This is a genomic window from Streptomyces sp. NPDC058678 (genome assembly GCF_042714835.1).
Classification (GTDB): domain Bacteria; phylum Actinomycetota; class Actinomycetes; order Streptomycetales; family Streptomycetaceae; genus Streptomyces.
Window position 1 is genome coordinate 1 of record NZ_JBHXSG010000011.1, and the last position, 57671, is coordinate 57671.

The window sequence follows — 57671 nt, forward strand, 5'->3', positions numbered from 1 at the left end:
GGCTGGAATCAGCCCCTCCGGCGTTTGAGGAGCGGGGTCTGGGGCGGAGCCCCAGAAGGACGGGAACGGGAAGGGGCGGCGGGGGCGAGGAAAGTCACCGCGGCCAGGCGTCGCCCCAGTCCGTGTCGCGGGCCGCCTTGTACAGGTCGCCGTGGCGTTTGGTGATCGTGCGGCGGGTCAGCCGCTCCTCGGGCTCGCACAGGTCGAGGAGCACCTGGCCCTTGCGGATCTGCGGGCGCCGCACGACGCGGGAGGGCGCCGGAGCGGTGGGGAACCGAGCAGCCGCGACGTAGGCGAACTTCTCGTCCTCGTAGGGCAGGGAGCCGCCCTTGACCTGACGGTGGAGGGAGGAACGGCTGACCCGGGCCGAGAAGTGGCACCAGTCCTCACCCGGGACGATCGGGCAGGCGGCACTGTGCGGGCAGGGCGCCGCCACCCGGAAGCCGGCCGCGATCAGCCGGTCGCGGGCCTCGATGACGCGGGCGTAGCCGTCGGGGGTGCCGGGTTCGACGATGACGACGGCCTGGGCGGCGTTCGCGGCGGCGTCCACGAGGGCGACGCGGTCGGGGGCGGTGAGCTCGTTCAGGACGTACGACACGGTGACCAGGTCGGTGCTGTCGAGGGTGAGCGCCGAGCCGATGCGGGCACGCTGCCAGTCCGCGTTGCGCAGCGTGGGGTTGGCGGCGGCGACCTCACGGCCGAGGGCGAGCGCGGGTTCGGCCCAGTCCAGGACGGTGACGGGGCGCTCGCCGGGCCAGGTCGCGCTGACGGCCCAGGTCGCGGCGCCGGTGCCGCCGCCGACGTCGACGTGGCTGCCGGGTGCCCAGTCGGGGGCGGCCTGTGTGAACGCCTCCAGCGCGGAGTGCACGGCCTCGAAGGTGGCGGGCATCCGGTAGGCGGCGTAGGCGGCCACGTCGGCGCGGTCCCGGAGGATGGGGGCGTTGGTGGGGGTGGCGCCCCGGTAGTTGCTGATCAGCCGGTCGACCGCCTGTGCTGCCTGCCGGGGCGGGAGGCCGTCGAGGAGGTCGGCGAGGGCGGTGCGCAGGGTTTCGGCGGCCGGAGGTGCGGGGGCGTTCACCCGACGATTCTATGGGCGCCGCGTGTTGGTGCGGGCCCTGCTGGGGGGCTCCGCCGAAGTGGCCCTGTCACGTCTCCCGCACCGCCCGCGCCACCCACGTCGCCGCCCTCGCCCGCGGTCTGCTGTCCGGCGGCCGTCTTCGGGGATGGACCGTGTTCGCCAGCAGCACCAGGAACGTGTCCGTCGCCTGGTCCATCACCACCGAGGTTCCCGTGAAGCCCGTGTGGCCCGCGGCTCCCTTCCCCGCCAGTTCCCCCATGAACCAGGGCTGGTCGAGGGCGAAGCCCAGGCCGGGCGGGGTCAGCATCAGTTCCACGAACTCCGGGCCGAGGATGCGGGCGGGGCCGTACGCGCCGCCCGCCAGTAACGCGCGGCAGAAGACGGCGAGGTCCCGGCCGGTCGAGAACAGGCCCGCGTGGCCGGCCACGCCGCCCAGTGCCCAGGCGTTCTCGTCGTGGACCACGCCCCGCAGCATGCCCCGGTCCGCCTTCGCCCACGGCCGGCGCTGGTCCTCAGTGGCGGCCGCGCCGGGGCTCGGGCCGAAGGAGGTGGACGTCATGCCGAGTGGGCGGGTGATGCCGTCGTGGACGAGGACGTCGAGGGTGCGGCCGGTGATGCGTTCCAGGACGTGCTGGAGCAGGAGCAGGTTCAGGTCGGAGTAGGTGTAGGTGCCGGGCACGCCCATCGGGGGCTCCGCCCGCAGCGTCGCCAGGCGATCCGCGTCGTCGGCACGCTCGTACAGGGGGAGGTCGGGTCGCAGGCCGGAGGTGTGGGTGAGCAGTTCTCGTACGGTGATGCCGTGCTCGGCGGCCGCCCGGAAGTCCGGGAGGTAGGCGCCGACCCGTGCGTCGATGCCGAGGGTGCCCCGCTCGATCTGCTGCACGGCCGCGACCGACGTGAACAGCTTGGTGAGGGAGGCCAGGTCGAAGGGGGTGTCGACGGTCATCGGGACGCGCGCCTCGGGCGGCAGTTCCACGCCCTGGTCCGTCGCGGGGTCGTAGGAGGCGTACCGGACGGCCCAGCCCGCCGCCTCCTCCACGGCGATGACCGGGCCGCGTCCGGCGACCACGACGGCACCCGCCGCCCAGGGGCGCTCGCCGGCGGTGAGCTCGTGGACCTGCTGGACGAGGTGTCCGAGTTCCCCGGGGTCGAGTCCGGCCCGTTCCGGGGTGTCGCTGCGCAGTTTCGGCGCGCTCAGCTCTCCGCTCCCTCCGCGCTCGCACGTCTGTTCCAAGGACGGCACATAACCACGAAGCAGGCGCCCGCCACCAGTACGGCACCCAGTTGGACGAGCGCCATCGGTACGGCGGTGTCCTCTCCGGCGATCCCGACCAGCGGTGCCGCGACCGCGCCGACGAGGAAGGAGGAGGTGCCGAGCAGCGCGGAGGCGGCTCCGGCCGAGTGCTCGACGCGCATGAGGGCGAGCGCCTGGGCGTTGGGCATGGTCAGGGCGATCGCGGACATCACCAGGAACAGCCCGGCGGCGATCGGCGCGAGCCCCACCTCGCCGAAGACACCCGTCGACATCAGCAGCAGCGCGGTCGCCGCGACCCCGAGCAGGACGAGGCCGACGGCGAGCACCTTGTCGAGGCTGACCCGGCCGACCAGCAGCTTTCCGTTGATCTGGCCAGTGATCACCAGGCCCACGGAGTTGACGCCGAACAGCAGGCTGAAGGTCTGCGGGGAGGCGCCGTAGATCTCCTGGATGACGAACGGCGACGCCGAGATGTAGGCGAAGACGACGACGAAGGCGAAGCTGCCGGTGAGGACGTATCCCGAGAAGACACGGTCGGCGAGCAGGGCGCGCATGGAGCGCACGGCCTCGCCGAAGCCGCCGCCGTGCCGGTCGGCCGGTGCCAGGGTCTCGGGCAGCCGCAGCCACACCAGGACGGTCAGCGCGGCCCCGATGACCGTCAGCACCACGAACACGCCCCGCCAGTCCGTCACCCGCAGGATCTGCCCGCCGACGAGCGGCGCCACGATCGGGGCGACCCCGGAGATCAGCATGAGGTTGGAGAAGAAGCGGGCCATGGCCACGCCGTCGTACATGTCCCGTACCACGGCCCGCGCGATCACTATCCCGGCCGCGCCCGCGAGGCCCTGGGCCAGCCGGAAGGCGACCAGGAGCTCGACGGTGGGCGCGAAGGCGCACACGGCGGTGGCGGCGACGTAGATGACGAGTCCGACGAGCAGGGGTCGTCTGCGCCCCCACTTGTCGCTCATCGGGCCGACCACTATCTGTCCGAGCGCCATGCCGACCAGGCAGGCCGTGAGGGTGAGCTGGACGGTGGCGGCGGGCGCGCGCAGGGAGTCGGTGACCTCCGGGAGCGCGGGGAGGTACATGTCCATCGCCAGCGGGGGTGTGGCGGTGAGGCCGCCGAGGACGAAGGTGACGAGCATGCCGGTGCGGCGCACCGCTCGGACCGGGGTGTCCGTGCCGGGTGCGGCTGCCTGTGACGTGTCCGGTGTCGACGCCCCGTGCTCGGGCATGTGCCCCTCCCTCTCCGAGTGATCCGCCGCCTATGCTCTCAGCTCGTACAGAGTGCCGAGGTGTGGTGGAGCGAGGGTGGGGCCGGGATGACGACGGAGCAGAGGGTGCGCTGGGGGATCCTGGCGACGGGCGGGATCGCGGCGGCGTTCACCGCCGACCTGGTGGATCTGCCGGACGCGGAGGTCGTGGCGGTGGCCTCCCGGACCGAGGAGTCGGCGAAGGCGTTCGCGGAGCGGTTCGGGATCCCCCGCGCGTACGGCGGCTGGGACGCGCTCGCCCAGGACGAGGACATCGACGTCGTGTACGTCGCCACCCCGCACTCGGCACACCGCGCGGCCGCGGGCCTGTGTCTGGAGGCCGGGCGGAACGTGCTGTGCGAGAAGGCGTTCACGCTCAACGCGCGCGAGGCCGAGGAACTGGTCGCGCTGGCGAGGAAACGCGGCAGCTTCCTGATGGAGGCCATGTGGATGTACTGCAACCCGCTGATCCGGCGCCTCGCCGACCTGGTGCGGGACGGCGCGATCGGCGAAGTACGCAATGTGCAGGCCGACTTCGGGCTTGCCGGCCCCTTCCCACCCACCCACCGGCTGCGTGACCCGCAGCAGGGCGGCGGCGCACTGCTCGACCTGGGCGTCTACCCGGTGTCCTTCGCCCACCTGCTGCTGGGCGAGCCGTCGGACATCGCGGCGCGCGCCACGCTGTCCGACGAGGGCGTCGACCTGCAGACGAGCGCGCTGCTCTCCTGGGACGGCGGCGCGCTCGCCTCGGTGCACTGTTCCGTCATCGGCGGTACGGCCACCACCGCGTCCGTCACGGGTTCGCTGGGCCGCATCGACATCCCGTACGGCTTCTTCCACACCGACCGTTTCGTGCTGCACCGCGACGGCCGCGACCCGGAGGAGTTCGCCGCCGACCCGGCGGACGGTCCCCGGGGCAGCCTCCGGCACGAGGCCCTGGAGGTCATGCGCGCCCTGCGGGCCGGCGAGACCGAGTCCCCGCTCGTCCCGCTGGACGGCACCCTTGCCGTGATGCGGACGCTCGACGCCATACGGGAGCGCGTCGGCGTCCGCTATCCCGGGGAGGACCCGGTGGACCCGGTGGCCGAGCTCACGCCGGCGTGAGCCCCTGCTCCCCCACCTGGGTCACGAAGGACGCGGCTGTCGCGATCGGCGCCCCGGGCCTGGTCACGTACGGCACGCTCCTGAAGTCGGCCCGGGCCCGCTCGCGGCCCAGCTCGACGGTCACGTAGCCGCGCAGCCCGTTGTAGAACCTCATGTGCGGGTTGGCCCGGGTGTACGTGTCCCAGGTGGAGGGCTTGTCGGCGCCGTCCCGGCCGCTGGAGATCGACGATCCGACGATCTCCGTGCCGAGGGTGCGGGAGGCGGGGTCGTCGAAGTCGTCCTTGATGTCGTAGGCGTACGCGACGTGCACGTCACCGGTGAGGACCATCAGGTTGTCGATGCCGGCCGCCTTGGCCCCGTCGAGGATCCGGCGGCGGGAGGCCCGGTAGCCGTCCCAGGCGTCCATCGACAGCCGTGCCGGGTCCGTGAGATCGAGCTTGCGCTGCGAGAAGTTCACCTGTTGCGGTACGACGTTCCACAGGGCTCGTGAGTCGCGCCAGCCGTCGAGCAGCCACCGCTCCTGGGTCTCGCCGGTCATCGTGCGCGCCGGGTCGTCGATCTCGGGGCCGGGCAGGTCGAGGCCGTCGCCGTAGGCCTGGTCGGAGCGGTACTGGCGGGTGTCGAGGACGTCGAACTGGGCGAGCCGGCCCCAGTGCAGACGCCGGTAGAGCCGCATGTCCGGTCCCGCGGGCTGCTGCGGGCGGCGCAGCGGCTGGTTCTCCCAGTAGGCGCGGTAGGCGGCGGCGCGGCGCAGCAGGAACTCCTCCGGCGGAACGCCGTTCTCGGGGATCTCGTCCGCGTAGTTGTTCTCGGTCTCGTGGTCGTCCCAGGTGACGACGAAGGGGTGCGCGGCGTGCGCGGCCATCAGGTCGGGGTCGGACTTGTAGAGGGCGTAGCGCAGGCGGTAGTCCTCCAGGGTGACCGTCTCGCGGTTGAACACCGCGGGGAGGGTGCGGTCGGTGTAGTTGCGGTATCCGCCCACCGAGTTGACCGCGTACTCGTACAGGTAGTCCCCGAGGTGGAAGACCACGTCGACGTCCTCGGCGGCGAGATGCCCGTACGGGGTGAAGTAGCCGTCGGTGTACGCCTGGCAGGACACGGCGGCGAAGGTGAGCGACGAGGTGCGGCTGCCGGTCGCCGGTGCGGTGCGGGTGCGGCCGACCGGGCTGATCCAGCCGCCCACGCGGAAGCGGTAGTGGAAGACCCGGTCGGAGCCGAGGTGGGCGACCTCGGCGTGGACGGTGTGGTGGAACTCGGGGTGTGCCACGGCCGTTCCGCGTCTGACGATCCGGCGGAACCTCTCGTCGTGGGCCACCTCCCAGTGGACCAGGACGCGTTCGGCCGGGAGGCCGCCGTCGGGCTGGTACGGGGCGGGGGCCAGCCGGGTCCACAGGAGCACGGAGTCGGGCAGCGGGTCGCCCGATCCGACGCCGAGGGTGAAGGGGTTCTCGGTGATCTTCGCGGCGTCGAGTTCGGCGGCGCTCGCCGCGCCGGCGGCGGGCAGGTTCACGGAGAACGCGAGCGCGGCGGCGGCGCCGGTGACGGTCAGGAAGCGGCGGCGGTTCAAGTGGCGGGCGACGGCGCGAAGTTCGGGGGCGTGCTGTGACGGGCGGGTGTCGAGTGTCATCCGGTCCTCCCCTGACTGATGAGTGCAGGAGCAATTGGAGTGGCCGGGGACGACGTCCGGTTGGCACGTACACAACACTCAGATGGCGGACGGATGAGTTCCGTACAGCGGGCACCCTCCGACCCCTCCCGTACGCTGCGGGCCCATGAATGCCATGCGAACTGCGAAGGAATCGAGGATCGCGGTGGTGACCGGCGCCGGCTCCGGCATCGGACGCGCGGTCGCCGTGGAGCTGCTGCGCGCGGGCTGGTCGGTGGCGCTGGCGGGCCGGCGACCGGAGACGCTGGAGGAGACGGCGGCACTGGCGCCCGACGGCACCGAGGGCGCCGAGGCCGCTTCGATCGCCGTACGCACCGACGTGTCACGGCCGGACGACGTGGCCGCCCTGTTCGCCGCCACCGTGGACCACTTCGGGCGCGTCGACCTGCTGTTCAACAACGCGGGGACCTTCGGGCCGGGCGGGGTGCCCGTCGAGGAACTGCCGTACGACGCCTGGCGGCACGTGGTGGACACCAACCTCAACGGCGCGTTCCTGTGCGCTCAAGCCGCGTACCGGCAGATGAAGGAGCAGGACCCGCGGGGCGGTCGGATCATCAACAACGGCTCCATCTCCGCGCACACGCCCCGGCCGCACTCCGTCGCCTACACCGCGACCAAGCACGCGCTGACCGGGCTGACCAAGGCGCTGTCCCTCGACGGGCGGCCGTACGGCATCGCGGTCGGGCAGATCGACATCGGCAACGCGGCGACCGACATGACCGAGCGGATGCGCAGCGGCGCCCTCCAGGCCAACGGGGAGATGGCGCCCGAGCCGGTGATGGACGTCGCCGATGTCGCGCGGACCGTGCGGCACATGGCGGAGCTGCCTCTGGAGGCGAACGTGCAGTTCGCGACGGTACTGGCCACGACGATGCCGTACGTGGGACGCGGCTGAGCACAACTTGCACAACCGGAACCCAATCCTCCGCACCATTAGAGCCGGTCGGGGCCTTATGCTCTTCATCTCCTCCATAAGAGCTTCACACTTGGAGGACCCGGCTTCCGCCAACCGCACCCGAGGGGGGTGGCGGCAGCCGTTCCCCGCATCGGATGGGGGTGGATCTCGCGGGGGGCTGCGGGGTACGCACCGGTGCGGGGACGGCTGCCGCTCAGATCAAACTCTGTGGCGTTTCTTATGCCGTACACATCCCGCACCCAGGGCGACTCAAAGGTTCGCGCCTAGCTTGTGGCAGCGCCCACAGCGGGCGCCAAGAACCTTCGAGGAACGGGATGTTTGGCATCTATCTCAAGCGAGAGCTGAGCCGGCGCAAGAAGGCGGCCCTGGTCATCGCGATGGGTCTGGCGCTCGGGATCGCGCTGGTCATCACCGTCAACTCGGTGTCGGCCGGCATGCAACAGGCGCAGGACAAGGTCCTGAAGTCGCTCTACGGTCTCGGCACCGACATGACGGTCACCAAGGCCCGCACGGCGCCCACCGGCAACAGTTCGGGCAGACCGAGCTTCGAGTTCGACGCGAAGGCGGAGGGGGACGAGGAGCAGAGTTCCGACCGGGTGATGACACAGGGGGGTCAGGCCCTGAAGTCCTCGCTCGTCGAGAAGGTCGCCGCGCAGAAGGGCGTGGCGAGCGCGGTCGGCGCACTCACCCTGAACGTGACGAAGGTCGACGGCTCCTTCACTCAGGGCCAGGCGCAGAACCAGGAGCAGGGACAGACCCAGGGCGGCCCCGGCGGCGGCACCTCCGGCAGCACCGCCCAGCCGCAGGTGCAGGGCGGCGGCGCCTCCTTCGACGTGAACTCCTACTCGGTCGCCGGCGTCGACGTCGCCGACCAGACGCTCGGTCCGCTGGCCGGCTCGCAGATCACCTCGGGCAGGACGTTCACGACCGCGCAGAGCGACGCGAAGGTCGCGGTGCTCAGCAAGTCGTACGCCAAGGAGAACGAGTACAAGGTCGGCTCGACCTTCAAGATCTCCGGCGCCAAGTACACGGTCATCGGCATCGCGACGCCCGACAGCAGCGAGTCAAGCACCGACGTCTACCTGCCGCTGAAGCAGGCGCAGACGCTGGCCGACGCCAAGGACCAGGTCACCACGATCTACGTCAAGGCGACCGACTCGAAGCAGATCCAGACCGTCAAGTCGACGATCCAGAAGAACATCTCCGGTACGACCGTGACGACCTCCGCCGACCTCGCGGACACCGTCTCCGGCTCCCTGTCCACCGCCTCGAACCTGGCGACCAGCGTCGGCAAGTGGCTGTCGGTCGCCGTGCTCGTCGCCGCCTTCCTGGTGGCCGCGCTGCTGACCTCCTCGGCCGTGTCCCGGCGGGTGCGTGAGTTCGGCACGCTGAAGGCGCTGGGCTGGCCGAGCCGCCGGGTCACCCGGCAGGTCGTCGGCGAGTCCGTCGTGAACGGCCTGATCGGCGGCGCCCTCGGTATCGCCCTCGGCCTGGCGGCCGCGTACACGGTCACCGCGATCAGCCCGAAACTGACCGCGCAGCTCGGCTCCACCGGCGGCGGTGGCGGCGCGGGCGGCGGCCCCGGCGGCGGTGGCCCGGGCGGGCAGCAGGCGACCCGGAACACCATGGAGATCGCCCTGTCCGCCCCCGTCTCGCTGACCACCATCGCCCTCGCGGTGGGCCTCGCGGTGGCCGGCGGTCTGATCGCCGGCGCGATGGGCGGCTGGCGCGCCTCCCGGATGCGGCCGGCCGACGCCCTGCGCAGCGTCTCCTAGCACCCCCACTCATCTCACGGAGCACCCATGTACAGACTCACCGGAGTCACCAAGCGCTATACGCGCGGCAAGGAGACGGTGGAGGCGCTGCGAGGCGTCGACCTCACCATCGAGGACGGCGACCAGCTCGTCATCCAGGGCCCCACCGGCGGCGGCAAGTCGACGCTGTTGCAGATGATCGGCGGCCTCGACCGCCCGACCGAGGGCAGCGTCGAGTTCGACGGCGTCGACCTGGCCTCCATCAGCGAGGCCAGACTGACCCGGCTGCGCGCCGAGAAGATCGGCATCATCTTCCAGGCGTTCAACCTGATCCCGACGCTCACCGCGCAGGAGAACGTCGAGACCGCCCTCGTCCCGCTCGGCGTGAAGCCCGCCGAGCGGCGCGAGCGGGCGGCGGAGGCGCTCGGGTCGGTCGGCCTCGGCGAGCGCCTCGGCCACGTCCCGACCGAGTTGTCCGGCGGCCAGCAGCAGCGCGTCGCCATCGCCCGCGCGCTGGTCAAGCAGCCGAAGGTGCTCCTCGCCGACGAGCCCACCGGCAACCTCGACGAGGGCACCCGCGACGACATCATGGCCCTGCTCGAAGGGCTGTGGCGCGAGCACGGGCTGACCTTCGTCCTGGTCACCCACGACTCGTCGATCGCCCGCCGCGCCCCGCGCGTCGCCACCATCAAGGCCGGCCACATCAGCCTGACCGAACAGACCGTGCGCCTCTGATTCCCCTGATCCCCCAGATGCCCCCGGAGGGGCCGCTCACCGCCCGAGGATGTGGTCGACCTCGGCCATCTGCTCCGCGGTGAGCGGCCCCTTCTCGATCGCGCCCGCGTTCTGCTCGGCCTGGGCGACCGAACGGAAGCCGGGAATCGGGACCGTGCGCGGGCTGCGCGCCCACAGCCAGGCGAGGGCGCCCTGGGCGGGCGTACGTCCTGCGCTGGTGAGGACGTCCTTCAGCGCGTCGACGCGGGCGACCCAGTCGGCAGCGGCACCGGAGCCCTCCTCGAACCCCTGCAACCACTCCGGCGGCCGGCTCCGGATGTCCCCGGCCTCCAGGGCCCCATGCCGCTTCCCGGTCAGCAACCCCATGGCGAGGGGACTGCGGTTGATGCTCGCAAGGTCCGACTCCTCGCACAGCGCCAGCATTTCGGGGGCGTCCTGCAGCACGTTGATGGCGTGCTGTACGGCCGCACAGTGCTCCCCCTCGGCGAACACGGCGGCGCGGGCCGGGTCGTCGGTGCTCCAGGCGTACGCCCGGATCAGCCCCTCCCGCACGAACTCCTCGCAGAGGTCGCGCAGTTCGGCGGCACGCTCCGGGTCGGCGTCCGACAGGTGCAACTGGTAGAGGTCGATGTGGTCGGTGCCCAGGCGGGTGAGGGATGCCGTCAGGGCGCGGCGGGCGTAGGCCGGGGTGTCGTCGCCGCCTGTGAGCGTGCGGGTGGCCTCGTCGAAGACGTTGCCCCACTTGGTGGCGAGGACCACGTCGTCCCGGCGCTTGCCGAGCGCCCGGCCCAGGACGCGTTCGCTGTGCCCGGCGCCGTAGGTGTCCGCGGTGTCGAAGAAGGTGACGCCCAGATCGAGGGCGCGCCGGACCGCCCGTACGGACTCCTCGTCGTCGACCTTGCCCCAGCCGAGGGGCTGCCCGTCGGCGTCCTGCCATTCTCCGCCGATCGCCCAGCAGCCGAAGCCGAGGGCGCTGACCTCTATGCCGGTGCGGCCCAGTGTCCGTGTGGTGTCCATGTCGGAGAACGCTAGGAGTTGGAGTGCACTCCAGGGCAAGGGGTTTCTGCGGATTGTTCGGGCTGGGGGCTGTGCGGATGTGCGGGCTGCCGTACGAGGTTTCAGGCCTGGCCGGTCTCGAAGCGGGAGATCCTGCCGTCGTCCTCGACCGTGAAGCTCCACCGGGTGCGCATCTCGCCCCAGGTGTCGTTGCTGTAGCGGGCGAGGAGGGCGCGGCCGCCCTGGGACTCGTTGTCGACCTCCATGTGGCCGTGGGAGGTGAAGATCTCCCGGTCGACCCACTCGTCGAGGTCGCGGTCGGACCCGTCGTCCGCCATGGTCGCGCCGGGGGCGAGGAGTTGCAGGAAGCCCTCGCGGTCATGGGCGTTGACGGCGGTGACGAAGGCGCGGACGGCCGGGTCGCTCAGCTTGGCTGTCTGAATCGTCATGGCAGTCAGAGTCACATCACCGTCGGGGACGCGCCACCCGAACGGCGCGGTGGGCGGGGCCGGTGGGTGTGAGGGGTGCGACGGTGGAAACGCGTGGGGTGTCCCTGCCCCTTCTGTCTGTTCCAGGAGTCATCGTGAGCTGTTACGACCGACGTGATCTGGGCCTGCTGCTGCTCCGGCTGGGCGCCGGCGGAGTGCTGGCCGCGCACGGCACGCAGAAGCTGTTCGGGTGGTTCGGCGGACACGGGCTGGAGGGCACCGGTCAGTTCTTCGAGTCCGTCGGGTACGCGCCCGGCAAGCCGAGCGCCGCGGCGGCCGGGCTGGCCGAGGCCGGCGGCGGCACCCTGCTGGCGCTGGGCCTGGCGACCCCGGCGGCCGGTGCGGCGGCGGCCGGGGCGATGGCGGGCGCGGCCGCGGTGCACACCCCGAACGGCTTCTTCAACCAGAGCGGCGGCTACGAGTACGCGGCGTCCCTGGGCCTGACCGCGGCCGGTCTCGCCGTCACCGGCCCCGGCCGGCTCTCCCTGGACCACTCGCTGCGCCACGCGGTCAACCGCGGCTGGATGGTCCCGACGGCGTTCGCGGCGACCGGGCTGGTGACGGCACTGGTCGTGGGCGCACGGAACCGGCGGCTGCGGAAGGCGGAGGAGGGCGAGCAGCAGGCGCTGTTCGAGGAGACGTTCGACGAGTAGGCATGGTGTCCGGCGGGGAGGGGGCGTGACAGGCTGCCGGTATGACCGATCAGGCCACCTCCCTCGAGACGACTGCCGAAGCGGCTGCCGACACCGCTGTCGACACGTCCGACGAAATCGCTGTCGCCACGGCTGCCGACACGTCCGACGCCACGACTGCCGACACGGCTGCCGAGGCCACCGCGGACCTGTGGGGCTCCATCGACACGCTGTGGGCCTGGCTGGACGCGAACCGCCCGATCGACGGCGACCAGGCCCTGCTGCTGCGCATGCTGAAGCTGTCCGAGGAGGTCGGCGAGGTCGCCCAGGCGGTCATCGGGGCGACCGGCCAGAACCCGCGCAAGGGCGTCACCCACACCTGGGAGGACGTCCAGGGCGAACTGTGCGACGTCGTGATCACGGCCCTGGTGGCCCTGCGCACGCTCACCCCGGACACCCGCGAGGTCTTCGCCCGGCACCTGGCCCGGGTGACGGAACGCTCCCTGGGGACGCCTCGGGCGTCCTAGGGGAGCCTCCCCTGGTCGGGGTCGACGAGGACGTCCTCCGTACCGCCCTCCGCGCGCCAGCGGGCGAGCAGTTCGTGGAAGACGACCGGCCCGTCACCGAACTGTTCGCTGCGCTGCCGCGGGCGCCCCTCGTTGTTGTAGTAGCCCGGGGTGCACTCGGCATGGAACCGGTACTGGTCGGGTGCCTTCTCGCGGATCGTCGCCACCCAGGCCTCCTCGGCCTCGGCGCTGGGCTCGACGTACCGCGCCCCGCGCCTGCGCGCCTCGGCGACGACCGCGCCGATGTGGGTGGCCTGTTCGTCGAGGACGTGGACGAAGTTGACGGCGGCGGCGTTCTGCAGCGACCCGAGCTGGAAGAGGTTCGGGAAGCCGTGGGTGCAGAACCCGTGGAGGGTGCGCGGGCCGCCCTCCTTCCACCGGTCCAGCAGGGCGACACCGCCGCGCCCGTACGCCGGCAGCTGCCCGGACACGAGCCCCGACACACCGACCGCGAAACCGGTGGCGAAGATGACGCAGTCGACCTCGTACTCCACTCCGCCGACGACGACAGAGGTCTCGGTGATCCGCTCCACGCCGTGGGTGTCGGCCGTGTCGACGAGGGTGACGTTGGGCCGGTTGAAGGTCTGGAGGTAGTGGTCGCTGAACGTGGGCCGCTTGCACATGTAGCGGTACCAGGGCTTGAGCTTCTCGGCGGTCTCCGGGTCCTCGACGGTCGACTCCACCCGCGCCCTGATCTCGTTCATCTTCTGGAAGTCGGCGATCTCGTACGCCCGTTCGCGCTCCTCGGCCGGGATGTGCGCGTAGGCGTTGGTCGGGATCAGCTTCTCCTGCAGCCACGCACTGCTGGTCCAGCCGTCGTTCACCAGGTCCTCCTCGCCGCGCACGCCGGTGACGACCTTGAGGAAGTTGTCCCTGCGATGCCGGTGCCAGCCGGGCCGCAGCGACCGGGCCCATTCCGGATCGGTAGGACGGTTTCCGCGTACGTCGACGGAGGAGGGCGTGCGCTGGAACACGTACAGGTGCCGGGCGTCGGCACCGAGGTGCGGCACCACCTGGATTCCGGTGGCACCGGTACCGATGAGGGCGACCCGCTTGTCGGCGAGCCCGGTCAGACCGCCGTTCGCGTCGCCGCCGGTGTAGGCGTAGTCCCAGCGGCTGGTGTGGAACGTATGCCCCTTGAACGTCTCGATCCCGGGGATGCCGGGCAGCTTGGCCTGGCTGAGGGTGCCGCTGGAGACCACGACGTACCGCGCCCGGATCCGGTCCCCACGGTCGGTGCCGACGATCCACTCCCCCTCCCCCTTCTCCCCTTCCTCCCCTTCCTTCCAACGCAGTTCGGTGGCCTGCGTCTGGAAGCAGGCGTCGTCGTAGAGACGGAAGTGCCGCGCGATGGCACGGGCGTGCTGCCGGATCTCCTCCCCCGGCGCGTACCGCCATCGGGGGACGTAACCGATCTCCTCCAGCAACGGCAGATAGACGTACGACTCGATGTCGCAGTGGATGCCGGGGTACCGGTTCCAGTACCAGGTGCCGCCGAAGTCCCCGCCCTTCTCGATCACCCGGACCGACTCGACCCCGGCCTGCCGCAGCCGAGCCCCGGCGAGCAACCCACCGAACCCACCACCGACGACCACCGCCTCGACCCGGTCGTGCAGCGGCTCCCGAGTGAACTCGCGGTCGGCGTGCGGGTCTTCGTCGTACGAGCCGAACTCGCCGCTGGTCGTGCGGTACTGGGCACGGCCGTCGGGGCGGATGCGGCGGTCGCGTTCGGTGCGGTATCTGGCGCGGAGGGCTTCGGGGTCGAAGTCGAGGTGGGGTGAGGCGGGGGTGTGGGGGGTCCGCGGCGTCTGCGGCTGCTGCGGCTGCTGCGGCTGCTGCGGCTGCTGCGGCATGTAGGGGGTGGTCATGTCTCTCCTCGGTCGAGGGCCGGGACAGGGGCGGCTGAAAGTCAGTCAAGCGGACCGGGCTGACGAACCCCTGACAGCTTCCGGCCAATCGAGCGGTGGGCCGTACCGAGGCGGGCCTCGGTCGAGCAAGTGCTCGAATTCATGCAGTGAGGCCGCAGCCCATGGACGGCACGGCGATGCTCACGGCCCACACGCCAGGCCGTTGTCAGTGGCCCGCGCTAGTCTGCGTTCGTCCGACAGTTCCGCCCATTTCGATCATTTCGATCATTTGAGGAGGTATTCATGGCCTCACGCCTCAACCCGTATCTCAGCTTCGACGGCGACGCCCGGCAGGCGATGGAGTTCTACGAGGAGGTCTTCGGCGGCACCCTCAAGCTCAACACCTTCGGAGAGTTCGGCCAGCCGGACATCCCGGAGGCGGACAAGATCATGCACGCCATGCTGGAGACCCCGAGCGGCTTCACCCTGATGGGCGCCGACACCCCACCCGGCATGGAGCACACGCCGGGCACCGCCTTCTCGGTGAGCCTCAGCGGCGACGACGAAGACGAACTGCGCGGCTACTGGGAGAAGCTGTCGGCCGGCGGTTCCGTCTCCGTACCGCTGGACAAGCAGATGTGGGGCGACGTGTTCGGCATGTGCACGGACCGCTTCGGCATCCCGTGGATGGTCAACATCGTCCAGCCCCAGGCCTGACCGAACACACCCGGTCGACCCCGCCCGGCTGAATCCTCGGGTCCCGCCGACTGGACAGTCGGCGGGGCCTGAATCCTCGGGCCGAGGCGACGTTGCTCGCGGAGTCCGGCGCGATGACGACCGGGCAGCCAAGTCCGAGCTGTCACCGGCCACCCGGACGGACCGGACTGGCAAGTACCCGCCGTTCCGCTCCACTTGGGGGACGCCGGCCGACCGGCCCGACACCGGCTGATGTCACATGTGATTGCTGTTGCGATCTCGTTAACTGGAACCCTTGACGCTGAACGCGCTTACGCGTTGGCTTTCACCACCTGGTCACCAGGCTGCTCTCTAGCCCCGGAAGGCACCTGCAGTGAACGCTTCACCCAAACTCCGCTCCGCCGCACGTCGATTTCCCCTCGTCGTGGCCGTTTCCACATCGACCCTGATGCTCGCCGCATGCGGCGCCATCGAGGGCATAGCCGGGAGCAGCAGCTCCGTGAGCCCCAAGAAGGGCGACGACATCACGGTGGGTCTGCTCCTGCCCGACAAGGACACGAGACGCTTCGAGAAGTTCGACTACCCCCTCATCAAGGAAAAGGTCGCCTCCCTCACCAACAACAAGGGCACGGTCCGCTACGCCAACGCCGGCGCGAGCGCGGCCAAGCAGAGCCAGCAGTTCCAGCAGATGATCGACGCCAAGGTGGACGTGATCCTGGTGGACGCGGTCGACGCCAAGGCCATCTCGTCCGACGTCCAGAAGGCCAAGGACGCGGACATCCCCGTCATCGCCTACGACCGGCTCGCCCAGGGGCCCATCGACGCGTACGTCTCGCACGACAACGAGCTCGTCGGCCAGGTACAGGGCCGCGCCATCGTCGGGGCACTCGGCGACAAGTCCAAGACCAGCAAGATCGTCATGATGAACGGCTCGCTCGCCGACCCGAACACGGCCCTCTTCAAGGAGGGAGCGCTCAGCGAGCTGGACGGCAACGTCATCATCGCCAAGAAGTACGACACCAAGGAGTGGCTGCCGTCGGTCGCCAAGGCGAACATGGCGAAGGCGATCCAGGCCATCGGGCTCGACAACATAGCCGCCGTCTACTCGGCGAACGACGGGATGGCGGGCGCCGTCATCGACGCACTGAAGGAAGCGGGAGCGAGCAAGATCCCGCCGGTGACCGGCCAGGACGCGGATCTGGCAGCACTGCAGCGGATCGTCTCCGGCGAGCAGTACATGACCGTCTACAAGCCGTTCCTCCTGGAGGCGGACAACGCCGCGGAGCTGGCCGTGGCCAAGGTCCAGGGCCGCTCACTCGAGTTCGACGCGCTGACCCCCGACTCCGTCAACAGCCCGACGGAGAAGGACATCCGGTCCAACCTGGTGCAGGTGGTCGCCGTCACGAAGGAGAACATCGAGGAGACGGTGATCCGGGACGGCGTCTACACCGTCAAGGACATCTGCACGTCGCAGTACGCGGCGGACTGTGCGGAGATCGGGCTGAAGTAGCGAGAAGCCGTACGCGACCGACCAAGGCACTCCGCCGAGGCCCGGCACGGGCGACCTCCTCGAGCGGGCCGGCCAGCCCGCCGTCAGACTCCCAGCTTCTCAAGGAGCCGGAAGAACAGCTCCTCCGCGAAGTCGGCTTCCTCCACGGCGAAGACCTCGAGGAGACCGGCCGGGTCGGGAGTGAGACCCGCCTCTCTCGCCCAGGCGGCCGCGGCACGCGCGGCCGCCTCCGGGAACGGGAACTCGGCGTCGAAGTCCTCCTCGTCGTCCTCGCAGTAGGCCTCGGCGGCCGCGCGCACCAGGCAGGCTCGCCAGTAGCCGCCGCCGGCCGAGTGGCCCTCGACGAAGACCGTGTCGCTGTCCAGGACAAACCCGACCAGGGCGGGTGCTCCCGTCTCCTCAGCCAGGTCGGCGAGCAGCGGCGGGCCGTCGTCGGCGAGTTCAGGGCCCGGGTAGCGGCCGATCTGCCAGCCGCCGGGGCGGTGCTCGTGTTCGTCGATGCCGTCGTGCCGCTCGACGACCGCCTGAAGGCCGTCGAGCGGGATCTCACTGCGGCACACGACGAAGGAGCCCCAGAAGCCCACGCCTCAGCCCTCCTGCGTCGTGCGCCGGGCGAGCCGCTCACGGGCCCAAACGACGAAGGGCGCGAAGACCCCCTCGGCCTCGGCCTTGTCGACCAGGGCGGTCACGTCCGCGACCGGGTCGTCGTCGATGCGCAGGAAGATCTCGGTCATGGGCCAACCCCGCAGGCGCAACAGTTCGCCGTTCGGGTTGACCCGGGTCTCGTCCAGCAGCGTCCGGCGGTCGAGGAGACGCACCATGTACGGAATCGACTCCTCCGTGAGGACACGGGCCAGCTCCCGTCCGCACAGGTCGCGCGTGTCGGGTTCCGTGAAGGCCCATCGATTCCGGAAGTACCCCTCCTCGTCGGGCTGGTGGGCGACCTCGACCGGGGGCACCACCGGGCAAGTGGCGAGAGCACCGCTCGAGTCGGGTGTGGCCGGCTCGGCGTACTGCCGGTAGGCGAACTCCCAATGGGGCAGCGGAACCATCCAGAAGCTCACCGCGAAGACGAACTTGTCCGGGTCCACCGCGTCCGCGTCGATCTCCACGATGACGTGATCGCCGTGGGGCGCGGCAAGCCGGAAGGTCCTCCCTTTCTTGGTGAAGCCGGCCGCCTTCATGACCGGCGTCACGTGCTGCTTGATGAGGGTGTCCAGGGGGTTCATGCTCCGCCGCTCGCCTTTGCTGATCACGCCGCCAGTGTGTAGAGGCTAGCGGCGACGCCCGCGCTCACCGATGCCGCAGCTCCGCGACCGCATCGGCCGTGTACCCGTTCGCCGCAGGAGCGGTTCTCCAGGCGAGGACGTACTCCGCCCAGACAGTCTTGCCCGGACCGTCGGAGCGCGGATGCCAGTCCCAGCGCGCGGCGAGGCGCGATACCAGGAGCAGCCCGCGGCCCGCCCCTTCGCCACTAGCGATATCGGCGGCAGCGGAACGCCGAGGAATGCGATCGGCGCGAGTGTCGGAGACCTCGACGCGGACTGTGCGGCCGTCGGCCGACGCGTGCACGCAGAGGTGGAAGTCGCGACCGGGAACGTGGCCGTGCCGCACGGCGTTCGCGGTCAACTCGGCCACGATCAGCACGATCTCGTCGTGGTATGCGGCGTCGTACGGGATGCCCCACGCGTCCAGGCGTACGGCCGTCAGGCGGCGGGCGAGTCGGGCACCGCGGGGTGTGGAGGTGAAACGCATCTCGAAGGCTCGGTCGCCGCGCGCTTCGCAAGCAGAGATCAAGTGCGGAGTGTGAGCGGTGAGTTGAGCGGGGGCGGCGGGGCTGTCGGGCTTGGTCGTCATGCCGATAACGGTCCCGTTGGTGGCGTAGCGTGACCAGTAGTGACGCACCGACGCTGACCGGCTGTACGCGCGGCGTCGGTACGAGTACGAGGCGCGCGGCGTTACGGCGTTCCCTGCGGGGGCGTTGGGCCGGGGAGGCGGTGGTCGATGACGGATGTTACGGCGAGTACGGCGGCTGGGGCCGATGTGGTAGCGGGCAGCGGCGACGAGGCGGTTGTGAGCCTTGGGGACGGTTGGGAGAGCGAAGACGGGGGCGGGCAACGGCCGGAAGGCGACGCGGGGCGGGGCGTCGTCACGGCGTTCGGGCAGACCATGAAGACGCTGCGGGTGCGGGAGGGCATGGAGCGGGAGGAGTTCGGGAGGCAGCTCGGTTATTCGGCGTCCACGATCGCGTCGTTCGAGCAGGGGCGGAGGATCCCGTCGCCTCGGACGATCGAGCGGGCGGATGAGGTGCTGAGGGCGAGTGGATTGCTGTGCCTGTGGAAGGAGCAGGTGGAGCGGGCGCAGTACCCGGTGTTCTTTCAGGGGATGGCGGCCTTGGAGAAGGAGGCCGTTGAGCTTCTCTCGTTCGACACTCTCGTGGTCAAGGGCCTGCTCCAGACCGAGGAGTACATGAGAGCACTGCTCGGCATGAGGCGTCCGGTGCTGGACCAGGAAACCATCGAGCAGCGGGTGGCTGCGAGGCTGGCCCGCCAGGACATCTTCGACAGGTGGCCGGCGCCGCTGCTGAGCTTCGTGATGGACGAGTCGGTATTGCGGCGCCCGTACGGCGGAAAGGACGTGCTGCGAGGCCAGTTGGAGCATCTTCTGCTGATCGGCCAGAAACGGAATGTGGAGATCCAGGTCATGCCTCTTACCTGCGAGGAGAGCGCGGGCGTGGACGGGCCGTTCACTGTCGTCGCGCGTAAGGACGGCAAGAAGTTCGTGTACGCCGAAGCCCAGGGAACCAGCACCCTTCAGACCGACCCGGAACAGACGACTCTGGCCGCCGCCCGCTATGGGATCATCCGATCACAGGCTCTCACTCCGCGAGAGTCACTGGAGCTCATCGAAGGGTTGCTGGGATCGCTATGAACAACGCTGAGTCCTCGACCGTCGTATCCGGCCTCGCCTGGTTCAAGAGCAGCTACAGCGGAGCCGAGGGCGGCGATTGTGTAGAGGTCGCGGCTGCTACGGCAGGTGTTCACGTCCGGGACTCCAAGGCCGCCGCCGGGCCCGTCGTCACGGTGTCGCGCGAAGCATGGGAGGGGTTCCTCGGGCCGGCCTCGTCGAGACAGGACATCTGACTCTCGTACGATCGCGAGAGCCGCGGGTTCCTGTTCGCCAAGGCGGTCAAGGGCACCGGCCTCCCGCCGCGCGCGACGGCTGGACACTGCACCGGATCCGCCACGGCACCCTGACCCACGACGCGGAGGGTACCTCCACGCGACCCTGCCCGCCGACGAATGCGCTGTTGTTGATCAACATGCGTCGCGGCACGGGCGAGCCAGGTCTCGACCGCGGGCACGAGGTGCTGAACGTCCCGTTCTGAGAGCAACAGCCGGGCGTCGGCGAGACGCAGACGCGCGAGCAGGTCGGCCGCCGGTCCGTCGGGCACCGAAGCGGGTTTCGGGTGCAGCACGCCTCGTACGTACGGAAGCCGGCCGCGAGTCAGGCCGCGAGCCCTCCGCCAGACCCTTAACAGCCACCGGCCCCGGAGCGGGACGAGGTTCGGCCTCATCCCCGGCGGCAGAGGACAGGACAGGAGCGGCAACCTCCAACCCACTGCCCCGCGCAGAGGCTCGTACGACCACCCGGATGATCGAGAAAGAACGTACGCGTGGCGATACGACCACCCCCAACGCCCCCGCAGGCGGCCCGGGTTGTGCGCGACTGGCCAAGACGGTGTGTGAACCAGCCCCCACGCGGAGCGGCGAGGTTCCGGTACGCACCCCTCCAGTGGCATGATCGATTGGCTGTTCGAGGTGACGGACTTGGAGGGGGAACAGGTTGTCTTTCGAAGAGGAGTGGGCCCAGTTGAAGGCCGACGCCCTGGCGCGTCAGCAGACCGGCATGCAGATCGATCAGCTGCCGGCAGACAGCGGCGGCGGGGCCGTCGCCCCGGCTACCGGCTCCCTGGTCGCCAAGGCCGAGTCGATCAATGGCAACGCGAATCTACTGATCGAGATCGCGGGCTTTCTCCATGAGGGTCGGCCCGATGCCGAACTGACCACCATGGCCCGCGAACCCCGGGCGCCCGCGGACGTGGCCAAGCAGGTGGCGCGGTTCGCGGGATTCGCCGGTGACCAGTACCTGGACGTGGTCGCCCTGTTCGCGGCGCTGTCCACTCGCCTCAGGACGACCGGCAGCGACTTCGTGAAGATCGACGACGACACGGCCCGAGGCTTCCTGGACAACGTCCTGGAGTACGGCCAGTACGTCGCCCCGGAGGCGCGATGAGCAGCGGCATCAGTCACCGCAAGGACGTCGAGTTCCTGGAGGACTGCAACCCGCCCCTCATCGAACGGAACGCGGACGAGTTCAAGCGCCTGCACGACATGCTCGTGGCGGTCGACCCTTCCGCCGAGCGGGCCGAGAAGCACACGCAGTGGAAGAGCGAGGGCAGTCAGCACTACGAAGCCCGGCTCGCCGAGGGGCGCAAGCTGATGGCGGAGCTCGCGGAAGGCTACGACAAGGCCGCCGGCGCTCTGCGCAGCTACGCGTTCGCGCTGGAGGTCGCCAAGGCCCACTACTCCAACGGCAAGGCGAACGAGCAGACCCTCGCGGAACTGATCCACACCAAGGGCACGGCGATCACCCGTGAGGCGCAGGAGGCGGAGCCGATGCGCCAGTGGGAGGACATGCGGGACACCACAGGTGTCATGGACTTCTTCGCCGAGCTGACCATGGATGTCGACGACATCCGCGACGACGCGAACCGGCTGCACGACGCCGCCGGTGGGGACTTCCACCTGGCGAAGATCACGGAGCACGAGGCGCGGGAGATCTGCGTGCACGAGCTCAAGCAGGCCTATGACCTGCTGCCGGACTTCCGAATGGGTTTCATCCAACGTGTCGACGTCGTCTCGGCGATCGCGGAGTTGCGGCGAGAAGCGGCCGAGGCGAGCGCGAACCCGCTGACGCGGCTGCCCGGCAGCGGCCCCAAGCAGGACTACTACCCCATCGCCGGCGACGACATCGTCTCTCCGACCCTGCGGGACATCCGCCTCCAGGTCGCCAACCTCCCCGGCGCGCAAGACAATTACTGGAATCCACCGTCCACCGCACAGGACCGGGCCGACTGGATAGCGGCGAACAAGGAGATCATCAAGGCCGCGGCACGGAATTCGGGGCTGCCGCCGGACATGGTCGCCGGGATCGCGTGGCAGGAGATCGGCGGACAGCCCGGCATCCTGGACGACATGACCGACACCATCCGCGAACAGGCGGACTCTCCCTTGAGCCCGATCGCTCCTGAGAGCCTGCCGTGGCGACTCGGCGGTGACCCGGACAACACGTCCATGGGCCCCATCGCCATACAGGTGCGACGTGGCGCCGAGGTTCTCGGTTACGACCCCGAGCACCTCACCGACCAGCAGCGCGGCATAGTGGAAACAGCCCTGCAGGACCCCGCGCAGAACATGTTCATCGCCTCGGAGTACCTGGCCCAGCTCAAGGCGGAGAGTGAGTTCGCCGATGTGCCGGCCGAGGAGATGACACCGGCCCAATACCAGGAACTCGCCGCGCGTTACAACGGCGGGCCGTACTGGGAGACCGACGACGCCCAGGCCTACGGGCGTGGGTTTGCGAACGACCTGGACGAGGCAAGGAACGCACTGCGCTGATGACCAGCTCTTCCCACGTGGACGACGACCGCGGCTGCCTCCGTGTGGTCCTCGCCGTACCCCTCACCCTGCTCACCCTCATCGCCGCGTACTTCTGCTGGACGGCACTGACCATCACGCCGTCCGGCACCTGGGACGACGACGCGTACGCCGGAATCGTTCTGTCGTGCGTCGTCACCATCGCAGCAGCCGGGGCTGCGGCGGCGCTGTGGCTGGTGCCTTCGGTGCGGAGGGCCATGCCGTGGTGGTGGATATTTCCAGCTCTGCTGTTGGGCGCCGTTGCAGCAGCGCGATGGGCCGTGGGCGGTTAGGCCCACCGCCACCGTCGCGTGACGCATCCGCCCGTGCCTGGCGATCACGGCATCCCGGAACCGACGCCGGCAGCGGGACGAAGCGCAGGAGAGGGCGCGGGCCGACAGGTTCACCGCCCGAAGACCACGACGCGTCCGACCCGGGACTTTTCAGGCACTTTCAGCTCTGTCCGAACGACTTCCGAGGAACTTTTCGCCGCCTGACACGGCAAGCCCCCGAAAGACCAGAAGGAGCCTCCGCCCAGATCAGAGGCCCTTTCCAAGGCAAAGCCGCACCGATGCCGACATCCTGCCGGCCGGGACCATCGGTATGGGCAAGTCCGCCCTGGCCAAGTCCCTCGCCGTGCGCGCCGTGGCCTTCAGATACCGAAAGACGGTGTGGCGCGCCCATCCGGCGCGCCACACCCACAGCTCCGCGAAACCCCACAAACGAGGAGGCAAAAGAGATCATTCGGTGCTCCGCGTCCGGGGCCTACACCCCGACTCCTGGGGAACCTCAGTCCCAGCAACCGGTCTTCGCCCCGTCCGTCTCGGAGCCGACCTCGATGTGGAATCCGGAGCCCGAGTCGAACTCCGGCCCTGCGTCGTAGTCGTACTCGATCTTCAGTTGGCGGGCGGTCGTGAACTGCACGGTCAACATCAGAGCGTCGCCTTCCCCGCCCTTGGTGAAGCACAGTCCGGCTTCCGTGTCGGCGACGTCCGGGTCCACGGGGTCGGACTGCAGATGCCAGCCACCCGCCTTGGCGGTGGTGCGGTAGAAGTCGACGACCTCCTGCCGGGAGCCGGGGAAGGCGTAGGTGCGCTCTGCGGACAACCAGGCGTCACCGCTGTCGTCGATGCATTCCGCGTCCACCGAGGTGAAGTCCTTCGGGACGGTCGCGCCGGGAGGGACGGAGGTCAATATGGGCTGCGCACTCAGTTCCTTCACCCGTGCTTTGGTCCCCTCGCAGGTGTTGAACGGGGACAGAGAGGAGCAACCGGTCAGGCCGACGGTCATGAGGGCGGTGGCCAGCAGCAGTGAGGTGGGCAGTGCGGTCGAGCGGGCTGGGCGCATCGGCGAACGCAGCGGCATATGGGTCTCCCGGAGGGGCGTGGGTGCAGGCTCGACGGGCTGGTGCGGTGGTGGGGCAGCCGGTCCGGATGGATGTCGAGACGAGCTCGGTCCGGTCGGTGATGGGACGTCTGAGGTGGTGCTTGGGTGCCGGAGCACGCTCCCGAAGGGGCCTGCTCCGGCACCCGTTGGTCAGGTCAGCGGGTCAGGGAACGCAAGGGTCGCATGACCGCTGTGGGATCACCTCGCCAGGTATCCCCGGTTGTAGAGCCAGTTCCCGACGGTGTACAGGTACTGCAACAGGCGGCCGTGGCTGTTGTAGTAGACCATCTGCCTGCGGTTCCAACTGCTGCCGACGAAGGCGCGTGCCTGCCGGTTGTTGTACTGGTCCTTGCGGGAGTCGCGGCTGTGGTCGCCGTACTCGTGGGCGTCGCCGAGCCGCTTGGCGGCAGCCGCGCCGAAGAAGAAGGTCAGCGCTGCCTGCCAGATGAAGTGACGGACGGCGTTGTTGCGTGACTTGCTGGTGCCGATGTTCCACAGCAGGATTCCCGACAGGTACGACGCGAAGACGCATCCGCTGTATCCCAGGCTCCAACATGCCCTGGCCTCTACACGCTTCTTCTTCGCTGAGCGACCGTCCAGGTCGAACTGGTTGACCGGGTCAGCATTGGCGTAGTCGTACGCATTGGCGCTGCCACCCTGGACGGGGTCGGCGGACAGAAAACGGCCGGTGGCCGGGTCGTACAGGCGGGCGCCCATGAGCGACAGCCTGGTGACGGTCTCCGACGAACGCTGGTGCGCGCCGAGCCAGTTGTACCGGGTGGTCTGCTGGCCGGCCCGGGCGTTGCCGAACTCGTCGGCGTCCAGGACCGTCGGGGCGACCGCCGTGTCGGCCGGCAGTTGCAGGGCGACGTCACCGTGCAGGTTGGCCAATTGGAGGACCGTACTGCCGGTCTTGGTGGTGGTTGCCGCCAGCTTGCCGTTCGGGCCGAGTACGTTGCGGGTCACCGCGCCGCTGCTCGTGTTCTCCACGATCCAGCGGGGGCTGTCCCCGTCGGAGTCGTAGTGGTTGAGCCGGGATCCGGTCTGGGTCCAGGTGCCGGAGCTGTTGGACTCCGTGGTCCAGGACCGGAAGCGCAGGGCGGAGTCCAGTGTCCACGTCTGCCGCTCGGTGCCCGCCGTCTGCTGCCGCACCAGGTCGTTGACGTGGTACGCCAGCGTGGTGCCCGGCTTGGCGGTGGTGCGGCCGAACGCGTCGTAGACGTACCCGGTGCCGATCTGCCGGTCACCGGTGTCGTAGGTGTACGACGTGGTGGTGGCGCCGGAGGTGGTGCAGTCGGCGTTCACCGCCGCGGTGGCCGTGGCCAGCGTCTTGCGGTTGGAGTTCTTGTCGAAGGTGTAGGCGCGGGTGGTGCAGATCGCGTCGGTGGCGGTGTCCTGCACCTGGGTCAGTCGGCCGGCCTTGTCGTAGGTGTACGCCTGGGAGGCGGTTACACCCGGGGTTCCGGCGTGGGTGGCCTGTTGGCCGTGCACCGTCTCGGTGATGCTGTCGGCGATCACCACGGAGTTGTCGCTGACGCGGGTGACCGTGCGGCTCGTGGTCGTGCCCGCGGGGTCGACGGTGTCCTTCGTGGTGTAGCCGCCGGGCAGCCCCTGGGTGACAAGTTCTCCGTCCTCGTCGTACCGGGCGGTGAACGTGCCGGCCACGGAGTCCGTCACCGAGGTGAGCAGACCGCGCGGGTCGATGGCGGTGTCGTAGGTGTAGGTGGTGGTCGACGGCACGTTGTCGGTGACGGTCGTCGGCCGGTCGAGCGCGTCGTACCTGGTGGTGGTGGTGCCCCCGTCCGCGTCGGTGTACGTCATCTGACGGCCGAGCTGGTCGTAGCTCTTGGTGATGGTGCCGCCGGTCGGCGAGGTGTGACTGACCGGGAGGCCGGTGGCGTCGTCGAAGGCCGTGGTGCCCGAGGGCACGGCTGTGCCGACTCCTCCGGAGGTGCTCAGGGTAGTTGCCCGACCGGCCGGGTCGTAGCCCGTCGTGGTGGTGCGGGTGACCCCGTTGGCGGTCTCAATGATCTTGGAGGCCTGGCCGAACAGCCCGTACTCAAGGACCTTCGTCGGTAGCTGCGCCGGGTTGGATCCGCCGCCGGTGACGTCTGCGGCCGGGGCGATGCGGCAGACCTGGTCCGCCCACTCCGGCTTGGCACCACAGGTGCCGGTGCCGTCCGCGGTGTAGTAGGTCGTGATCGTCGTACCGGCGTCGGAACCGGATGACGCGGGCTGCGACTTTCTGTTCACCCGGCCCTGGGCGTCGTATCCGGTAGTGGTGGTGATTGCCAGACCGCCCGGGTCGACGGTGGTGACCGTCGGCTGGCCCTTGACCCAGTCGTAGGCGGTCGCGGTGACCCGCGGGTCCGCCGTCAGCGTGGGCCAGGAACGCGGCTGCGCGCCCACCGTGACCTTGGTGACCTGGTCACGGACGACGGCGGTGCCGTCGCTGGGACGCCCCGAGTCGAACTCCTGGACCGTGTGGGCACGTGCCATCAGCTGGGTGCCGGCGGCCGCCAGCGTGGTGGAGCCGCTGGTCAGATTCGCCGACAGGGTGACACGGCGCAGCGGCCCGTAGGTGTCGGTCTCCCGGACACCGTCCGCGTCGTACACCGATGCCGAGGACAGGAGCTGGGCACGCTCGGCGGACGCCAGGGACCTGATGCCCAGGTCCGTCAGCTTGTCCTTGAGCGCCTCCGTGGCACCGAGTGCGAGCTCGCGGTTGGCCGCGGACAGGCTGCGCACGACGTTGCCGAAACGGTCGTACTCGGTGGCCGACAGGCGGTGGCCCGGTTCGGCCTCGTTGACCATGCGGCCACTGGCGTTCAGGTAGCGGATGTCGGCCCGCCCGTAGTCACCCGCGGAAAGGGAGGACCCGTCGTGCGATGCCGGCACCTGGTCGGCGGGGAAGATGGCCGTGGCGTCGGTCGGCGTGTCCGACTGGCCCCACGACGCGGTAGCGGCGGCGCCCAGGTTCTCCGGGGCTGCGGAGCCGGTCAGCGGCACTCCGTAGACCACACTGGTAGCGGCGGTGCCGTTGGTCTGGTCCGCGCTGCCCGGCGCGAGCGTGGCCCGGGAGACCTTGAGCAGCATGCCGGAGCCGGTCGCCGGGCTGGAGCCCGCCTGGCCGTAAGTGAACGACCACGGCAGCTGACCCGCAGGCTTGAGCGAGGTCACCCGCCCGGCCGAGTCGTAGCCGTACGCGGTCTTCAGCGCCGGGGAGATCCGGGGGTCCCAGGTCTCGCGGAGCCGACCGTCAGCGTCGTAGACGTAGCGCGCGACCGTGGTCGCGGTGGACGCCGAGGCGCCGGGGGCGGTCGCCCACAGCTTGACCGACGACACCTGGTCCTTCACGTCGCCGAAGTCCGCGGACGTGGCGGTGGTGGAGGTCGCGTAGACGAACTCCAGGACGCGGCAGCCCTTGACTGTCGAGTCGGAGGCGCAGGCCGAGTTGGTCGCGGCCGAGGTGGCGGCGACGATCTTCTTGGGCCGGGCGGTCTTGGTCTCGCCGACCGTGAACGTCTCCGAGACCGTGGTGGTGGTGGAGTTGTCCACGCCCTCGATCCAGGACGTGCTCGCCTGCCAGGTGTCGCCGCCCGCCTCGACGGGGACGAACGTGGTGGTGCCGCCCTCGGTGCTCTTCAGCGTGAAGTCGCCGTCGAAGCCGCCGTCGAGGATGTAGTCCTCGGAGCCTGGCTCGGCGATCCAGCCGGTGCGGGCCGCGTTGGCGGTGAAGTGGATCTTGGTGTCGTCACCGGCGAGGCCGACGCTCAGCGAGGTCGCCGAGGTCTTGTGCAGGTAGGCGAACGGGGTCGTGACCTGGTCGGCCGCGGCGCTGTACAGCCACTCCTTGCCGAAGATCGGGGCCTGTGCGTTGGCGGCTCCGGCCTCGGGGGAACGAGAGGAGGCGCTGCGGGTCACGCTCATGCCGAAGAACGATGCGTCGCCGCCGGAAAGCGTGTAGTCGCCGGTGAGCAGGTTGACCTCACCGGGGCCGACGCTCTCGCCGGCCGAGCCATCGGCGTTGCGGTCCACCACGACGCCGACAGGGTCGGACGTGCCGGTCGCCCCGCCGGAACCGGTGAGCTCCGCGCGGAGCTGTACCACGCCGTCGGGGTCGACGGTCTTGGTGGCGTTCCAGGTGAGCGTCGGGGTCTTGCCGGAGGAGAGCGCCAGCGGCCAGGAGGCCACCGGGTCGCCGCCGGACGTCACGTCGCCGGCCGGGATGTTCGTCCAGTCGTCGGCGTCACCGCGCCGCCACTGGAAGGTCACGGCGTTGAACTTGGGGGACTCGGCCTCCGCGGCCAGCGGCACACGGGCCGCGGTGCGGGTTCCGTCGTCGGGCAGCGTCACACCGCCGGGGCCGACATGGAAGGTGTACGAGACCGGGTCGGACTTGTTCTCCGCCTTGTCCGTGGCCCGGACCTGGAGGACATTGGTCCCGGCCTTCTCGGGCGCGATGGTGATCTTCACGGGGGTGGTACCGCTGGTCGGGACCTTCTCCCAGACCGCACCGTCCAGCGACCACTCGATGCCGTTCTGGTCACCGGACGGCGGGGTGACGGTGAAGTCGCCGTTCTGGCCGACGCCCTTGACCCAGGCGTTCGTCGGGTAGTCGGTGGAGGTCACCGAGCCCGGCTCGGAGGGGGCGCTGGTGTCGACCGTGAAGGACGCGTAGGCGGACCAGCCGGTGTTGTAGTGCTGCCCGTCGTACGGCGACGTGCGGAACTTGTAGGTCCTGCCGTTGGTCAGCAGACCTGAGGGCACCTTCACCGAGGCCGGCTGGCCCGAGGCCACGAAGGGCGAGACCAGAACGTCCCCGACCTGCGTGCCGGTGGCGCTGTCGAAGATCTGGAAAGTTCCGTCGACCTTGTCGTTGTTGGGGTCGACGAAGGTGTCCTGCAGGGTCGGCGTCGTGGTGTTGACGAACCAGGTGCCGCCGGTGTCCTTGAAGAACGGCGGGCCGGCCTGCTGGTCGGTGCCGGTGCGCGGACGGTAGTTGTAGTTGACCGTGAGCTTCGGCGGGTTCGACGCGGCGTTGCCGGAGTTGAACCGCTTCCACGGCGTGCTCACCGCCTCGTCGGTGGCGCGCAGGCCCATATGACCGCGGGTGGTCTTGGCGGAGGCCCACTCCTGCACCAGGGTGGCGACGTTCGCGTTCACCCAGCCGTCGGGGGCCGAGGTGCAGGCCGGGTTGCCCTTGGTCTCGGTGGAGGTGGCCTTCTTCGCCGTCCAGGCCGGCTGCGATGTCCAGCGCGAGGAGGTCGACGCGGCTCCGGTGGACCACACCTCCCACGGGTAGGCGCTGCAGTCGGTGTTGCCGGAATGGAAGTTCCACAGTGACAGGGTCGCGCTGTTGATCAGGGCGTCGGAGATCGGCGTGGTGTTCCACGAGATGAAGGAACGCGCGGTGCGGAAGGTTCCGTCCGCGTTCTTGGTGCCGGGGTTGCCGAGGTCCAGCTCGACGTCGGAGGACCAGTCCACCGTCTCGCCCTGCTGTACGTACGTGTCGAACACGTTGGACAGCGCGGACGTCGACGGGTCCACCGTCACGGGGTACTTGGTGTCCGGGTCGGCCAGGAACTTCGCGTCCGGGGTGATGACCAGGTCGATCGAACCGCCCTTGCGGACCACCTTCATACCGACCTTGACCCGGCGGGTGTGCTCGCCGGAGACGCGGTCCACGGTGGAGTCCCACATCACCGGGGCGGGCATCACTGCGGTCTTCTTGTTCTTCCTGCCGGTGAACAGCACGCTGCCGTCGCCCTGCAGTTTGGCCTTCAGACCCTTGGCCTTGAGCGGGAGTGTGTAGGAGAAGCCGCCCTCGGCCGGCTTCTTCTTGATCTCCACGAACTGCTCGAAGCCGGTACGGGTCGCCTCGACGACGACGTCGGCTCCCGGCACCGCCTCGGTGTATTCGGCCCGGGTGCCGTCAAGCTTGGGCTTGGGCAGGCCGCCCTTCCACTGCAAGGTGATCCCGTTGTCGCCGTCGCCGAGGGTGACCAGGTCGACGGCCTTGGCATCCTGGCTCGCCCGGAGCGAGGTCGCGCGGGTGCCGGACTTGCCGGAGATCCGCAGACCGCGTGGGTGGGCCTTGGGCACGACCACGCCCGAGTCGTCGGTGATCAGGTCCAGGTCGACGGGGCGCCAGTCGCCAGTGTCCACGTCCTTGAACCGGACCGGACCGGCGGTGATCTCGCTGGTGAGCGAACCGTCCTTGTTGACCCAGGTGGTCGAGGTCTCGGTTCGCTCGGACAGTGCCTCGACCCGCTTGCCCGAGAGCCTCGAGGCGACCCGTGCCGACGGGATGTCCGCCGCCTGGGTCGCATACTTCTTCGGCGCGGACTTGTGGACCCGGCTCTCGGCCGCGAATGCGGAACTGGCCCCGTCCAGAAGGGTGACGGCCATCGCCAGGGCCAAACAGCCAGCGACGTAACGCCCGGGTCTTCCGAACCAGGTCTGTTCGCGCCACCGTGGCGTGAACGTATGATTTGTCATGAAATCCTCGGTCTCTGAATACATGAATCGGCGCCGCATGATCACGACCACGACTGATGTGAAACTTACTGACCCTCAAATCGCTTCAAGAGGGCAGAAGTTGATCAAGTTCGAGCCCGACTGTCAATCAGTTCCGGTGACTTCCATCACAGAGCATCCGGCAGGTCGCCCGGGCCGCGATCCCGGGTCACCGGGGCCTCGCCCGAAGCCCGCGGACCGGACGGGTCAAACGGGCCCGGACGCCCCCGGATCTCTCGGCCGTGAACCCCGGCTCCGTCCGATCGGCCGGAGAGCGCCCGTCCTTCTCGCCGCCGGAGGGCGCCTGGGCGATGCAGCCGTCCACGGAGATCTCACATCGGCCGAGGCCGATCATCCGGTCGTACGCATCGAGCGCGAGGGCGGGCACCCGAGCCGGGCGAGCGTCGTCCCCGCACAGGCGGGGGTTCCTTGCACGTCGCATCCGTCGCTGGATCGACGTCCAAGATCCGGACCATACGCGGCCCAACGGACCGGGAGACGCCAGGAGATCTGTCATTCGCACCGTTCAGGGCCCGGCAGGTGTACCACCAGCAGACGAAGAAGTGCCGGTGCGCGGGATCCGGTCGTGAGTCTGGAGAGTCCGCGTGGCTGGGTCAAGCGTGACCGGATCGACGGCGTTGGGGGCACGTCGGGTGAGCTGACCAGCGCGGAGCGCGAGGAGCTGAAGCGGCTGCGCAGGCAGAGTGCCGAGCAGCAGAAGACGATCGAGATCCTGAAAAAGCGGCCTTCTTCGCCAGGGACAGCGACCGGTGAGTGAGGTCTACCGGTTAGTTCATCTCTGTGGAGAAGGCCGTCTACCCGGTGGCCCTGCTGTGCCGTGTCCTGGGCGTGGTCCGCTCCTCGTTCCATGCCATCGTCCAGCGACTTTTCGCCACCTGACGCGGCAAGCCCCCGAAAGCCCGGAAAGGGCCTCCGTCGCAGATCAGAGGCCCTTTGCAAGGCAAAGCCGCGGATGGCGGCAGACGAGTCGGGCTGTACGCCGGGGGGTGTCACCGCAGCGCTGTGACCTGGGCAAAGCTGCGGGGAGGGCACCCATGTGGCTACCTTGATGGCTACGCAAGACGAGATCCTGCCCGGAGCAGTCCGGACGGGGCTTCGTCACTATTGGGGTCGGGCAGGCTACCCGATGCGCCCGAAGACGTCCGAGCGCATCTCCGTGCAGCCGCCTTCGCGTGCTGCAGCCGACCCCGACGGTGGCCGCGTGGACCGCAATCACATCGATGGCTGGACGATGCGGTACCTGCGCGATATCGGCAGCCGGACGCGATCCGTTCTCGACTCGCCACACACGGCTTCAAGGCCACCACGGTGGACACCACCATCCGCCTCCAGAGTGGCGAGCCCGATGCAACCCTCGTTCAGCACTCCCTCTCCCGCCAAGACGCCGCCACATTGCGCCGGAAGATCGGCGCCTGCACGTCCTCCTCCTGCCGCCGCATTGCCTGCGCCGTGGTGACCCGCGCGGACTTCACGCACCTACTGTGAGGCGTGCGCATCACGTGGTGACGGAGCAGTTGGGGCGGGTGTAACCCCTGGCATCCGTGTGAAGCGGACTGGATGGCCTTTCCGCTTCAGCCGTCGTACTGAAAGCGCGCCGGCTCGCCAAGCACCAAGCTGGCGCTCTCGAAGTCGGCCAAGCGAGCCGCCACCGTGGCCACGGCGAGGCGTTCCGGGAGGGCGGCGGAGAACTTCAGGCCGCGTACGGCCCGGCGGTCCACGTCTGGCAGGACGAGGTTCTCGGCGACGTTGTCACGGGCAGCACGCCAGTCGGCCGGGATGAGGTTCTCGCGCAGGCGCAGCCAGCTGTCGGTGGGGCGTTGCAGAGGGTCGGTGACCGACTGGAGGGTGGCTGCCAGGGTGGCGTTGGCGCGGTATCCGGCCCAGGTCCACCAGCGGACGTCCGAGCCCACACGCATAATCAGTGTGCCGCCCGGGAGCACGGTGTCGGGTGCGTCGGTCTCGCGCTGTTCGGCCAGGCATGCCTCCGCCCGCCGGGTGAGGGAGACGGGCGGGTTCGTGCCGAGCAGCACCTCGCGCATGGCGCGCGTCAGGGCGTACGACAGTCCGACGACGCCGCCGTTCATCCACTTGGCGATTCCGCCGCCGTCGGCCGGCTCGACGAAGACGCGTTTGCGCAGCCAGTCGATGTACGTGACCTGCCAACTGCGTCCACCGAGTAGCAACCGCCTGGGGCCGGGGCGTTCCTCGGTGAGCACGCTCGGGTCGGTGCGGCCGATCTCCGTGCGTCCGGACAGGACGGTGAACTGCGGAGGTGCGGTGAAGGAGGCCGTGAGCTCGATGAAGTGCCGTTTCCCGAAGCGGCGTTCCGCCTCGGGACCGATGAACAGCATCCCACCGTCACTGTCGAGGTAGCCCTCCTCGGTGAGGAAGCGCAGGATGGGGGCAGCCGACTTGTCGAAGGGGGCGAGGCCGTTCCACTGCCGGTCCCACAACTGGTCGCCGAGCTTGTGCTGTTGCAGGGTGACGGCGAGCAGTTGCTGGGCCACCAGGTGGCGCGGCTCCGGCGGGGGGACGACCGATTCCACCCACCCCCGCGACCACAGCAGCAGCAGACCCGCCGCCTGCAGCAGTGTGTCCTTGCGGGTGGTGAGGAACAGACAGTTCCGTACACTGTCGGAACGCCGGCCGGTCCGGCCGATGCGCTGCAGGAACGAGGCGACGGAGGCCGGTGAGTCGATCTGGATGACGCGGTCCAGGTCACCGACGTCAATGCCGAGCTCAAGGGTTGACGTGGAGACGATGACGCAGTCGCGGGCCTCGGCGAACGCCTGCTCGGAACGGGTGCGTTCATCGACGGAGAGCGAGGCGTGGGACAGGAAGACGGTGACCTCGCGCGCGCGGAGCGCCGCACCCAACTCCTCGACCTGGCGACGCGAGTCGCAGAAGACGAGCCGCTTCTCTCCTCTGTGCAGCGCCGCGATGAGTTTGGCGGCGTTGTCGAGGGAGCCGACGTAGTCGAGTTCCACTTCGCCCGCAGGCCTGCTGGACGGCTCGGGGATCGCTTTGTCGCCGTGTCCGCTGCCGTCGGTGGCCGGCAGGTGCACTCCAGGGGCGACGACCTGACCGTTGCGGCTGCCGACGCCCGCGCCTTGCAGCCACTGCAGCAACTCGGCCGGGTTGCCGACGGTCGCCGAGAGCCCGACGCGCTGGATGGGCCGTCCGGTGACCCGCTCCAACCGTTCGAGCACGGCGAGCAGGTGCCAGCCCCGGTCATCCCCTGCGAACGCGTGCACTTCGTCGACGACGACGGCCCGCACGCTCCCCAAAAGGTGGGCGTGGTCGGTCTTGACGCCGATCAGCATCGCTTCGAGCGACTCGGGCGTGGTCAGCAGGATGTCCGGCGCCTCGGCCCGGATGCGCTGCCGTTGCGATTCCTTGGTGTCGCCGTGCCAGAGCGCAGCGCGTCGTCCCAGCCACTGGGCGTAGGAGTCGACGCGGACGACCAGGTTGTTGAGGAGTGCCTTGAGCGGACACAGGTACAGCACGGAAGTGCCGGTCCACCTCTGCTCGGTCATCGCCGACAGCAGGGGGAAGCAGGCCGCCTCGGTCTTGCCCCCCGCCGTCGGAGCCAGCAGTACGGCGTCCTGTCCCTCCATGAGCGGGGGGATCGCCGCCCGCTGCAGGGGGCGCAGATCGGGCCAGCCGAGGGTGTTGACGATGTGGTGCAGGACGACGGGATCGAGTCGGTCCAGTACGTCGGCGTCCTCGTCACCTTCTTCTTTCCCGGCCGGGAGTCCCGCGTCCGCCATCACAACTCCAGGTCGATGTCATCGGCCGACGTGGAGTCTCCGGAGACCGTGGCCGCCAGGTTTCGCTCGATGTCGGTGAGTTCGCTGCCGACGACGGTGAGCCGGTAGTGCTGCCGGGGGTCGAAGTCGTCGAACTGGTCCACGCGGTCGAGTACGTCCCCCACGAGTTTCTTCAGGAACAGCCGGGGAGCCACCCCGACCTTCCCGCCCAACGCCCCACCGACGGCCACCGCGAGGTCGGCGACATACGCGTCGTCGACGACCTTCCGCACGCGCTCGGGCATTTCGGCGGCATCGGCGTACAGGTCACGGATGGTGAGGCCCAGTCCGACCAGGGACTCCTGGTTGAAGCCGGGAAGCCTGATCTGCACGGCGCGAGGGTTGTCGAAGCGCGGGTCGGTGGTGAAGTCGGTGGCCAGCCGCTGAGCGAGCGGGGCCAGCCGCTGCACGCCCTGCTGGCCGTCGTAGAAGGCCGGTGTGCCAGTGATGACCAGATAGAGGCCGGGAAAACGGCCCGAGTGCACCTCGTCGATGAGCTGCCGCAGCGCGTTGAGTGCCTTGTCGCGGGCGTCCGACCGAACCCGCTGCAGCGTCTCCACCTCGTCGAGGACGACGAACAGCCCGGTGTGTCCCGAGTCGCGCAGCACGGTGAGGAGCCCCTGCAGGAACCCGAGCGCACCGAAGTGGTCGAGGTCGCCGCGCACCCCGGCAGATCGGCGGGCGGAGGCCGCCACGTGCGGCTGGCCGCCGAGCCACGCCAGGACGGCCGCCGCGGTCGCCTCGTCGCCGTCCGCGAGGGCGGCGCGGTAGCCGCGCAGCGCGGTGGCGAACGACGGGGCGTGCCGGGAGACCTCGGCGAGCCGTGCGACGAGCAGCTTTTCCACCTCGACCGGAAGATGGTCCTCGGTCGCACCGGCGGCGAGTGCGTCCTCCTCCAGGGCGTAGAACCAGGCATCGACGACGGGTCGGAGGGCGCTCGCAGGGAAGCTGGAGGTGGTGAGGCGCTCGGTGAGCCGCCGGTAGACCGTCTCCAGCCTGTGCAGCGGTGTCTCGTTCTCCGAGATCTGGATCTCGGCCACGGCGAAGTTGCGACGCTTGGCCCGCTCCCCCAGCCAGCGGGTGAAGAACGTCTTGCCGGACCCGTACTCGCCCCGCACGGCCTTGAACACGGACCCGCCCGACGCCACCGAGTCCAGTTCCGCGTCCAAGGCCGCTACGAACCGGTCGAGTCCGGTGGCCAGCAGGTCGAGTCCGCTGTCGGGCACGGCACCGCGTCGCAGCGCGTCGATGACGGTACGGCGGCGGGCGGCGCTCACCTGTGCGGGGCGCTGGGATCCGGTGGTGCTCACATCGGCCAGTCTTCCATTTCCTCGGGCACGCCCGTACGGGGACCGGGAGGCGGCTGTCGGCCTGCCCTCGCTGTACACGGCACCGTGGCGAGGCACGCACTTCGTTGAATCGGTTGACGGTCACCCGTAGACGCTGCTGGAATCACTCTCCGTACATACGCCAGGGTGGGAGTGGGACGAACGTGGCGGCACTCGACAATGTGAAGCTGAAGGACGTACTCGCGGATGTGGCGTCGGGCTCCTTACAGTTGCCCGACTTCCAGCGGAACTGGAAGTGGGACGACGACAGGATTCGCGCGATCATCGCGACGGTGACGCTGGACTATCCGCTCGGCGTGGTGATGACGCTGCAGACCGGCGGCGCCACCCGATTCCGTTCCCGAACGCTCACCGGAGCACGCCCGGACGGGGATCCGGCCGCGGACCTCCTCCTGCTGGACGGGCAGCAGCGCCTCACCTCCCTGTTCCAGGCCCTGTGGCTGGACGCCCCGGTGGAAACCGCGGACTCCCGTGGCAAGCCCATCGAGCGGTGGTATTACGTCGACATCGCGAAGGCCGTCGGCCCGTCCGCGGACCGCGACGAAGCCATCCTCTCCGTCCCGGCGGACAAGGTGCTCCGGACCGACTTCAACCGCACGGTGGTGCTGGATCTGAGCACCACGGAGGGCGAGTGCGCGGCCGGTCTCTTCCCTCTGCATCTCGTCTTCGACGCCCAGCGCGTGAACCAGTGGATGATGTCGTACATCAAGGCGGACGAGAACCAGAACTGGGAACTGTGGGGCCAGTTCGACGAGTTGGTCCTCCAGCAGATCCGCGCCTTCCAGGTCCCGATGATCCGGCTGGCCGCCACCACATCCATGGACGCCGTCTGCGCGGTGTTCGAGCGGGTCAACACGGGTGGTGTGCCCCTGAATGTCTTCGAACTGCTCACCGCGACCTACGCAGGGGACCGCGAGCACGTGGACCGGACCGGGGACTACTACCAGCTCCCCAAAGTGTGGCGGGAGATCAAGCAGGGGCTGGCGGCCAAGTACCCGGTCTTCGGCCGTCTGGGCAACGGCATCGAGAACGGGCTGAGCAGCATCGACTTCCTGCAGGCCATCGCCCTGGTGCGCACCTGGGAACGGAAGCAGGCGGGCACCGGGGCGACGGTGTCGTGCAAGCGCCGAGATCTGCTGGACCTCCCGCTGGCCGACTTCGTCCGGCTGGCGCCGAAACTCACCGACGCCTTCGCCTGGGTGGGCGACTTCCTGGAACGGCAGTGCATCGTCCGTCCGAACGATCTGCCGTACAAGACACAGCTCGTCCCGCTCGCGGCCGTCCGCGCCATCCTCGACACGGCGCTGGACGGCCTGGGAGCGGAGGAGAAGACCGAGCAGTGGTACTGGTGCGGAGTCCTCGGCGAGATGTACGGCGGCTCCACCGAGACCCGTTTCACCCGTGACGTCGAGCAGCTCGTCCCCTGGATCGCGCAGGACGACCGGGCGCCCGACACCGTCACGGACGCGTTCTTCTTCGCCGACCGCCTCGACAGCCTCACCACCCGCAACAGCGCCGCCTACAAAGGCATCTACGCCCTCCTGATCAAGCAGGGGGCGGTGGACTGGCACCACACGGACAGCCCTCTCAAGCCCGGCAGGCTGGACGAGTACAGCGTGGACGTCCGGCAGATCTTCCCCAAGACCTGGTTCCGGCGGGGCAACAGCCAGGACTTGCCCACGAACTCCATCGTGAACAAGACGCCTCTTTCCTACCGCGCGGCGATGGACATGACCGGGGCGCCGGCGTCCTACCTGTCCACGATGGTCGCCGCCTCCGACATGCGCCCCGAGTGGTTCGACGATGTGCTCGCCACCCACCTCATCGATCCGGAAGCACTCCGCGAGAACGACTACGAACGGTTCTACAACGACCGTTCCAAGCAGTTGCAGGATCTCGTGCACTCCGCCATGGGCAAGAGGACCATGCTCCGTGACCTCGCGGAGGGCGACGCCCGATGACGATCACTCCGAGCGGGCAGGACCTCGCCGCGCTCAAGGGCAGGACCGTGCCCGTGCAGGACATTCTGGACCTGTTCCAGGTCAGGGTCCGTGACCACCGGACGGTGCACCGCATCTCGCAGGCGCTCACGGACGCCGGGCTGACGACGCTGCCGGACTTCGCCGTCTGCAGCCAGCGCAGCAACGTCGACGTGGTACCGCTCGCGTCCGTCCCGGCGCAGGCCGCCCCCGCCGACACGGAGGAGGACGAGACGGAGGAGGCCCTGCCCTCAGCCGCCCTTCCGCAGCGTCTGCTGCTCGGGGACATCCCGTCGGCGCGGCGCGGCCTGGTGTCCGTCGGTCCCGGAACGCCCCTGGCGCAGACCACGTTCCTGATGCGCACGAAGGGCCTCGCCCAGGTCCCGGTGACCACCGGCATGGCGCAGGTCCATGGGGTGGTCACCTGGGGGTCCGTCGCCAAGATGTACGAGGCGGGCAAGCAGCCGACGCTGGACAACGCGATGGAGAAGGACTCTTTTCCGGTCGCCGACACCCGCCAGGAGTTCTTCTCCGCCCTGCCGGTCATCCGCGAACACGGGTATCTCCTGGTCCGAGGCGACGACGGCTGTCTCTCGGGCATCGTCACCGCCGCGGACGTCACGGACCGCTTCGAGGGCGCGGCACGGCCCTTCTTCATCGTCGGGGAGATCGAGTCCCTGCTGCGCCGCTGCCTGGGCGCGGCGCTGGACGAGGAGACCATCAAGGCCGTTCAGACGAACAAGAAGGCCGAGCACCGCACCGGCCAGGTCTCCGACCTCATGTTCGGTGACTATCTGAGACTCCTTGACGGCGACCAGTCGAAGACCGCGCTGGCCGAACGCGCCGACGCCAACTGGGAAGCCCTGAAGTGGCCCAACATGCCCAGGGAACAGTTCATCGGCCGCCTGGAACGAGTGAAGGACATCCGCAACCGGATCGCCCACTTCGACGAGAAACCGCTTCCGCAGGAGCTGCTCGACGAGCTGACAACTTTCGCGAAGGTGCTACGGGCGTTCGTGTCCTGAGGCAGCGGGTGGCGGTCTCGAGAGGTAGCGAGATCACGGCCTCCCACTGGCCTGTGCTCGCCGTAGCCGTCACTCTGGTGGGATGAGAGCCAGGCAGGTGGACTGGACATCCGGTACGCCGGCTCGGTGTGGGGCCGGCGTCCTCCGGGACACCGGCCTCTTGTGACGGGATCGGCAAACTGCCCGGCCCGGTCAGCCGACGAACTCGACCATGACGGTCGCCGTGCCGGGCACATGCGTGGCGTCGCCCGCGTAGGTGACCGTGTACTGGGGATACGTGTTCCAGTCAGGCGGGGTGTCACTGAAGTGGAAGGTGCCGTCCCGTGCGACCTTCACATCCGGCAGCTCCACGCCGTTCCGCGTCACCGTGACCGTTCTGTGCTTGGGGAAGGGGATCAGGGAGGTCAGTTTCCCCGTCACGGTGACCGGCGTGCCGACGGGGTTCGTCGGCGGGGCGGACAGAGTGATCGTGCTGGATGCCTTGGCGACGTCGGTGACGATGTCGAGGATGACCTCGCCCGAGTAGGGGAAGCGGGTGGCGAACAGCCGGTTGCCGTCGGGCGCCCAGGCCAGGCCCCGGCTAAGCAGATCCATGTACGGCCACGACAACGCGACCGTGCGGTACGCGGTGGTCTCACCCGGGCGGTAGAGGTAGACGTCCCAGTCCCCTCCCGCCACGATCCCCGCGGCAACCGTGCCGTGGGAGTCGACAGCGACGGAGTTGGGGTAGGGGCCCGTGTCGTACTGGGCCTCCTCCGTCAGGTCCGACAGGCGCCACCGCTGGTGGTAGTAGTTGGAGCCGTACGCGGTGATCACACTGCTGCCGTCCGGCGTCACCACCACGTCCTCGACAGCGCCGACGGCGTCGCTGTAGGCAGTCTCCTGAAGCGTGCCGGAGCCCACGTCGTACACACGCATGCCCGCCGCGCCCTGGCTCTCCGCGGCGACGAGCCGGTCGGGCGCGCCCGGCGACGAGGCGAGCCGCGGCTTGCCGTACCAGACGGGGTTGTCGTCCAGGCGGACGGTCGGGCTCGCCTCGGCGATGGCGACCGACCCGATGCCGGCGTCGAAGATGGTGGCCTGGTAGCCGAAGAACAGCCGGTCGCCGGCGAGGGCGACGCTCTCCGGTTCGGTGTCGGTCCCGGTGGAGATGCGCCGCGTCTCGGTCAAGGTCGCGGTGTCGATGACGGAGATCGCGTCAGCGTCCGGGAGCGCCACGTACAGGGTGGACTCGTCGGCCGACTCGGCCATGCCCCGCGCCCCGTCGAGACCCTCCACCTTCTTCACGACCTGCCCGTCGTGGTCGGTGGCCAGCACAGCGTCGTCACCGGGCGCGCTGACATACACATGGCGGCTGTCGGCGAGGGTCTGCCAGTGCGACCGCACGGGCAGGACGATGCCGCCCTGTGACTGTGCCGCTGCCGTGCCGGGCGCACCGAGCACATTGAACGACGCGGCCGCTAAGACCAGCGCGACACCCGCCGCACGTCTTCGTATGGGCACCTTAGGAGCTCCTTCGAGAACGGATCCGGCCGCACGGGCGCGGCCGGCGGAACAACTGTAATGATCCGCACTGACTTTGGGCCCGCAGGATGACCGCGTGCGGAGCGCACGGCAGGCCACGGGCTCGCTGCAGCCCAGCAGCTCCAGAGGTACGAGTGGCGCCGACTGCGTCGAGATCGTCGTCGCACCCGGCACCGTTCATGCCCGGGGCTCGAAGCCATGTTCACCGCCTACGCGCGTGAGACTTCTGCCTGGTAACAGCGATCCGCGAGCAGCGAACACACAGCTCGGGATGCCTTCAGGTGAACGCCAGAGGCACCCGACCGCTGTCAGTTCGCCCCGAGGGCGAACTGCTCGCGGAGCAGCCTCTCATGGAGCCGTAGCGTGCGCCCGTCCGGGAGGGTCTCCAGCACCTGTACGCCGTCGTAGTTGAGGAGCTGTCGCAGGACCGCGGCGAAGCCGTCGCCACGGGTGGTGGGCATGCCCGCGCGCTGAGCGAGCGCGGTCACGGGCAGTGTGCCACCCGCGTCGAGCAGGGCAGCGAGTGCCTTGGGGACCTGCTCCTGCTGCGGCTTGCGCGCCAGGCCGTCGAGTTGCACCTGATACGTCTCCGAGTCGAGCAGCTTCGTGACGAGCGCCTCGGTCCGGGAAACGACGGTCGGTGTGAGCAGGGTGTCGTCGCCCCCGACGGTCAGCGCCACGTCGAACAGCGCGTCAGGCAGCGACTCGGGGTCAGGCTGCTTCTTACGGAGTTTCGCCGTCCCCTTCTTCGGAGCCGCGTCGGCCGCCTGAGCCGAACGCTCGCCCGGCACCGGCCTGTTCGCCTCCTCCGGAGCCCACCAGGGTGGCCGCTGGTCTCCCAACTCCCGCCACCCCTGGGGCGGTTCAGCCCCGAATGGCAGGAAGGCGAGCACTGGAATGGTGAACTCGGCGAGGGAGGCTCCGCCGTGGTAGCCGGCCTTGAGGGCGGTGTAGCGGGAGTCCGCGTCCCAGAGCGCGACGATGGACCCGCCGGGTTCGGGCCAGACCACGCGTGGCCCGGAGAGGGCGACCTCCCGTTCGCCGATCGGGCCGCCGGGCGGGCGGTGACGCGCGGACGCGGGCTCGGTGGCCGCGTCGGCCCTCGTTCCGTGCCGGTCGACGACGTGGCCGTGGTCGCTGGTGACGATGACCGCCATTCCCTGGGCCGCCGCCACCCGGAGCAGGTCACGCAGACCGGGCACGTCGTCGACCCGCCACGCTCCATCACCCAGCTTCTGTTCCTTGGCGAGGCGGTCGTCGATGGCGTTGAGGACGACGGCGACATGGGTCCTGCCGTCGGTGAGCGCTTCCGTGAGGGCCGGGCCGAAGGTGTCGCCCGCGGTCTCGGTGCGTAGGTCGTCCTTGTGGAAGACGGCGGCCGGTGCCCCGCTCCACAGTTTCAGCGCGGGGAAGATCCGCTTCTCGTCGGCCTGGGTGCCCTTCATCAGGGTGCCCGCGAAGAGCGATGTCCGGGACACGGCCGTCACGGTGGGGAGGGCGGCGGCCATCGCCCGCCGACGCGGGGTGTCCTCGGCCAGCGGGTCGAACTCCGCCCAGGAGCAGCGCAGTTCTTCACCGAGTTCGTTCGCTATGGCCGCACTCATGCCGTCGAGGACGAGAAGCAGCACCCGCCGCTCCTCTCCGCGCCGGACGACGGGCCCGACCACCCGGTCGAGGAAGGTCTCTACGGTGAGCATGCCGCCGGGCCGGGTGCCGTCCTGTGTCCAGCCGGCCAGCGAGCGCGCGAAGGACGCGTCGATCTGCCGCCGCCGGTCCCTGACGCGCGTGCCGAGCGTGTCGTAGGCGGCCTTGAGGACGGAGTCCGGGTCGCCGCCGGCCTCGATGTGCTCCAAGGCGAGGTCGGCCCAGCCGGTCTCAGCGACGTGCCGCTGTATGGCGTCGGCGACGGTGGGCGCGTCGGCAGACGGGTCGGTGGCCAGCCAGAGGGCGAGACGCTGCCCCATGCGGGCACGTTCGATGCGGGCGGACTCCTCCGGATCGCCGGCGAGCCTGTGGTCCGCGAGCCGTCGCACGGCCTCCGTGACCGCGACCGTGTTGCCCGCCGCGAGGGCCTGGCCGACGGCGGTGAACCGGGCTTCCAGTCCGCCGCGCAGGACGGGGCTCGCCGCGACGGCCGCCTCCGCGCCGAACTGGCGGGCCAGCACGGCGGCCCGGTCGAGCACGATGCCGCTGGTGCGGCGCGCCTCGCGGGCCTGGTCGGCGTCGGTGCCGCCGCTCCGGTGCCCGGCCGTCAGCAGCGTGCTCACGTACTCCTCGGCGGACCGGCCGAAGACGCCCACCAGGGCGTCGAGTTGTTCGCCGACGGCCGGGGGCTGGTCGCCGAAGTAGCGTTCGGCACGGCCCCGGGCCTGATACGTCGCGGGGGCGGGCTCGGCGTGCTGCCACAGGGCCTCGCAGACGAGGCCGAAGGATGCGGCGTCCGCGCCGCGCTCGGCGTCGACGAGAGCGAGCAGAGCGCGTCCGGCGAGACCGGCCTGGTCCTCCTCGCCGAGGAAGGCGCTCAGCCCGGCGCGCTCGGGACCCCGCAGGCCCAGCAGCCGCTCGGGGGCTCCGGGCCGGGTCGACCAGTGCAGCAGGGTCTGCGCGTCGAGCCGGTCCTCGCCGGGGCGTCGCGTGCCGCCCTCGGCGTCGTAGCGGCCGAGGCGCAGGCGGCGCTGGGCGAGCGCGGTGAGGGCGTACTGCCGGGACAGCCATCCGCCGGGCACAGGCGGCCAGCCACCGGGCGGGGTCGCGTCGAGCAGTGCTTCGGCGGCCCAGTTGACGTCCTTCAGGCGCGGGTCGATCTGCCGGGCGCCGAACGCCTCCCGCACGACGTCCCAGCTGTCGACCATGTCGATGCGCTGCTTGTGGACGCGGGCGGTGATCGCCGGGTCGAGTTCGTTCTGCTCGCGGTCGGTGAGGACGACCAGGACTGCGGGGCCGGGGCGGCGGCCCGTCAAGTGGTCGAGGACGAGTTCGTGGACGGCGAGCGGTGAGGGCGCCGTCGCGACGCCGGCTGTCCGGCCCTCGCCCCAGGCGGGTTCGGCGGGCCCTACCCACTGGGGCGCGGACCGCAGCAGCACGACCCGGCGCCTGCCCCCGCCGTCTCCGGTCAAGGAGGCGGCGAGGGAGGACTGCGAGGACAGGTACTGGGTGACGGTCGCGGTGTTCAGCCGGACGGCGCCTGGGGCGGCGGCGACGGTGTCCGTCATTCGACGACCTTCCAGGTGATATCGATGGTCGCGTCGGGGTGGCGTGTGGCCAGTTCGGACAGTTCCGCCTGGAGGTCGGCGGCGGCACGTGCCACGGTCGTACGGCGGCCACCGGCCGTTCGCGCGGAGCCGCTGCCGGAGGAGACCGGTGTGGGTGTCTCCGGCGGAGCGTAGGGGATCCGCGGGTCGCTGGTCGGTGTATTCAGGGACAGGTCGTCGGCCGTGGGCTGCGGCGCGACGGGCGCGAGCGGCGGGGCGGCGGCCTGGCTGCGCTTCACCAGGGCGACGACCTCGCGCTGGGTCCGGGCCAGGGCGTCGCGCAGATCCGCGGTGCGCTGGTCGTCGCGGGCGACGTTGCGCAGCGAGTCCAGCAGTGCCGCGCCCTCGGGACCGAGTCCGGCGGCGAGTTCGAGGGTGCTCCAGGGCGCGGAGGCGACAGCCTCCGCGACGCTGCGGGCCTGCTTGATGGAGGTCCCGTACCGGTCGGCGCTGGTCTCGCCGAGATGGAAGGAGGCGAGGGCCTCCACGGTCTTCTTCGCCCCGGCCGCGCCCTTGCCCGCCTCCGCCGTGAGCGCGTCCAGCAGTTGCAGGGAGCGGCGGGCTAGGGCGAGCCGTCCGGTGTCGGCGGTCTGGTCGAGGCCGAGGAAGGAGGCGTGGGCTTCCAGCTGGTGCACCAGGTCCGCCGCGTGGTCCCGGTGGGCGCGGGCGGACTCGATGATCTGGCGGGCGAACTGGTTGACCATCCGGCCGCGCCGCAGGGCGGGAGCCTTCTGCCCGAAGACCGTCTCGAAGCGCTGCCGTGCCGTGTCCCAGTCGGACTCGGCGGGCAACGGCTGGCTGCGCAGCGCGTCATGGTCCTTGATCGCGGACAGTTCGGGCGCGGGGTCGAGTACGGTGCCGCCGCGCACCCACACCCGGTCGTCCATCTCGGCGAAGGCGGCGACGACGAGCCGGGCGAGGAAGTCGGGCAGGCCCCGCGGGTCGGGCTTGTCCGTCCAGTCGGTCAGGGTGATCAGGGACAGGTCCCCTGTGACGCCCTGGGCGCTGGCGAGCTGGCGGAAGTGGTCGGCCCAGTAGCGGGACAACTCGAAGTACGCCTCCTTCTGCTGCCCGAGTCGCAGGGGCCCCGCGATCCGCTGCATGAGCTTGCGGTCGGCGGCCGGAATCTCCACCCGCCCGTCACGCGCTTCCGCGGCGGACCGGACGTGGGTGAACACCTTCTTGATGTCGATCGACTTGACGGCGGTGCCGGTGCCGTCGGGGTCGAGGTCGGGGTGCGCAGGGTACTGGTGGGCGAGCAGCTTGCCTGCGACGTGCCGGATGCCGTCGTGCAGACTCTGCCCGAAGGACAGGGCGAGGCCGTCCACGTCGGGCAGCGGAACGAGGTGGTCGTCGAAGTCGGGCACGACGTCGGCGGCCTGCTTCTGGGCGAGCCCGTACGCTTGCTTGAAGGCGCCCTTGACCTGCTTGAGCAGAGCCTCGCGCTGGGTTTCGAGGAGGCCCTTGGCGCGGCTGCGGTTGTCGGCGTTGAGGTGGCCGGCGTACTGGGTGTCGAAGCGGTGCTCGTCGGCGAGTGCCTTGTCGATGACGACGAGACGCCGGAAGTCGGCGAAGCGCTGCGCGGACAGATGGGCGGGCAGCCAGGCGACGATACGGGACCGCTCGCCCTGCTGGCGCTCGCGCAGCCGCCGGATACGGTTGACGTCCTCGACCGGGCCCCACTCGCCCTCGTCGAAGGGAAGGTCTATGGCGATGCGCCAGCGGCCGTCCTCCTGAGGCATCAGGTCGTGGTCGGGCAGCTCGTCCTCGTCGGCGACGTTGCCGAACACGATCTCGGCGGTGCGGGAGGTACCGCGCCAGGTGAAGCTGAGCTGGTCGCTCAACTGCCCGTGCTCGACGCCCAGTTCCTCGGACAGCAGGCGCCGGGCGAGGGCGACCCGGTTGCCGGGGTTGTCGTTGACCTGGGCGTTGGCGATGACGGAGTCGACATCGACGCCGGACAGCTCCAGCCGTACGCCGGGGTTGGCGTCGGTGCCGGTCTCCTTGATCTCGGGGAACCTGGCCGCCCATTCGGCGACCTTGTTCTTTATGATGCCGACCTCGGCGCCCGGGATGGGCGCGAGGACCGACCCGTGGTTGAGGGCGCCGAGTCGCCGGATGGTCAGCTCGGCCAGGGAGGGCACGCTGGGCGCGAGCGCCGACAACAGCAGGGTGCACACGAGGCGGTTGTCGCCGACGAACATGCGGCAGCGGTTGGCGCGCTGCTGGTCGGTGATGGCCTCGGGCCGGTTGACGTACTGCTCGACGTCGTCCTCGGTGATGTCGTACGAGCTGAGGAGGTAGGGCCGCAGCTTGGTCTTGTAGAGCTTGTCGGCGGCCTCGAAGACGACCTTCAGGCTGTCGGTGAACGGCTTGTCGCCGCCGGCCGCGATCACCGGGTAGAGGTCACCGACCGGGATGAGCTGCCCGAGCCGGATCTCGTTGCGGTGGTCGGCGAGCAGCTGGCCCATCAGCTTCAGACCGGTACGGGAGCGTTGCAGCGCGGACGAGATGTGGACGAGGGTGTCCATGAACGCCGGCGAGAACGGGTACGTCAGCCGGAACGACTCCGCGTCCGCACCGGTCGTGCCCTTCTCCGAGCCGAGGAGGGTGTCCCAGACCTGGGTGCCGACCCGCTTGGTCTGTTCGAAGGCCGCGTCGACGAGCTGTTCCGCCTCGGCGTCCTTCGGCTTGAGGATGCGCGCGTGGGCGATCTGCGGGAGGTTGCGGTCCTCCAGGGTGATCTTGTCGAACCGGCCGGAGGCCAGGTTCAGGGTGTCCTGGATGGAGGCTTCGGCCGCGCCGGACACCTCTTCGCCGACGAGTTCGCGCAGGTCGCGCTGGCGGGCGATGAACGAGACGACGGGGATGGCGCGTCGGGCGTCACCGCCCTCCACGAAGTTCGTGATCTTGCTGGCCTCGCGGGCCACGAACTTCTGCTCGTGGATGAGGGTCGCGAGCCAGAGGATCAGTTCGTCCAGGAAGAGGATCAGGCCGTCGTAGCCGAGCGACTTGGCGTGCTCGGCGATGACGGACAGGCCGGCGTCCAGGGAGATGAAGCCGTGCTCGTTCTCGACGGCGTTCTTGGCGAAGCCGGGGAAGAGGTTCGTGCTGGCGTCGTTGACCAGTTTGGCGCGCAGTTCGGCCGGGGTGGAGGGGTTGCGGAGGTTGAGCGGAGTGCCCCCCTCGTGGTTCTCCTCGGCGGCGAGGGCGGTGTCGAGGAGCTGCGGAGTCCAGGCGAAGCCCTCACCCCACTCGTCCGTTTCGCCGTCGCCCGCTTCGCCGCCGCCCAGGCCACGGATGACCGCCTCGTCACCGTAGGTGGCGCGGTTGGCCCGGATGTCGGCGAAGAGGGAGTCGGTCCGGTACACCTGCGGGGTCGGCGCGTCCGGGTGCAGCTTCTTGACGTGCGTGACGTACCCGCCGAGCACCCTCTGCTCGAGGGCCTTCGCGCCCAGCATGTGGTACGGCACGAGCAGGAACCTCTTGCCGTCCGTGGTCAGCCACTCGTGCTTGGTCAGCACCGGGTCGAACTCGGTACGGGCACGAGCGGCCGGGTCGCCGCTGAGCAGCGCGTACAGCACGGCCATGAAGTGGGACTTACCGGAACCGAACGAGCCGTGCAGATACGCCGCCTTGGAGCGGTGTCCGTCGAGCGAGGACTTGATGAGCGCCAGCGCCTCGTCGAAGTTCTCCAGCAGCCGCTCGGTGACGACGTAGTCCTTGAGCGCGTTATGGGCGCCTTCGGGTGTCGTCGCCTCGGCGAGGGACAGCACGAAGTCCGAGGTGGAGATGTTCTCCTTGATGTCGATGACATCGCGGAGGAGGGGCGGCTGCTGGGCCATTACCGGTCACGCTCTCCATCTGGTGGTCTCCGCCACCGCTCGTCCTCGATCGTGCGGGATGTCCGCTGCCTGTTCGGCCGACCAACAGGGACAGCGAAGCCGACCGACCGCAGCGAGGGCGGGCCGCTGCCCACCCGCGCCGGAAGCGTCCGGCCGCCGGGCAGGCGCCTACTCCCCCTTGCGCTGTATACCCGCCTTCACACCGATCGATCAACCGGCGGCCCTCGCGCCCCTCGCCACCGGAATCAGATCGGGGCTACTGAGACATCTCACTCCGCAAGCCGTACCAGAATGTCGTACCATTGCAGTACCATTTTCGAGTACCACCAGGAGAGGGTGTCGCAGATGACCATAAGCGCCAGCGAGGCCCGCAAGGACCTCTTCCCTCTCATCAAGCGCGTCAACGACGACCACACTCCCGTACGCATCAGTTCCAAGGGCGGCGACGCCGTGCTGATGTCCGCCGAGGACTACGACTCCTGGCAGGAGACCGTCTACCTGCTGCGCTCTCCCGCCAACGCGCGCGCGCTCATGGAGGCCGTCGCGCGGGACAGGGCCGGCGAGGCCGTGGTCACCAGGACCATGGCAGAGCTGGAAGAGCTGGCGGGGGACGTGTGAGGAGCGTCCACTTCGACCCGGCCGGATGGGAGGACTTCCTGTTCTGGCTCGGCTCGGACCGCGCCATGGCCCGCAGGATCACACGCCTGATCGCCGAGATCCAGCGAATGCCCTTCACCGGCATCGGCAAGCCGGAGCCCCTGAAGGGCGACCTGTCCGGCTACTGGTCACGTCGGATCGACGACGAGCACCGGCTCGTCTACCGGGTGGACGAGAAGGAAGTCAAGATCCTCAAGGCCCGTTACCACTACTGAGGCCACGCTCGCCTCGGCGCCGAATACCCCGCCGCGTCATCTGCCAGGCGGTGGTGGCGGGCCCCATCGACCCGATCGGTACGCGTCCAGCAGTTGCCGGCTCGCGACCGTGAAGGGGTGTTCGGGGCCCAGGCCGCGTTCCCGCCGCTCGACGACGTCGGTCATCAGCTCGATCCCCTCCTCCACATGTCCGAGCGCGGCCCGGGTCCGGGAGAGGAGTTGCCGGGCGGCGAGCACGATCGGGTACTCGGGCCCGAAGCGGCGCGCATACGTCTCTGCGACCCACCGGATCTCACGGTCCGCCTCGTCGAAGCGGGCCAGAAGGTACAGCGCCCACGCGTGGTTGTGCCGGGCGCCCAGGGTCACGGTGTGGTCGGGGCCGAGGAACCGATCGCATTCCGACGGCAGCGTGAGCAGTGTGCCGCCTTCCTCGGTGACCACCTCGGCGGCGGGCAGCATCTCCAGCAGACTGGCGCGGGCCCGCAGGGTCAGTGGATGCTCGGGGCCCAGCGCCGAGCGCCGCCCGGCGACGGTGTCGCGGAGCAGCGCGACGGATTCCTCGCGTCTACCGAGGTTCGCCAGCACGAGCTGGAGTCCATAGCCGCTGTCCGTGGTGTCGGGGTCGTCGGCGCCGAACAGGCGCTCCTGAGCGTCCCGGACCGCGCGAAGCGCCGCCTCGGCTTCAGCGTACCTGCCCAGCCGGAACAGTGCCCGCCCCGCCCTGGAGCGGGCGGCGAGGACCGTACGGTGGTCCGCGCCGAGGAGTCGCTGTGCGAGGTCCGCCGCAGTGCGGGCCGTCTCCCAGGCGGACAGGTAGTCACCGGTCCGGTGCAGGGCGACCGACAGCCGCGTCGCGACGGCCAGGGCGTCGGCGGCGGACGGCCCGCCGACGTGCCCCAGCAGGGCCAGCGCGTGAGGTACCAGCAGGCGCAGTCGCGGATCGTGCGGACCCGCGTCGGGTACGCCGGGCACGGCCGCGTCGAGCAGCCGGACGGCTGTCGTGTCGAGGGCGGGCACCAGGTCCGCGGGGGTGGCCGCCGAGACGCTGTCGAGCAGGATGCCGTGACTCTGTACGCAACGCGCGCCGGCGGCGTCGACCAGTTCGGACAGCGATTGGTCGAGGAGGGCTCTGAGGGCTGTCTCGGTGCGGGCACGGGGCAGTACGGCGCCGATGTCGGCGTGGTTGAGCAGGGTCAGCGGCAGCGGCTCGGCGGCGAACCGGGCCAGCAGTCTGAGCAGGGCCGCCGCTTCGGGCAGCCCGCGCGCTTCGAACGCGTCGAGGGTCAGCTGCCAGGTCAGGCCGACCAGATGCCGGGGGTCCGCTTCGGACAGCGCGTCGGCTCCCCGGTCGATCAGCTGGACCCGTTCGTCTCCGTCGAGCTGGTCCGCGTAGGTGTCCATCGTCCAGGGGTCGATGACCTGGTGGGAAAGGAAGCCGCCCGCCAAGCTGAGGGCGAGGGGCAGCCGCCCGAGCCGGTCCGCGACCCGCGCCGCCTGCTCCGTCGTACCGCTGTGCGGTGCGAGATCGCGCAGCACGCGCGCGGCGTCCTCCCGGGGCAGTACGCCGATGTACTGCAGTTCGGCGCCCGGCCACCACCGGGCCGCCGCGCGCCGTGTGGTCACCAGGACGGTGCCGCGGGGGCTGGTGCGCAGCCAGTTGCCGTCCCGCAGGATCTCCGGCTCGTCAGTATGGTCCAGGACCAGTAACCAGGGTTCGGCGGAGCGGTCGAGATACGACCAGACGAGATCGGCGGCAGGTCTGAGGCCGTTGCGTGCGGCGAGCAGTTCGCCGTCGCCCGCCCCTCGGTCGGCGGCGACTGCGAGCATGCCTGCGCGCAGGCTCGCACGGTCGGAGGCGTTGACCCACAGGCCCACCCGGCCCTGTTCTCCGGTCACCTCCTGGAACAGGGCGCAGGCGACCGCCGTCTTGCCCGAGCCGCCCATGCCGTACAGCACGTAGACCTGGCCGCCGCGCTCCACCTCGACGCTCGCCCGCAGGCGTTCCATCACCTCGCTGCGGTCGCGGAGCGCGACGGGGGGCCGTCCGACCGCCGGGCGTCGCACCGAGTCCGGTCCGCCGTGCTCCGGCCCGTCACCGCCGTAGTGGTGGTGTTCGCTGATGTGCTGGTCGCCCGACGACTGGTAGACACGTCCGTGGTCCTCGGCGTGGCCGTCCGTCCCGCCCGTCATCGCTCTGCGATGTGCTGGTCACGTCCCGCTTGGTAGACCCGGGCCTGACCGGACGCGGTGGCGTGCTGGGTGATCTGTCGGGCCTCCGAGCCACCGGGATCAAGTTGGTCCAGCAGAGCGCGCAGCTCCTCGACGGCGGCGGGCCGGGCCACGAGCAGCCGCCGCACCACCCCCTGCCACTGAAGCCGTAGTTCGTCCAGGGTCTCCTGGTCGCCCGCCGCCGCCGCGGCTAACACGTCCTCACGACCGGCCTCCAGCTCGGCGGCGACGGTCTCGGCGCGCTCGGGTTGCGTCCGGTGCCAGAGCTGTGTGATCCCGTCCCGCACATGGTGCCAGGCATCGGTCGCCATCAACGCGACCAAGGTGGTCCCCGCGCTCTGCGCGAGCACGGCCACTTCTGAGTCCACGGCTGCCCCTCCGTTCACCCGATTTACCGACAGCAAGATGAAAAGCGTTACCTGTCAGACGTTGACATGATTTTCTTTCCGATCAGTATCATTCCAACCCTGCGCGACATGAGACAACGAGGAATCAATCCTCGCCATTACCCAAGTAGGCAGGTTCCAACACATCGTCAGGCGGGCAAGATGCACGCTACAGTGAGGCATCCTGACCGATCGAGGGGGCGACGGAAATGGACAGGCCATGGGAAGCGGATCCGGACACAGGTTTCAAACAGCGCCTGGGAAAAACACCCCAGGAACGAATCACAACCGGAACTCCTGACTGCCCGGACATCTGGGAACTCGCCAACGGCGACATCGCCGTCATCGGCCGGGACCTCACCCAGTCACTCGGCCGGAACCTGCCCGACGGCGTCTCGATCGGGTCGGACGAACGCCTCGTGGTCATCCCCAGGAACATGCTCATCGCGGCGAAGCCGGACATCCCCGGTGTTTGACTCCTTCCCCGGCGGCTCCCCCGCACGCCTGGACCGCCCGACGTACCACGCGGACCTGAGCCGGGCCTACTCCAGCGGAATCGGCTTCCTCAACAAGCTCGAGCGCGGTCAGCACTTCCAGGAGCGCGGCTTCCCGAGCTGGGAGGCTTTCGCCGACGGCGACTGGGAGAGGGCTCTGTCCCTGGCCGAAGAGAGGCGCGAGGACTACGCCCAGGAACTCCGCAAGGCGTCGCGACTGGGCGTCACACACCGCCGCCTTCGCGTCGTGGAGTTCCCGATCACGCCGTATGTGCAATGGGAGTTGTTCGTCCTGCGCGTACGCGTGGACCTGGGCGACGACATCAAGGTTCTCGACGCTCACGATATTTCGAACATCGAGCGGACTCACCCGGTTCCGGAAGTAGTGATTCTCGGCGATGTGGTCATGTATGAGGTCATCTACGACGAGGACGGAAACGCGGCCGGAGCCAACCGCTACACCGACCGCTCACTGATCCGGGAAACGAACGCCGGATTCGATGCGCTTTATGAGCGTGGTGAGGGATTCCACGATTTCTTCGACCGGGAGATCCTGACCCTGGCTCCGCCCCAGGTGTCCGGTGCTCCAACGGGTTCTCGCGGTTCGCGGTGATCAGCGAGGCGAGGTGACGAGCGAGCCCTCATGCCAACGGATCACCGCCCCCGGCGATGACGAGAACGCCCGCCACATCGGCCACGCCTTCGGCAGTCAGGAGGGCGCTTGCGGTGTCAGGACTCAGGTTCCTCCCGCGCAATGGCAGTGGCGTCCGCGCCGTGCCGTTCAGCGCGTGGGGTGGCGAGAGGCCCGTGGTCTTCCACGACTTCCCCGTCCACGACTTCCCCATCCATCACTCGGTGCGACGGCTCCGCCAGCGGCAGGCTGGCGAGGTGCTTCTTGAGCCTCTTGGCCATCGGAAGGAAGGTCGCAAAAGTGAGGCCGCCAGAGACAGCGGCCCCGATGAGGGGGATGGCCTTCGAGACGGTCGTCGCGAAGGATTGCGTCGTCATCCTGACACCGAGGTAGCCCGCGACTTTTTTCACTATGGGGTAGATAGCCCCATGAGTGAGTGCCTTCTGGGGCAGCTTCTTGGCGACCTGCTCCGCCATCAACCCCGCGACCTTCCCTACCGCGGCGTTCGCCGACTGGGTGCCGAACATCACGCCGAAGAACAGCGTGAGGACCCCCATGGTCGCGTCATCGACGTCATCGCCCTCGTCGGAGAACAGGTCGGGCCAGCTGTAGAGGTACGCGAGTTTCTGCGCGATACGCAGCATGTGGCCGAAGTACTGGGCCATGTCGGCGGGCACAGTGGCGGGAAGGGCGAAGATTCCGGGGATCCCGGCAGCGGCGGAGAGAGCGCTGACCTTGCCGGTTTCGTAGCGGATGGAGTCGTTGGCCACCTTGTCGAGAACCTCGACAGGGATGCCCGCCGCAGCGGGGGTCTCTTCTATCGCCCTTCGGATGTCATCCTCGGAGCAGTGGCGAGCCAGCGCACTTCGGAGGTACGCCTCCCTGTTGATACGCACACCGGGAAGCTTCGCTGCCGCCAGCAGCACCGCGGAGAAGCGCGACTCGGGGTTCTCGATGCCTTTGCCCTGTTTCATAGCAGGAACCTACAGTAGCTCCGCACTCCAAGGGCCGTACTCTGTCAGCTCGGTTGGGGCATCGCTACGTGAGTGACGGTGACGTACGAACTGGGTCCATCACGGTGTCGATCGGCACCGGGGAAGGCGACCGCCGTCGCGAACCGAGCTCCTCTTGGAGCGTCCGCCAGTAGGTGAAATTGGCAGCACGAGAAGCCAAGCTGGTTACGAGAAGAGGGTGTTGCCTATCCGGCCAGAGCGGGGAGAGACTGCTTGCGAGCCGAGAGTAGGTGCGCCCGTGGCAGCAGCTGAACCGGAGCACGTCGCCTGGTTGTCCGAGAGGCAGCTGGCCCGAGCCTGGCCGACCATCCGGGCGACCTGCCTGGACGCCACCGCGAATGCCAACGGAGTCCGCATCAACCTCCATGTAGGGCAGTCCACTTGGGGCGAGAGCAAGTGGTGCACGTACCACCCCGCGGACGTCGCCCGGGTGGCCGGGGCGATCGCCGACGGCACCGCGGAGCTCCAGCCGCACTGGCGGAACGACACCCCCGAGGCCAAGCTGCTCGATCAGCGCCTTCGCAGGGAGAACCTGCCCGGTGCCATCGGGTGCGCCCTGCTCATCGCCGTGGCGATCATCGTCATTCTCCTGATCATCTCCTGAAACGGCTCCGGATCGTCTTCGCCCTCCTACTGGCACTGACCCACAAGGAGTCCGCTCAGTCGAGATCCGCTTGGCGCCCTCCACGAACAGCTCCGAGTGCGCCTGGGCGAGCGACAGATATCGCCCTTAGCCTTGATGCCCAGGCGCTCCCGCCCTCCGTCAGCTCGCGCCTGACCTTGGCCGGGACGCCCGCCACCAGCGAACCGGGCGGGATCTGCATGCCCTGCGGCACCACCGCGCCGGCCGCTTCAGCGAACCAACGCCCGCAGGGCCCCTGGGCAAGCACCCGCCTGCCAAGGGGCCCTGCCCTGTCAGAGGGCCGCGAACTCGACGAACGCGGTCCATGCCGTGGGTTCCACGGCGAGTGCGGCGCGGGTTGTGTCCTTCGAGTCGCGGACGTGGACCCTGGTGGGGCGGGTGGCGACCTCGACGCATTCGCCGCCGTTGCCAGCGCTGTAACTGCTCTTGTACCAGGCCAGTGAGTCCAGGCCAGGCCTGGCGTTATCCCCGCTCATCTCTCTCCCAACAGCTTCTCGATCAGTGCACGTGATTCTGCCGGAGTGTGGGCCTGTGCGCGCAGAGTCCCGTACGTACGTTCAAGCTCCCGGACCCTCTGGCGCTCCGTGTGTACACGGCTGTCGCCTTGTACCTCCGCGTAGGCGATCCTGCGCCCATCCTTCATCTCCATCAAGGTGAACGGACCAGCCAATCCCGCATGTTCCTGACGGGAGAGCGGCATCACTTGGATCTCCACGTACCGCCTCTCCGCGATCAGCATGAGGTGCTCCAACTGGCCGCGCCAAACAACCTCTCCGCCAAGCGGACGCAGAAGTACGGCCTCCTCGATCACGAAACTCAGATACGGTGCCGGGCGTCGGGAGAAAATCTCCTGCCTCGCCAGTCGAGCGGTCAACCGCTGCTCAACTACTTCGTCGTCCAACTGCGGTCGCCACATGGCGAAGACCGCCCGTGCATACTCCTCGGTCTGCAAGAGGCCTGGCACCGCCTGGGTGGCGTACACGTGCAGTACAACCGCCTCGGCCTCCAGCTTGGCCGCATCCCGAAAGAACGCCGGATACTGAGCCCGAGCCACCTCCTCCTTGCTCGCGCTCAACACCCCACCCGCCTCCAGCACTTCATCGGCCCGGTCGATGAACTTCGGCGGCGGGATACGTCTCGCCTGCTCGAACGACGCGATCGTCGAGGCCGAGTACCCGGTCAGCGACCCGAGCGTCGCGCGGTCCATCCCCGCCCGCTCCCGGAACAGCTTCAACTGCCGCCCGAACACGCACAACACGCCTGTACCGACCTCATACTCCGGCTGCTGAACCTCGTCATCCACGCCGCGACTCCTCCCGTACGACCACACAGCCACCGGACTCCGCCCGCCCAACGCACGGCTTGGGAACCGGTCACGCCCGACACCACGTACAAGCGCACGGCCGACGTGTACAGCCCGCACTCGTCAGCACATCGCTCCTGGTCAACGCTACGCAGAGTCCGCGACCGTTGACCCCATGAAGTCAGCAACTCCCCCGAACGGGCATATGCCACAGCGTCCCGCACCCGAACGCGAGTTCACTATGCGCTTCACCTCAACCCCACGCGGGGCCCGCCTCGCCCGCCGACTCGTCTCGCACCGCCTGAACGACTGGGGCCACCCCTACACGACCCCGGTCAACGAGACGCTCACCCTCATCACGGCGGAACTCACCGCCAACGCCGTACGCCACGGCCACGCCCCCGGCCGGGACTTCCATGTCCAACTCACCCTGGCCGAGGACACCTTCCACATCGAGGTGGCCGACACCCGCACTGAGAAACGGCCTCCAGCCAGTCCCCCGGCGGCCGACTCGCTTTCCGAGTCCGGCCGGGGCCTGCATCTGGTCGCCGCCCTCGCGGACGACTGGGGCGTCAGCCCTCACCCAGTACCCCGGGCAAGACCGTGTGGGCGAAGCTGCACGTGCAGCCTCAGGGCCACCCGCTCACGCACCGGGTGGCCCCTGGACCAACGGAACTCGATCTACTCCTGACTACTGCTTCGCGGCTGCGCGACGACCTCGGGTCGCGGCCGGAGGACTCCAGCCACGGAGGCCGTCGTCGGTGAGTCCGTGCTCGCCCTGCTTCTGCTGGCGATAACCGGCGAAGAAGTCCGCCGGGGAGCCGCTGTAGAGCATGTCGAACTCGTTGTGCCACTGGGACAGCCACGGCTGGAGTTCCAGCAGGCCGGCGAGGAACGGGGTGATCTCCTCGGTGGACAGCGCAGTGTTGGTGAAGTACGTGGCGAGGGCCTGCGCCTGCTCCCGGTGGTCCCAGCCGGCCCACCCGTACAGCTCGGGGGTGGCGGCGTTGGTCTGCCCGTAGGAGATGAACCGCTCCTTGGGCACGTCGAGTTTGCCGCGCGCCCTCCAGTAGGAGGGGCGGAGGAAGTCGGCGGAGGTGTACTTCGGCGGTACGGGGATGGAGTCTCGGATCTTGCGCTTGGCGGGCTCGTCTGGCGCGGCGTCTTCCTTGCGCTGGAGGTCCCACACCTCTTCCCAGTCGGCGCGCTTCTTCAGGCCGGAGGGCTTGTAGCGCAGGGCGGAGAGGAACGGCACGTGCTCGTCGGTGATCAGCTCGGCGACGAGTTTGGCGAGTTCCTTGCGGGGTGCGTAGAGCTTGGCGACGGAGACGAAGTCCTCATCACGGGAGAGGGCGTCGGTGAGGCGGCCCAGGGTGAGGATGGTGGGCTGCCCGTTCTCGTCGAACCAGTGGTCCCGGTTCTCCATCCGGTCAAGCATCCAGGAGCGGAGGGCCTTCTCCTGGAGCACGTCCCAACCTTCTGTGGCCCAGCGGCGCTTGTACTCGGGGCGCTCGACCATGCCGATGGCGCGGTTCGACTCGATGGCGTCGATGCGCTTCTGGACGATCTCGCGGTAGGGGGCGGGCCAGTGTGCGGGGATATCCGTGATGGGGGTGGAGTTGTGCCGCTTGAACCACTCGTCGCTGGCCTCGCCTGCGGCTACCCGGCGGGCGAGGACGATTTCGAAGGCACGTTCACCGAGGGCGAGGTTTGGGATGTTGGGGTCGTCGGGATCCTCGGAGACGCCAAGGTTCTCAGAGTGGAGGCTGTAGAGAGCATAGACCTGCCAGTCCAATTCCTCTTGCAAGGCAATCATTCGGGAATAGAAAGCCTGTGAGCTGGCACGTGCTTCGCGAAGGACGCCCATGGCTGGAGTGGAAACGGCGGCGATTGCCACGGGGTTGACATCGGAGAGTTGCCGAGAGAGGGAGTCGATAGCAGCAGCTAGAGCAGCAGGGAGTGTGGCTGGCACGGGGAGGCGTCCGACATTGCTTCCATTGAACTGATAGTTCCACGACCAAGGCTGATCAGCCATTCCACTGGAGGCCGTCGCGTTCCCCTTGCAAAAACAGACCTGCTTGAGCCATGCGCAAGCAGTGGAACTATTAAGCAGCCCTAGCAGGTTTACATAGTCAACTTCACCCGCTTCCTTCCGCAGCTTAACTACAGGCGCAGTCTGCTTGAATGCTTTTCCTCCACAATCCAGCACAAAGTGATTATGCGTAGCGACCTCGGCGAACGTAATCGACAAGGGCTCTCGATGACGATCAGCGAAGAACATTCCTAGATCAAACCACCGTAGACCACGCTCCTCGGGCATTTGACCGAAGTAAAGACGTCGACTCAGACTGGTTCGATAAGGCCAAAGATGCCTCATGGTTTTAGGCCCCAGGTCTCGCCTATCACCGTTCCAACGCCTCGACATAATCATTTGCTGAGACTTCCGGATGGCGAAGTCGCGCACTTCATCGCCATTTACCAGGCGGACGCAGTCTTCGGACAGACCCAGCCGAACAGAAGAATGCTCAGGCAGGAGAAAGGCGTCATCCTCAAGCGTGAGAGCTGTCATCCCGATGACGGCAGACAGGCCAGATAGGGTCTCAGTTGCGCCTTGCTCAAGGCCCATAACCAACTCAAGGCCACCATCTGCAAGGATCCATGGCTGTTGACCAAAATAGCGATCGCGATCAAGATCGTCTACTGAAATCCATCGACCTTTAGATCCAGGTTTGTCAATCCGGTCAACGATAGCCTTCCAGACCAAACCATCTGCCGGGATCTCGGGCGTCTTCGGTTCACCCTGAATACCTCGGACCGCTCGAATGGTACTCGAGCGCCCACTTCCGGCGCGGCGCTTACCAACGAGGATTACTGTCGGAGTGCTATGCCCCGGAATGTAAGCACCGGAGGTGTCGATAACTTCGGTCAACTCCACCCTGTGAGCGAAGTAATCTTCGATCAACTTCATGCCAAACTCGCGCTTCGTGAACGAGTTTGAGGTGATCTGACCGACTAGGCCATATCCATGACCATCAGAATCACCTCGCTTAGCAAGTTCAAAGAACCGCTGCGCGAACGCAACCGAGAGTGCATATTTGCCCGTGCAGGCGTCGTACAAGTCTCGATACAGCGCATTCAGCTTTGCGTCCTTCACCGTGATGTACGGCGGGTTACCTACCACCACGTGATACCGACCC

General features: G+C 69.1%; 45 protein-coding genes and 2 pseudogenes (1 of these 47 running past the window's edge). 22 read left to right on the forward strand and 25 right to left on the reverse strand.

The genetic code is table 11. The features are described 5' to 3' along the window. Nucleotides 1–94: 94 nt before the first annotated feature. The 3 genes from ACFWWR_RS13045 to ACFWWR_RS13055 form a co-directional block, all read right to left on the reverse strand. Entirely contained in the window at nucleotides 95–1078 is a 984-nt protein-coding gene (locus ACFWWR_RS13045; protein ID WP_384303221.1) for a small ribosomal subunit Rsm22 family protein, read from the reverse strand. 67 nt (nucleotides 1079–1145) lie between these two features. Beyond that, nucleotides 1146–2321: a serine hydrolase domain-containing protein gene (locus ACFWWR_RS13050; RefSeq protein ID WP_384303223.1), complete on the reverse strand. Its 1176-nt coding sequence runs from the start codon at nucleotides 2319–2321 to the stop codon at nucleotides 1146–1148. Next, nucleotides 2273–3568: a multidrug effflux MFS transporter gene (locus tag ACFWWR_RS13055; protein WP_383875316.1), complete on the reverse strand. Its 1296-nt coding sequence runs from the start codon at nucleotides 3566–3568 to the stop codon at nucleotides 2273–2275. Before ACFWWR_RS13055 ends, ACFWWR_RS13050 begins: the two co-directional genes overlap by 49 nt. A gap of 87 nt (nucleotides 3569–3655) precedes the next feature. Between ACFWWR_RS13055 and ACFWWR_RS13060 the strand changes: the two genes are divergently transcribed. Further along, nucleotides 3656–4690 (forward strand): Gfo/Idh/MocA family protein, encoded by a 1035-nt coding sequence (locus ACFWWR_RS13060; protein WP_383875314.1) that lies wholly within the window; start codon nucleotides 3656–3658, stop codon nucleotides 4688–4690. On the opposite strand, the gene ACFWWR_RS13065 is transcribed toward ACFWWR_RS13060, so the two are convergent. Then, the gene (locus ACFWWR_RS13065; RefSeq protein ID WP_383875312.1) at nucleotides 4677–6317 is read right to left on the reverse strand and encodes an alkaline phosphatase D family protein; all 1641 of its coding nucleotides are present in this window, start codon (nucleotides 6315–6317) and stop codon (nucleotides 4677–4679) included. The two genes, ACFWWR_RS13060 and ACFWWR_RS13065, sit on opposite strands and share 14 nt — an antisense overlap. A 145-nt stretch (nucleotides 6318–6462) precedes the next feature. Between ACFWWR_RS13065 and ACFWWR_RS13070 the strand changes: the two genes are divergently transcribed. The 3 genes from ACFWWR_RS13070 (at nucleotide 6463) to ACFWWR_RS13080 (ending at nucleotide 9761) form a co-directional block, all read left to right on the forward strand. Next, nucleotides 6463–7251 (forward strand): SDR family oxidoreductase, encoded by a 789-nt coding sequence (locus ACFWWR_RS13070; RefSeq protein WP_383875310.1) that lies wholly within the window; start codon nucleotides 6463–6465, stop codon nucleotides 7249–7251. 335 nt (nucleotides 7252–7586) lie between these two features. After that, nucleotides 7587–9047: an ABC transporter permease gene (locus ACFWWR_RS13075; protein WP_384303225.1), complete on the forward strand. Its 1461-nt coding sequence runs from the start codon at nucleotides 7587–7589 to the stop codon at nucleotides 9045–9047. A gap of 27 nt (nucleotides 9048–9074) precedes the next feature. Further along, nucleotides 9075–9761, forward strand: coding sequence for an ABC transporter ATP-binding protein (locus ACFWWR_RS13080; protein WP_383875307.1), 687 nt, complete (start codon nucleotides 9075–9077; stop codon nucleotides 9759–9761). 36 nt (nucleotides 9762–9797) lie between these two features. Here ACFWWR_RS13080 and ACFWWR_RS13085 read toward each other — a convergent pair whose 3' ends face one another. Then, entirely contained in the window at nucleotides 9798–10778 is a 981-nt protein-coding gene (locus tag ACFWWR_RS13085; RefSeq protein WP_384303227.1) for an aldo/keto reductase, read from the reverse strand. 101 nt (nucleotides 10779–10879) lie between these two features. Further along, a complete protein-coding gene (locus ACFWWR_RS13090) occupies nucleotides 10880–11206 on the reverse strand; it encodes a nuclear transport factor 2 family protein (RefSeq protein ID WP_383875303.1) in 327 nt (108 codons plus the stop codon). Between the two features lie 134 nt (nucleotides 11207–11340). On the opposite strand from ACFWWR_RS13090, the gene ACFWWR_RS13095 reads away from it, so the two are divergent. Further along, complete coding sequence (locus ACFWWR_RS13095) at nucleotides 11341–11898, forward strand: DoxX family protein (protein ID WP_383875301.1); 558 nt, start codon at nucleotides 11341–11343, stop codon at nucleotides 11896–11898. Between the two features lie 41 nt (nucleotides 11899–11939). Further along, nucleotides 11940–12404, forward strand: coding sequence for a MazG-like family protein (locus ACFWWR_RS13100; protein WP_383875299.1), 465 nt, complete (start codon nucleotides 11940–11942; stop codon nucleotides 12402–12404). Here ACFWWR_RS13100 and ACFWWR_RS13105 read toward each other — a convergent pair. Further along, entirely contained in the window at nucleotides 12401–14296 is a 1896-nt protein-coding gene (locus ACFWWR_RS13105) for a flavin-containing monooxygenase (RefSeq protein ID WP_384303364.1), read from the reverse strand. The two genes, ACFWWR_RS13100 and ACFWWR_RS13105, sit on opposite strands and share 4 nt — an antisense overlap. A gap of 297 nt (nucleotides 14297–14593) precedes the next feature. Here ACFWWR_RS13105 and ACFWWR_RS13110 point away from each other — a divergent pair, with 297 nt between their 5' ends. Next, nucleotides 14594–15007 carry a VOC family protein gene (locus tag ACFWWR_RS13110; RefSeq protein WP_383875297.1) on the forward strand — a complete coding sequence of 138 codons (414 nt, stop codon included), beginning with the start codon at nucleotides 14594–14596 and terminating at the stop codon, nucleotides 15005–15007. A gap of 427 nt (nucleotides 15008–15434) precedes the next feature. After that, nucleotides 15435–16496 carry a sugar ABC transporter substrate-binding protein gene (locus tag ACFWWR_RS13115; RefSeq protein WP_384303366.1) on the forward strand — a complete coding sequence of 354 codons (1062 nt, stop codon included), beginning with the start codon at nucleotides 15435–15437 and terminating at the stop codon, nucleotides 16494–16496. A gap of 83 nt (nucleotides 16497–16579) precedes the next feature. Here ACFWWR_RS13115 and ACFWWR_RS13120 read toward each other — a convergent pair whose 3' ends face one another. From ACFWWR_RS13120 to ACFWWR_RS13130, 3 genes are read right to left on the reverse strand one after another with little or no spacing between them, the layout of a single operon-like run. Further along, entirely contained in the window at nucleotides 16580–17080 is a 501-nt protein-coding gene (locus ACFWWR_RS13120) for a hypothetical protein (RefSeq protein ID WP_384303229.1), read from the reverse strand. Between the two features lie 3 nt (nucleotides 17081–17083). Further along, nucleotides 17084–17752, reverse strand: coding sequence for a DUF4304 domain-containing protein (locus ACFWWR_RS13125; RefSeq protein WP_383875293.1), 669 nt, complete (start codon nucleotides 17750–17752; stop codon nucleotides 17084–17086). A 37-nt stretch (nucleotides 17753–17789) separates the two neighbouring features. Then, nucleotides 17790–18353, reverse strand: coding sequence for an ATP-binding protein (locus ACFWWR_RS13130; protein WP_384303231.1), 564 nt, complete (start codon nucleotides 18351–18353; stop codon nucleotides 17790–17792). A 147-nt stretch (nucleotides 18354–18500) separates the two neighbouring features. Between ACFWWR_RS13130 and ACFWWR_RS13135 the strand changes: the two genes are divergently transcribed. From ACFWWR_RS13135 to ACFWWR_RS13155, 5 genes are all read left to right on the forward strand, one after another. Beyond that, entirely contained in the window at nucleotides 18501–19427 is a 927-nt protein-coding gene (locus ACFWWR_RS13135; RefSeq protein ID WP_384303233.1) for a helix-turn-helix domain-containing protein, read from the forward strand. Continuing rightward, a complete protein-coding gene (locus ACFWWR_RS13140) occupies nucleotides 19424–19639 on the forward strand; it encodes a DUF397 domain-containing protein (protein WP_384303235.1) in 216 nt (71 codons plus the stop codon). The genes ACFWWR_RS13135 and ACFWWR_RS13140 overlap by 4 nt, the downstream gene beginning before the upstream one ends. A 703-nt stretch (nucleotides 19640–20342) precedes the next feature. Next, nucleotides 20343–20792: a hypothetical protein gene (locus ACFWWR_RS13145; protein ID WP_383875286.1), complete on the forward strand. Its 450-nt coding sequence runs from the start codon at nucleotides 20343–20345 to the stop codon at nucleotides 20790–20792. Continuing rightward, the gene (locus ACFWWR_RS13150; protein WP_383875285.1) at nucleotides 20789–22177 is read left to right on the forward strand and encodes a hypothetical protein; all 1389 of its coding nucleotides are present in this window, start codon (nucleotides 20789–20791) and stop codon (nucleotides 22175–22177) included. Before ACFWWR_RS13145 ends, ACFWWR_RS13150 begins: the two co-directional genes overlap by 4 nt. Continuing rightward, complete coding sequence (locus ACFWWR_RS13155) at nucleotides 22177–22488, forward strand: hypothetical protein (protein ID WP_384303237.1); 312 nt, start codon at nucleotides 22177–22179, stop codon at nucleotides 22486–22488. The genes ACFWWR_RS13150 and ACFWWR_RS13155 overlap by 1 nt, the downstream gene beginning before the upstream one ends. Nucleotides 22489–22984: 496 nt before the next feature. On the opposite strand, the gene ACFWWR_RS13160 is transcribed toward ACFWWR_RS13155, so the two are convergent. The 3 genes and pseudogenes from ACFWWR_RS13160 to ACFWWR_RS13170 all read right to left on the reverse strand — a co-directional run. Continuing rightward, nucleotides 22985–23560 (reverse strand): hypothetical protein, encoded by a 576-nt coding sequence (locus ACFWWR_RS13160; protein WP_383875282.1) that lies wholly within the window; start codon nucleotides 23558–23560, stop codon nucleotides 22985–22987. 219 nt (nucleotides 23561–23779) lie between these two features. Beyond that, the gene (locus tag ACFWWR_RS13165) at nucleotides 23780–29992 is read right to left on the reverse strand and encodes an RHS repeat-associated core domain-containing protein (RefSeq protein ID WP_384303239.1); all 6213 of its coding nucleotides are present in this window, start codon (nucleotides 29990–29992) and stop codon (nucleotides 23780–23782) included. Between the two features lie 355 nt (nucleotides 29993–30347). Further along, nucleotides 30348–30491: pseudogene (locus ACFWWR_RS13170) on the reverse strand (IS5/IS1182 family transposase); the annotation flags it as partial. Between the two features lie 195 nt (nucleotides 30492–30686). Between ACFWWR_RS13170 and ACFWWR_RS13175 the strand changes: the two are divergent. After that, a complete protein-coding gene (locus ACFWWR_RS13175) occupies nucleotides 30687–30878 on the forward strand; it encodes a hypothetical protein (protein ID WP_384303241.1) in 192 nt (63 codons plus the stop codon). Nucleotides 30879–31692: 814 nt separating this feature from the next. On the opposite strand, the gene ACFWWR_RS13180 is transcribed toward ACFWWR_RS13175, so the two are convergent. Further along, on the reverse strand, nucleotides 31693–33891 hold the full coding sequence (locus ACFWWR_RS13180; protein ID WP_384303243.1) for a DEAD/DEAH box helicase: 2199 nt from the start codon (nucleotides 33889–33891) through the stop codon (nucleotides 31693–31695). Then, a complete protein-coding gene (gene brxD, locus ACFWWR_RS13185; protein WP_384303245.1) occupies nucleotides 33891–35240 on the reverse strand; it encodes a BREX system ATP-binding protein BrxD in 1350 nt (449 codons plus the stop codon). Before brxD ends, ACFWWR_RS13180 begins: the two co-directional genes overlap by 1 nt. Nucleotides 35241–35422: 182 nt before the next feature. Here brxD and ACFWWR_RS13190 point away from each other — a divergent pair, with 182 nt between their 5' ends. Both ACFWWR_RS13190 and ACFWWR_RS13195 read left to right on the forward strand, forming a co-directional pair. Then, the gene (locus tag ACFWWR_RS13190; RefSeq protein ID WP_384303247.1) at nucleotides 35423–37240 is read left to right on the forward strand and encodes a DUF262 domain-containing protein; all 1818 of its coding nucleotides are present in this window, start codon (nucleotides 35423–35425) and stop codon (nucleotides 37238–37240) included. Then, nucleotides 37237–38283, forward strand: coding sequence for a CBS domain-containing protein (locus ACFWWR_RS13195; protein ID WP_384303249.1), 1047 nt, complete (start codon nucleotides 37237–37239; stop codon nucleotides 38281–38283). The genes ACFWWR_RS13190 and ACFWWR_RS13195 overlap by 4 nt, the downstream gene beginning before the upstream one ends. Nucleotides 38284–38475: 192 nt before the next feature. On the opposite strand, the gene ACFWWR_RS13200 is transcribed toward ACFWWR_RS13195, so the two are convergent. The 3 genes from ACFWWR_RS13200 to ACFWWR_RS13210 form a co-directional block, all read right to left on the reverse strand. After that, nucleotides 38476–39786 carry a hypothetical protein gene (locus ACFWWR_RS13200; RefSeq protein ID WP_384303252.1) on the reverse strand — a complete coding sequence of 437 codons (1311 nt, stop codon included), beginning with the start codon at nucleotides 39784–39786 and terminating at the stop codon, nucleotides 38476–38478. A 329-nt stretch (nucleotides 39787–40115) separates the two neighbouring features. Further along, a complete protein-coding gene (gene pglZ / locus ACFWWR_RS13205) occupies nucleotides 40116–43019 on the reverse strand; it encodes a BREX-2 system phosphatase PglZ (RefSeq protein WP_384303254.1) in 2904 nt (967 codons plus the stop codon). Beyond that, nucleotides 43016–46903: a phage resistance protein gene (locus ACFWWR_RS13210; protein ID WP_384303256.1), complete on the reverse strand. Its 3888-nt coding sequence runs from the start codon at nucleotides 46901–46903 to the stop codon at nucleotides 43016–43018. The genes pglZ and ACFWWR_RS13210 overlap by 4 nt, the downstream gene beginning before the upstream one ends. 345 nt (nucleotides 46904–47248) lie before the next feature. On the opposite strand from ACFWWR_RS13210, the gene ACFWWR_RS13215 reads away from it, so the two are divergent. Then, nucleotides 47249–47521 carry a type II toxin-antitoxin system Phd/YefM family antitoxin gene (locus ACFWWR_RS13215; protein WP_384303258.1) on the forward strand — a complete coding sequence of 91 codons (273 nt, stop codon included), beginning with the start codon at nucleotides 47249–47251 and terminating at the stop codon, nucleotides 47519–47521. Beyond that, nucleotides 47518–47775: a Txe/YoeB family addiction module toxin gene (locus ACFWWR_RS13220; RefSeq protein WP_384303260.1), complete on the forward strand. Its 258-nt coding sequence runs from the start codon at nucleotides 47518–47520 to the stop codon at nucleotides 47773–47775. The genes ACFWWR_RS13215 and ACFWWR_RS13220 overlap by 4 nt, the downstream gene beginning before the upstream one ends. A gap of 36 nt (nucleotides 47776–47811) precedes the next feature. Here ACFWWR_RS13220 and ACFWWR_RS13225 read toward each other — a convergent pair whose 3' ends face one another. Next, on the reverse strand, nucleotides 47812–49965 hold the full coding sequence (locus ACFWWR_RS13225) for a tetratricopeptide repeat protein (RefSeq protein ID WP_384303262.1): 2154 nt from the start codon (nucleotides 49963–49965) through the stop codon (nucleotides 47812–47814). Beyond that, nucleotides 49962–50372 (reverse strand): hypothetical protein, encoded by a 411-nt coding sequence (locus tag ACFWWR_RS13230; protein ID WP_384303264.1) that lies wholly within the window; start codon nucleotides 50370–50372, stop codon nucleotides 49962–49964. Before ACFWWR_RS13230 ends, ACFWWR_RS13225 begins: the two co-directional genes overlap by 4 nt. A 227-nt stretch (nucleotides 50373–50599) precedes the next feature. Between ACFWWR_RS13230 and ACFWWR_RS13235 the strand changes: the two genes are divergently transcribed. Further along, nucleotides 50600–50866, forward strand: a complete 267-nt coding sequence (locus tag ACFWWR_RS13235) for a hypothetical protein (protein ID WP_384303266.1) — start codon at nucleotides 50600–50602, stop codon at nucleotides 50864–50866. Beyond that, the gene (locus ACFWWR_RS13240; protein WP_384303268.1) at nucleotides 50859–51497 is read left to right on the forward strand and encodes a DUF6879 family protein; all 639 of its coding nucleotides are present in this window, start codon (nucleotides 50859–50861) and stop codon (nucleotides 51495–51497) included. The genes ACFWWR_RS13235 and ACFWWR_RS13240 overlap by 8 nt, the downstream gene beginning before the upstream one ends. A 116-nt stretch (nucleotides 51498–51613) precedes the next feature. Here the strand turns inward: ACFWWR_RS13240 and ACFWWR_RS13245 are convergent, their stop codons facing one another. After that, nucleotides 51614–52489: a hypothetical protein gene (locus tag ACFWWR_RS13245; RefSeq protein ID WP_384303270.1), complete on the reverse strand. Its 876-nt coding sequence runs from the start codon at nucleotides 52487–52489 to the stop codon at nucleotides 51614–51616. A 277-nt stretch (nucleotides 52490–52766) separates the two neighbouring features. On the opposite strand from ACFWWR_RS13245, the gene ACFWWR_RS13250 reads away from it, so the two are divergent. Further along, complete coding sequence (locus ACFWWR_RS13250; RefSeq protein ID WP_384303272.1) at nucleotides 52767–53132, forward strand: hypothetical protein; 366 nt, start codon at nucleotides 52767–52769, stop codon at nucleotides 53130–53132. 154 nt (nucleotides 53133–53286) lie between these two features. Here the strand turns inward: ACFWWR_RS13250 and ACFWWR_RS13255 are convergent. The 3 genes and pseudogenes from ACFWWR_RS13255 to ACFWWR_RS13265 form a co-directional block, all read right to left on the reverse strand. Next, nucleotides 53287–53379 (reverse strand): annotated as a pseudogene (locus tag ACFWWR_RS13255) (gamma carbonic anhydrase family protein); the annotation flags it as partial. A 64-nt stretch (nucleotides 53380–53443) separates the two neighbouring features. Beyond that, nucleotides 53444–53647 (reverse strand): DUF397 domain-containing protein, encoded by a 204-nt coding sequence (locus ACFWWR_RS13260; protein WP_384303274.1) that lies wholly within the window; start codon nucleotides 53645–53647, stop codon nucleotides 53444–53446. After that, the gene (locus tag ACFWWR_RS13265; RefSeq protein WP_384303276.1) at nucleotides 53644–54474 is read right to left on the reverse strand and encodes a helix-turn-helix domain-containing protein; all 831 of its coding nucleotides are present in this window, start codon (nucleotides 54472–54474) and stop codon (nucleotides 53644–53646) included. Before ACFWWR_RS13265 ends, ACFWWR_RS13260 begins: the two co-directional genes overlap by 4 nt. 241 nt (nucleotides 54475–54715) lie before the next feature. Between ACFWWR_RS13265 and ACFWWR_RS13270 the strand changes: the two genes are divergently transcribed. Continuing rightward, a complete protein-coding gene (locus ACFWWR_RS13270; RefSeq protein ID WP_384303278.1) occupies nucleotides 54716–55165 on the forward strand; it encodes an ATP-binding protein in 450 nt (149 codons plus the stop codon). On the opposite strand, the gene pglX is transcribed toward ACFWWR_RS13270, so the two are convergent. Beyond that, nucleotides 55166–57671, reverse strand: partial view of a BREX-2 system adenine-specific DNA-methyltransferase PglX gene (gene pglX / locus ACFWWR_RS13275; RefSeq protein ID WP_384303280.1) — the 3' portion only. Its footprint extends 1103 nt past the window's final position; only the last 2506 of its 3609 coding nucleotides appear in the window; the start codon falls outside the window, past its right edge; the stop codon is at nucleotides 55166–55168.

Coding starts and splice junctions, on each gene's coding strand:
- ACFWWR_RS13090 (WP_383875303.1), bottom strand. CDS start 11,206: ATGACGATTCAGACAGCCAAGCTGAGCGACCCGGCCGTCCGCGCCTTC.
- ACFWWR_RS13150 (WP_383875285.1), top strand. CDS start 20,789: ATGAGCAGCGGCATCAGTCACCGCAAGGACGTCGAGTTCCTGGAGGAC.
- ACFWWR_RS13070 (WP_383875310.1), top strand. CDS start 6,463: ATGAATGCCATGCGAACTGCGAAGGAATCGAGGATCGCGGTGGTGACC.
- pglZ (WP_384303254.1), bottom strand. CDS start 43,019: ATGACGGACACCGTCGCCGCCGCCCCAGGCGCCGTCCGGCTGAACACC.
- ACFWWR_RS13075 (WP_384303225.1), top strand. CDS start 7,587: ATGTTTGGCATCTATCTCAAGCGAGAGCTGAGCCGGCGCAAGAAGGCG.
- ACFWWR_RS13065 (WP_383875312.1), bottom strand. CDS start 6,317: ATGACACTCGACACCCGCCCGTCACAGCACGCCCCCGAACTTCGCGCC.
- ACFWWR_RS13140 (WP_384303235.1), top strand. CDS start 19,424: ATGAACAACGCTGAGTCCTCGACCGTCGTATCCGGCCTCGCCTGGTTC.
- ACFWWR_RS13180 (WP_384303243.1), bottom strand. CDS start 33,891: ATGGCGGACGCGGGACTCCCGGCCGGGAAAGAAGAAGGTGACGAGGAC.
- ACFWWR_RS13110 (WP_383875297.1), top strand. CDS start 14,594: ATGGCCTCACGCCTCAACCCGTATCTCAGCTTCGACGGCGACGCCCGG.
- ACFWWR_RS13100 (WP_383875299.1), top strand. CDS start 11,940: ATGACCGATCAGGCCACCTCCCTCGAGACGACTGCCGAAGCGGCTGCC.
- ACFWWR_RS13055 (WP_383875316.1), bottom strand. CDS start 3,568: ATGCCCGAGCACGGGGCGTCGACACCGGACACGTCACAGGCAGCCGCA.
- ACFWWR_RS13195 (WP_384303249.1), top strand. CDS start 37,237: ATGACGATCACTCCGAGCGGGCAGGACCTCGCCGCGCTCAAGGGCAGG.
- ACFWWR_RS13160 (WP_383875282.1), bottom strand. CDS start 23,560: ATGCCGCTGCGTTCGCCGATGCGCCCAGCCCGCTCGACCGCACTGCCC.
- ACFWWR_RS13105 (WP_384303364.1), bottom strand. CDS start 14,296: ATGCCGCAGCAGCCGCAGCAGCCGCAGCAGCCGCAGCAGCCGCAGACG.
- ACFWWR_RS13270 (WP_384303278.1), top strand. CDS start 54,716: ATGCGCTTCACCTCAACCCCACGCGGGGCCCGCCTCGCCCGCCGACTC.
- ACFWWR_RS13130 (WP_384303231.1), bottom strand. CDS start 18,353: ATGACGACCAAGCCCGACAGCCCCGCCGCCCCCGCTCAACTCACCGCT.
- ACFWWR_RS13060 (WP_383875314.1), top strand. CDS start 3,656: ATGACGACGGAGCAGAGGGTGCGCTGGGGGATCCTGGCGACGGGCGGG.
- ACFWWR_RS13115 (WP_384303366.1), top strand. CDS start 15,435: ATGCTCGCCGCATGCGGCGCCATCGAGGGCATAGCCGGGAGCAGCAGC.
- ACFWWR_RS13085 (WP_384303227.1), bottom strand. CDS start 10,778: ATGGACACCACACGGACACTGGGCCGCACCGGCATAGAGGTCAGCGCC.
- ACFWWR_RS13245 (WP_384303270.1), bottom strand. CDS start 52,489: ATGAAACAGGGCAAAGGCATCGAGAACCCCGAGTCGCGCTTCTCCGCG.
- ACFWWR_RS13135 (WP_384303233.1), top strand. CDS start 18,501: ATGACGGATGTTACGGCGAGTACGGCGGCTGGGGCCGATGTGGTAGCG.
- ACFWWR_RS13260 (WP_384303274.1), bottom strand. CDS start 53,647: ATGAGCGGGGATAACGCCAGGCCTGGCCTGGACTCACTGGCCTGGTAC.
- ACFWWR_RS13210 (WP_384303256.1), bottom strand. CDS start 46,903: ATGGCCCAGCAGCCGCCCCTCCTCCGCGATGTCATCGACATCAAGGAG.
- ACFWWR_RS13080 (WP_383875307.1), top strand. CDS start 9,075: ATGTACAGACTCACCGGAGTCACCAAGCGCTATACGCGCGGCAAGGAG.
- ACFWWR_RS13165 (WP_384303239.1), bottom strand. CDS start 29,992: ATGGCCGTCACCCTTCTGGACGGGGCCAGTTCCGCATTCGCGGCCGAG.
- ACFWWR_RS13155 (WP_384303237.1), top strand. CDS start 22,177: ATGACCAGCTCTTCCCACGTGGACGACGACCGCGGCTGCCTCCGTGTG.
- ACFWWR_RS13215 (WP_384303258.1), top strand. CDS start 47,249: ATGACCATAAGCGCCAGCGAGGCCCGCAAGGACCTCTTCCCTCTCATC.
- ACFWWR_RS13235 (WP_384303266.1), top strand. CDS start 50,600: ATGGACAGGCCATGGGAAGCGGATCCGGACACAGGTTTCAAACAGCGC.
- ACFWWR_RS13225 (WP_384303262.1), bottom strand. CDS start 49,965: ATGACGGGCGGGACGGACGGCCACGCCGAGGACCACGGACGTGTCTAC.